This window comes from Undibacterium sp. TJN19, assembly GCF_049339485.1.
Classification (GTDB): Bacteria; Pseudomonadota; Gammaproteobacteria; order Burkholderiales; family Burkholderiaceae_D; genus Undibacterium.
Map to the genome: position 1 here is coordinate 288,357 of NZ_JBMPPL010000005.1, position 57,671 is coordinate 346,027.

Annotated in this window: 49 protein-coding genes and 1 tRNA gene (2 of these 50 cut by a window edge); 22 read left to right on the forward strand and 28 right to left on the reverse strand. The window is 49.9% G+C overall.

Features of this window, described 5'->3' with window-relative positions:
* The 4 genes from ACO0LH_RS16395 to ACO0LH_RS16410 form a co-directional block, all read right to left on the reverse strand.
* Positions 1-449, reverse strand: the 5' portion of a protein-coding gene (locus ACO0LH_RS16395; protein WP_422942190.1) for an ABC transporter ATP-binding protein. The gene continues 364 nt to the left of window position 1, outside the view; only the first 449 of its 813 coding nucleotides appear in the window; the start codon lies at positions 447-449; its stop codon lies off the left edge, out of view.
* A gap of 2 nt (positions 450-451) precedes the next feature.
* Entirely contained in the window at positions 452-1,255 is an 804-nt protein-coding gene (gene ntrB / locus ACO0LH_RS16400; protein ID WP_422942254.1) for a nitrate ABC transporter permease, read from the reverse strand.
* Positions 1,256-1,375: 120 nt separating this feature from the next.
* Positions 1,376-2,545 carry a CmpA/NrtA family ABC transporter substrate-binding protein gene (locus ACO0LH_RS16405; protein WP_422942255.1) on the reverse strand — a complete coding sequence of 390 codons (1,170 nt, stop codon included), beginning with the start codon at positions 2,543-2,545 and terminating at the stop codon, positions 1,376-1,378.
* A gap of 405 nt (positions 2,546-2,950) precedes the next feature.
* Positions 2,951-3,619 carry an ANTAR domain-containing response regulator gene (locus ACO0LH_RS16410; protein ID WP_422942191.1) on the reverse strand — a complete coding sequence of 223 codons (669 nt, stop codon included), beginning with the start codon at positions 3,617-3,619 and terminating at the stop codon, positions 2,951-2,953.
* A gap of 162 nt (positions 3,620-3,781) precedes the next feature.
* Here ACO0LH_RS16410 and tsaD point away from each other — a divergent pair, with 162 nt between their 5' ends.
* Positions 3,782-4,810 carry a tRNA (adenosine(37)-N6)-threonylcarbamoyltransferase complex transferase subunit TsaD gene (tsaD, locus tag ACO0LH_RS16415; protein ID WP_422942192.1) on the forward strand — a complete coding sequence of 343 codons (1,029 nt, stop codon included), beginning with the start codon at positions 3,782-3,784 and terminating at the stop codon, positions 4,808-4,810.
* A gap of 121 nt (positions 4,811-4,931) precedes the next feature.
* Here tsaD and plsY read toward each other — a convergent pair whose 3' ends face one another.
* Together plsY and ybaK are read right to left on the reverse strand one after the other, a co-directional pair.
* Positions 4,932-5,561, reverse strand: coding sequence for a glycerol-3-phosphate 1-O-acyltransferase PlsY (plsY, locus tag ACO0LH_RS16420; protein WP_422942193.1), 630 nt, complete (start codon positions 5,559-5,561; stop codon positions 4,932-4,934).
* Between the two features lie 101 nt (positions 5,562-5,662).
* Positions 5,663-6,154, reverse strand: a complete 492-nt coding sequence (gene ybaK / locus ACO0LH_RS16425; RefSeq protein ID WP_422942194.1) for a Cys-tRNA(Pro) deacylase — start codon at positions 6,152-6,154, stop codon at positions 5,663-5,665.
* A 551-nt stretch (positions 6,155-6,705) separates the two neighbouring features.
* Here ybaK and ACO0LH_RS16430 point away from each other — a divergent pair.
* Together ACO0LH_RS16430 and ACO0LH_RS16435 are read left to right on the forward strand one after the other, a co-directional pair.
* Positions 6,706-6,984, forward strand: coding sequence for a sensor histidine kinase (locus tag ACO0LH_RS16430; RefSeq protein ID WP_422942195.1), 279 nt, complete (start codon positions 6,706-6,708; stop codon positions 6,982-6,984).
* A 26-nt stretch (positions 6,985-7,010) separates the two neighbouring features.
* On the forward strand, positions 7,011-7,211 hold the full coding sequence (locus tag ACO0LH_RS16435) for an ATP-binding protein (RefSeq protein WP_422942256.1): 201 nt from the start codon (positions 7,011-7,013) through the stop codon (positions 7,209-7,211).
* 138 nt (positions 7,212-7,349) lie between these two features.
* On the opposite strand, the gene ACO0LH_RS16440 is transcribed toward ACO0LH_RS16435, so the two are convergent.
* Positions 7,350-7,502 carry a hypothetical protein gene (locus ACO0LH_RS16440; RefSeq protein ID WP_422942196.1) on the reverse strand — a complete coding sequence of 51 codons (153 nt, stop codon included), beginning with the start codon at positions 7,500-7,502 and terminating at the stop codon, positions 7,350-7,352.
* 393 nt (positions 7,503-7,895) lie between these two features.
* Between ACO0LH_RS16440 and ACO0LH_RS16445 the strand changes: the two genes are divergently transcribed.
* Positions 7,896-9,224: an HlyD family secretion protein gene (locus ACO0LH_RS16445; protein ID WP_422942197.1), complete on the forward strand. Its 1,329-nt coding sequence runs from the start codon at positions 7,896-7,898 to the stop codon at positions 9,222-9,224.
* 49 nt (positions 9,225-9,273) lie between these two features.
* On the forward strand, positions 9,274-11,421 hold the full coding sequence (locus ACO0LH_RS16450; RefSeq protein ID WP_422942198.1) for a peptidase domain-containing ABC transporter: 2,148 nt from the start codon (positions 9,274-9,276) through the stop codon (positions 11,419-11,421).
* Between the two features lie 120 nt (positions 11,422-11,541).
* Here the strand turns inward: ACO0LH_RS16450 and ACO0LH_RS16455 are convergent, their stop codons facing one another.
* The 4 genes from ACO0LH_RS16455 to ACO0LH_RS16470 are packed head-to-tail and all read right to left on the reverse strand — an operon-like array spanning position 11,542 to position 12,504.
* Positions 11,542-11,763, reverse strand: coding sequence for a hypothetical protein (locus tag ACO0LH_RS16455; protein WP_422942199.1), 222 nt, complete (start codon positions 11,761-11,763; stop codon positions 11,542-11,544).
* 11 nt (positions 11,764-11,774) lie between these two features.
* Positions 11,775-12,029 carry a hypothetical protein gene (locus tag ACO0LH_RS16460; protein WP_422942200.1) on the reverse strand — a complete coding sequence of 85 codons (255 nt, stop codon included), beginning with the start codon at positions 12,027-12,029 and terminating at the stop codon, positions 11,775-11,777.
* A gap of 16 nt (positions 12,030-12,045) precedes the next feature.
* Entirely contained in the window at positions 12,046-12,267 is a 222-nt protein-coding gene (locus ACO0LH_RS16465; RefSeq protein ID WP_422942201.1) for a hypothetical protein, read from the reverse strand.
* Between the two features lie 18 nt (positions 12,268-12,285).
* Entirely contained in the window at positions 12,286-12,504 is a 219-nt protein-coding gene (locus ACO0LH_RS16470; protein WP_422942202.1) for a hypothetical protein, read from the reverse strand.
* Between the two features lie 565 nt (positions 12,505-13,069).
* On the opposite strand from ACO0LH_RS16470, the gene ACO0LH_RS16475 reads away from it, so the two are divergent.
* Both ACO0LH_RS16475 and ACO0LH_RS16480 read left to right on the forward strand, forming a co-directional pair.
* Positions 13,070-13,204, forward strand: coding sequence for a hypothetical protein (locus ACO0LH_RS16475; protein ID WP_422942203.1), 135 nt, complete (start codon positions 13,070-13,072; stop codon positions 13,202-13,204).
* A gap of 593 nt (positions 13,205-13,797) precedes the next feature.
* Positions 13,798-14,109: a DDE-type integrase/transposase/recombinase gene (locus ACO0LH_RS16480; RefSeq protein ID WP_422942257.1), complete on the forward strand. Its 312-nt coding sequence runs from the start codon at positions 13,798-13,800 to the stop codon at positions 14,107-14,109.
* Positions 14,110-14,349: 240 nt separating this feature from the next.
* Here ACO0LH_RS16480 and ACO0LH_RS16485 read toward each other — a convergent pair whose 3' ends face one another.
* From ACO0LH_RS16485 to ACO0LH_RS16495, 3 genes are all read right to left on the reverse strand, one after another.
* Positions 14,350-16,371: a S9 family peptidase gene (locus ACO0LH_RS16485; RefSeq protein WP_422942204.1), complete on the reverse strand. Its 2,022-nt coding sequence runs from the start codon at positions 16,369-16,371 to the stop codon at positions 14,350-14,352.
* Between the two features lie 120 nt (positions 16,372-16,491).
* The gene (locus ACO0LH_RS16490; RefSeq protein ID WP_422942205.1) at positions 16,492-19,242 is read right to left on the reverse strand and encodes a TonB-dependent receptor; all 2,751 of its coding nucleotides are present in this window, start codon (positions 19,240-19,242) and stop codon (positions 16,492-16,494) included.
* 596 nt (positions 19,243-19,838) lie between these two features.
* The gene (locus ACO0LH_RS16495) at positions 19,839-22,484 is read right to left on the reverse strand and encodes a zinc-dependent metalloprotease (RefSeq protein WP_422942206.1); all 2,646 of its coding nucleotides are present in this window, start codon (positions 22,482-22,484) and stop codon (positions 19,839-19,841) included.
* Positions 22,485-23,099: 615 nt separating this feature from the next.
* On the opposite strand from ACO0LH_RS16495, the gene ACO0LH_RS16500 reads away from it, so the two are divergent.
* Both ACO0LH_RS16500 and ACO0LH_RS16505 read left to right on the forward strand, forming a co-directional pair.
* Positions 23,100-25,976, forward strand: coding sequence for a TonB-dependent receptor domain-containing protein (locus ACO0LH_RS16500; protein ID WP_422942207.1), 2,877 nt, complete (start codon positions 23,100-23,102; stop codon positions 25,974-25,976).
* Between the two features lie 195 nt (positions 25,977-26,171).
* A complete protein-coding gene (locus ACO0LH_RS16505; protein ID WP_422942208.1) occupies positions 26,172-28,106 on the forward strand; it encodes an alpha/beta hydrolase family protein in 1,935 nt (644 codons plus the stop codon).
* Positions 28,107-28,178: 72 nt separating this feature from the next.
* Here ACO0LH_RS16505 and xerD read toward each other — a convergent pair whose 3' ends face one another.
* The 3 genes from xerD to ACO0LH_RS16520 all read right to left on the reverse strand — a co-directional run bounded on the left by xerD (position 28,179) and on the right by ACO0LH_RS16520 (position 31,368).
* Positions 28,179-29,114, reverse strand: coding sequence for a site-specific tyrosine recombinase XerD (xerD, locus tag ACO0LH_RS16510; RefSeq protein WP_422942258.1), 936 nt, complete (start codon positions 29,112-29,114; stop codon positions 28,179-28,181).
* Between the two features lie 20 nt (positions 29,115-29,134).
* The gene (locus ACO0LH_RS16515; protein WP_422942209.1) at positions 29,135-29,650 is read right to left on the reverse strand and encodes a methylated-DNA--[protein]-cysteine S-methyltransferase; all 516 of its coding nucleotides are present in this window, start codon (positions 29,648-29,650) and stop codon (positions 29,135-29,137) included.
* A gap of 713 nt (positions 29,651-30,363) precedes the next feature.
* Positions 30,364-31,368 (reverse strand): TRAP transporter substrate-binding protein, encoded by a 1,005-nt coding sequence (locus tag ACO0LH_RS16520; RefSeq protein WP_422942210.1) that lies wholly within the window; start codon positions 31,366-31,368, stop codon positions 30,364-30,366.
* A 518-nt stretch (positions 31,369-31,886) separates the two neighbouring features.
* Between ACO0LH_RS16520 and ACO0LH_RS16525 the strand changes: the two genes are divergently transcribed.
* The 5 genes from ACO0LH_RS16525 to ACO0LH_RS16545 all read left to right on the forward strand — a co-directional run bounded on the left by ACO0LH_RS16525 (position 31,887) and on the right by ACO0LH_RS16545 (position 37,628).
* Positions 31,887-32,525: a TRAP transporter small permease gene (locus tag ACO0LH_RS16525; protein WP_422942211.1), complete on the forward strand. Its 639-nt coding sequence runs from the start codon at positions 31,887-31,889 to the stop codon at positions 32,523-32,525.
* Between the two features lie 101 nt (positions 32,526-32,626).
* On the forward strand, positions 32,627-33,913 hold the full coding sequence (locus ACO0LH_RS16530; protein ID WP_422942259.1) for a TRAP transporter large permease: 1,287 nt from the start codon (positions 32,627-32,629) through the stop codon (positions 33,911-33,913).
* 172 nt (positions 33,914-34,085) lie between these two features.
* Positions 34,086-36,116, forward strand: coding sequence for an ATP-binding protein (locus ACO0LH_RS16535; RefSeq protein ID WP_422942212.1), 2,031 nt, complete (start codon positions 34,086-34,088; stop codon positions 36,114-36,116).
* Between the two features lie 15 nt (positions 36,117-36,131).
* A complete protein-coding gene (locus ACO0LH_RS16540) occupies positions 36,132-36,722 on the forward strand; it encodes a response regulator transcription factor (RefSeq protein WP_422942213.1) in 591 nt (196 codons plus the stop codon).
* Positions 36,723-36,734: 12 nt separating this feature from the next.
* Positions 36,735-37,628 carry an AEC family transporter gene (locus tag ACO0LH_RS16545; RefSeq protein ID WP_422942214.1) on the forward strand — a complete coding sequence of 298 codons (894 nt, stop codon included), beginning with the start codon at positions 36,735-36,737 and terminating at the stop codon, positions 37,626-37,628.
* A 12-nt stretch (positions 37,629-37,640) separates the two neighbouring features.
* Here the strand turns inward: ACO0LH_RS16545 and ACO0LH_RS16550 are convergent, their stop codons facing one another.
* The 4 genes from ACO0LH_RS16550 to queG form a co-directional block, all read right to left on the reverse strand.
* Positions 37,641-39,554: an ATP-binding protein gene (locus ACO0LH_RS16550; RefSeq protein WP_422942215.1), complete on the reverse strand. Its 1,914-nt coding sequence runs from the start codon at positions 39,552-39,554 to the stop codon at positions 37,641-37,643.
* Positions 39,551-40,177 carry a YfiR family protein gene (locus ACO0LH_RS16555; protein WP_422942216.1) on the reverse strand — a complete coding sequence of 209 codons (627 nt, stop codon included), beginning with the start codon at positions 40,175-40,177 and terminating at the stop codon, positions 39,551-39,553. Before ACO0LH_RS16555 ends, ACO0LH_RS16550 begins: the two co-directional genes overlap by 4 nt.
* Before the next feature lie 9 nt (positions 40,178-40,186).
* Positions 40,187-42,106, reverse strand: a complete 1,920-nt coding sequence (locus ACO0LH_RS16560; protein WP_422942217.1) for a TonB-dependent receptor plug domain-containing protein — start codon at positions 42,104-42,106, stop codon at positions 40,187-40,189.
* A 698-nt stretch (positions 42,107-42,804) separates the two neighbouring features.
* A complete protein-coding gene (queG, locus tag ACO0LH_RS16565) occupies positions 42,805-43,887 on the reverse strand; it encodes a tRNA epoxyqueuosine(34) reductase QueG (RefSeq protein ID WP_422942218.1) in 1,083 nt (360 codons plus the stop codon).
* Between the two features lie 79 nt (positions 43,888-43,966).
* Here queG and tsaE point away from each other — a divergent pair, with 79 nt between their 5' ends.
* Together tsaE and ACO0LH_RS16575 are read left to right on the forward strand one after the other, a co-directional pair.
* Complete coding sequence (gene tsaE / locus ACO0LH_RS16570) at positions 43,967-44,452, forward strand: tRNA (adenosine(37)-N6)-threonylcarbamoyltransferase complex ATPase subunit type 1 TsaE (protein WP_422942219.1); 486 nt, start codon at positions 43,967-43,969, stop codon at positions 44,450-44,452.
* Between the two features lie 113 nt (positions 44,453-44,565).
* On the forward strand, positions 44,566-45,867 hold the full coding sequence (locus tag ACO0LH_RS16575; protein WP_422942260.1) for an N-acetylmuramoyl-L-alanine amidase: 1,302 nt from the start codon (positions 44,566-44,568) through the stop codon (positions 45,865-45,867).
* A gap of 27 nt (positions 45,868-45,894) precedes the next feature.
* Here the strand turns inward: ACO0LH_RS16575 and ACO0LH_RS16580 are convergent, their stop codons facing one another.
* Positions 45,895-47,220, reverse strand: coding sequence for a PLP-dependent aminotransferase family protein (locus ACO0LH_RS16580; protein WP_422942220.1), 1,326 nt, complete (start codon positions 47,218-47,220; stop codon positions 45,895-45,897).
* An 84-nt stretch (positions 47,221-47,304) separates the two neighbouring features.
* Between ACO0LH_RS16580 and ACO0LH_RS16585 the strand changes: the two genes are divergently transcribed.
* Positions 47,305-47,940: a LysE family translocator gene (locus ACO0LH_RS16585; RefSeq protein WP_422942221.1), complete on the forward strand. Its 636-nt coding sequence runs from the start codon at positions 47,305-47,307 to the stop codon at positions 47,938-47,940.
* Positions 47,941-47,980: 40 nt separating this feature from the next.
* On the opposite strand, the gene ACO0LH_RS16590 is transcribed toward ACO0LH_RS16585, so the two are convergent.
* Both ACO0LH_RS16590 and ACO0LH_RS16595 read right to left on the reverse strand, forming a co-directional pair.
* Positions 47,981-48,325 (reverse strand): hypothetical protein, encoded by a 345-nt coding sequence (locus ACO0LH_RS16590; protein WP_422942222.1) that lies wholly within the window; start codon positions 48,323-48,325, stop codon positions 47,981-47,983.
* 15 nt (positions 48,326-48,340) lie between these two features.
* Entirely contained in the window at positions 48,341-48,985 is a 645-nt protein-coding gene (locus ACO0LH_RS16595; RefSeq protein ID WP_422942223.1) for a VTT domain-containing protein, read from the reverse strand.
* Between the two features lie 83 nt (positions 48,986-49,068).
* On the opposite strand from ACO0LH_RS16595, the gene mutL reads away from it, so the two are divergent.
* The 4 genes from mutL to ACO0LH_RS16615 all read left to right on the forward strand — a co-directional run bounded on the left by mutL (position 49,069) and on the right by ACO0LH_RS16615 (position 53,395).
* On the forward strand, positions 49,069-50,976 hold the full coding sequence (gene mutL, locus ACO0LH_RS16600; protein ID WP_422942224.1) for a DNA mismatch repair endonuclease MutL: 1,908 nt from the start codon (positions 49,069-49,071) through the stop codon (positions 50,974-50,976).
* 2 nt (positions 50,977-50,978) lie between these two features.
* Positions 50,979-52,223, forward strand: coding sequence for a multidrug effflux MFS transporter (locus ACO0LH_RS16605; protein ID WP_422942225.1), 1,245 nt, complete (start codon positions 50,979-50,981; stop codon positions 52,221-52,223).
* On the forward strand, positions 52,220-53,164 hold the full coding sequence (miaA, locus tag ACO0LH_RS16610; protein ID WP_422942226.1) for a tRNA (adenosine(37)-N6)-dimethylallyltransferase MiaA: 945 nt from the start codon (positions 52,220-52,222) through the stop codon (positions 53,162-53,164). Before ACO0LH_RS16605 ends, miaA begins: the two co-directional genes overlap by 4 nt.
* A 154-nt stretch (positions 53,165-53,318) precedes the next feature.
* Positions 53,319-53,395, forward strand: a tRNA-Met gene (locus ACO0LH_RS16615).
* A gap of 173 nt (positions 53,396-53,568) precedes the next feature.
* Here ACO0LH_RS16615 and ACO0LH_RS16620 read toward each other — a convergent pair.
* On the reverse strand, positions 53,569-54,087 hold the full coding sequence (locus ACO0LH_RS16620; protein WP_422942227.1) for a GrpB family protein: 519 nt from the start codon (positions 54,085-54,087) through the stop codon (positions 53,569-53,571).
* Positions 54,088-54,398: 311 nt separating this feature from the next.
* On the opposite strand from ACO0LH_RS16620, the gene ACO0LH_RS16625 reads away from it, so the two are divergent.
* Positions 54,399-54,689, forward strand: a complete 291-nt coding sequence (locus ACO0LH_RS16625; RefSeq protein ID WP_422942228.1) for a hypothetical protein — start codon at positions 54,399-54,401, stop codon at positions 54,687-54,689.
* 250 nt (positions 54,690-54,939) lie between these two features.
* Here ACO0LH_RS16625 and ACO0LH_RS16630 read toward each other — a convergent pair whose 3' ends face one another.
* The 3 genes from ACO0LH_RS16630 to ACO0LH_RS16640 all read right to left on the reverse strand — a co-directional run.
* Positions 54,940-55,338: a glutaredoxin family protein gene (locus ACO0LH_RS16630; RefSeq protein WP_422942229.1), complete on the reverse strand. Its 399-nt coding sequence runs from the start codon at positions 55,336-55,338 to the stop codon at positions 54,940-54,942.
* Positions 55,339-55,345: 7 nt separating this feature from the next.
* Complete coding sequence (locus tag ACO0LH_RS16635) at positions 55,346-57,562, reverse strand: TonB-dependent receptor plug domain-containing protein (protein WP_422942230.1); 2,217 nt, start codon at positions 57,560-57,562, stop codon at positions 55,346-55,348.
* Between the two features lie 71 nt (positions 57,563-57,633).
* On the reverse strand, positions 57,634-57,671 hold the final stretch of the coding sequence (locus tag ACO0LH_RS16640) for a hypothetical protein (protein ID WP_422942231.1). It continues 268 nt past the right edge of the window; only the last 38 of its 306 coding nucleotides appear in the window; the start codon falls outside the window, past its right edge — the gene reads right to left on this strand; its stop codon occupies positions 57,634-57,636.

Sequence of the window (57,671 nt, forward strand, 5' to 3'; positions counted from 1 at the left end):
CGTTGTTTCATGCCACCTGATATTTCGTTTGGACGCTTTTTTTCTGCATGTGTCAAACCAACCAGCGACAAAGCCTGCATGGTGCGCTTTTGCAGTTTTGTGCCATTCTCGGCAGCGCCAAATACGCGTTCAACAGCCAGGAAAACATTTTCATAACAAGTCAGCCAGGGCAACAAGGAATGATTTTGAAATACCACGCCGCGCTCTGGAGACGGGCCAGAAATTTCACGGTGCGCGCATAGCAAGGTGCCCGATGTTGCATTGGTCAGCCCGGCGATCAAATTCAGCAAGGTCGACTTGCCACAGCCGGAATGCCCGATCAGGGTAATGAACTCTCCCTTTTTGACATTCAGGTTAATATCGCGCAACGCATGGAAGCTACCCTTTTTGGTATGAAAGACCATTTCAACCTGATTGATCTCTATATATTTGCTATCGATTTCATTCATAATCATGTCCCCACATCTTCATAAGTAAAGGCACGTGCAATTGCCACGAGAATTTGCTCAAGTATCAACCCCACCATGCCGATGACGACAATAGCAATAATGATATGCGGCACGTTCAGGTTATTCCATTCATCCCAGACCCAGAAGCCGATACCGACACCGCCCGTCAACATTTCTGCGGCGACAATGACCAGCCATGCCGTACCTATGGCCAGCCTGACGCCTGTCAGCATATAGGGCAACACTGAAGGCAATAAAATGCGGGTGATTATTTTCCATTCAGACAAATTCAGTACACGCGCCACATTCATATAATCTTGCGGCACCCGTTGTACGCCGATGGCAGTATTGATAACCATGGGCCAGATAGAGCAAATAAAGATGGACCAGATCGCTGCCGGATGCGCCGACTTGAAAACCAATAAACCAATCGGCAGCCAGGCCAGCGGTGATACAGGTTTCAACAGGCTGATGATAGGGTTGAACATGCCAGATAAAAATTTGAAACGGCCGATCAGAAAACCGAGTGGGATACCCACCGCCGCAGCCAGCCCAAAGCCTACTGCAACGCGTTTCAACGATGCATAAATATTCCAGCCTATACCCTGATCATTCGGCCCTTTTTGATAGAAGGGATCCGAGAATATTTTTATGGCTTCCTGCAAGGTGACCCACGGCGAAGGAAAAGTCGTATTTTTGACAGCGATGATTTCCCAGATCAGTATCAGCAAGCCAATACCAAATAAAGGTGGCAAGACACTCAGAAAGAACGGGCGCAATGACATCATTTTTTTCTGTCCCGGCATTTTTACGTCTGCCGTTTTTTCAGCTTTTACTTCTCCCGTTATTGTCACTGTACTACCTCCCGATGTCGCAGCGTCTGCTTCCTGCATTACTCCATGTACCAAGGTATTCATGACCACTCCTTAAGCCTTGATTTTGAACGACGCTGCATAGGCAGCCGGATTTTTTCCATCCCAGACCGTGCCATCCATGAATTTGCTGCTACGCATGGGGTCTTTTGGCACGGACACTTTGGCCATCGTCGCTGCATCCTTATAGATATCGATGCGGTTGACGGCTTTGGCCACCGCCAGGTAATCGGGGTCAGCCTTGAGCAAACCCCAACGTTTATGCTGGGTCAGGAACCACATGCCATCTGACAGATACGGGAAATTCACCGCGCCATCATTGAAAAATTTCATATAGTTGGGGTCATCCCAGGTCTTGCCCAGGCCATTTTGATAGCGCCCCAAAATACGCTGGTTAATTACATCAACAGAGGTATTCACATAAGATTTATCAGCGATGGTTTCCGCCATTTTTGTCTTGTTGGACAAGGATGCATCTATCCAGCGACTGGCATCCAGAATAGCTGCCACCACGGCACGCGCCGTGTTCGGGTATTTCTGTGCAAATTCTGCAGTGGTACCCAGCACTTTTTCTGGATGGTCTTTCCAGATGTCTTGCGTGGTTGCGGCGGTGATGCCTATGCCATCAGCAATCGCACGGTGGTTCCATGGTTCACCCACACAATAGCCATCCATATTGCCAACGCGCATATTCGCCACCATTTGCGGCGGTGGTACGGTGATCACCTTGGCATCTTTCATGGGGTTGATGCCGTGCGCAGCGAGCCAGTAATACAACCACATCGCATGGGTACCGGTCGGAAAAGTCTGGGCAAATGTGTATTCGCGCTTGTCGGTCTGCATCAGCTTTGCCAGACCTGCACCATCGACTGCCCCCTTGTCGGCCAGCTTTTTAGACAAGGTAATTGCTTGGCCGTTGTTGTTGAGTGTCATTAAAACGGCCATGTCTTTTTTATTGCCACCGACACCCAGTTGCACACCATAAATCAGGCCGTACAACACATGAGCAGCATCGAGCTCACCATTGACCAGCTTGTCGCGCACACTGGCCCAAGATGATTCTTTGGAAGGAATAATCTTGATGCCGTATTTTTTATCAAAGCCCAGCACCGACGCCATCACCACTGACGCACAATCAGTCAGCGGAATAAAGCCAATATGGACTTCTTCTTTTTCTGGCTTGTCTGATCCAGCTGCCCAGACCCCACCTGTATTCAACCCCATGATGCCTGCCCCCGTTGCCACTGCGGCACTTTGCAAGAAACTACGACGTTTGAAATTCGGTTCATGATCTTCCTGCGCATTGACAAGGTTAGCTAGCTTGGTAGATGGTTCCTGATTCGTCATGTCTGCACTCCAGCTTAGGTATTAACTTCTGCAATGAAAAAAGGCGTCATCCCACGCCGGAAAACCGTGTGGAAAGACACCTTTGTCTGGTGAGGTGACCGCCGTTAGTCAGGCTCACTTTTTCTTACGTACCAGCTTTGGTACTTTCTTTTAGCCTAGCAATTGCCGTGCCATATCATTTCGCGCGCGCATGGTCAGGTAAGAAGCACGATAAAAAAGAAAACGGCGATGTTTTTCGCACCGCAATGACGCGGCGCACCAATTACACGCACAAGTCTGGGCTTAAGCCCCCAGCAAATCCGCGACGTCCAGTATGCGTTGCGCCAGATCTACCAGTTTCAGATTTTTTTCCATCGCCTGCCTGCGCATTCTTTGGTAAGCCTCATTTTCTGACAAGTGATGACGCTCCATTAACAAACCTTTGGCGCGCTCTATGGTTTTGCGTTCTTGCAACTTGGCCCTGGTATCCGATAATTCTGTGCGCAGTTTCTGATCAGCATTGAAACGGGCCATGGCAACATCGAGCACTGGCTTGATACGTTCAGACTGCAACCCAGCCACAACATAGGCCGAAACACCGGCTTCCATGGCAGCCACCATATGTGACTGGTTACCATCTTCCGTGAACAAAACGATGGGGCGTGGCGCATCACGTGTCAACAAAACCATGTGTTCGAGTACATCGCGGGAATCAGATTCGGCGTCAATAATGATCATGTCGGGCTGCATCTGTGCTATGCGCTCACTCATGTACAGATCACCCGGAATCACGGCGATGATGTTATAACCTGCCTGCAGCAAGCCTATGCGCAAGGCGCGTGAACGTGCCAGTTGCGCCTGAGCATGCTCTTGCAATTCGTCTTCAGTCTGGATAACCGTATTCACCACCACAATCCGCAGGCTTTGTGATGGTGGTCTTATCGCATTATCACTATTCGGTTTGCTGCGCATTTGTGGGCAAGGCCAGATATAATCTCGTTATGCGAACTGTAGCAAGATTCGCACCAATCCAGTTTTTCTGGATGAAGGCAAACTATTTGTTATCGGCTTGCTATTTTCAAGCGATACATCACCAGCTTACCTGCCTTTAATCCATCCAATTTAGAAATTTACATGATAGTTCTCGGCGTTGAATCTTCCTGCGATGAAACCGGCCTGGCCTTGTATGACACGGAGCGTGGTCTGTTGTCACATGCCCTGCATTCACAAATCGCCATGCATCAGGAATACGGTGGCGTTGTGCCTGAACTGGCATCACGTGACCACATTCGTCGCGCCCTGCCCTTGCTGACTGAAGTATTAGGCAAGGCCAATCTGGGCAAGAAACAGATAGACGCAATTGCCTATACCCAGGGGCCAGGCCTGGCAGGTGCGCTGCTGGTAGGCGCATCCGTGGCTTGCGGTCTCGGCATGGCACTGGATATTCCGGTATTGGGTGTGCATCACCTGGAAGGCCATCTGCTATCACCCTTGCTGGCCAGCCAGCCGCCGGAATTCCCCTTCATCGCCTTGCTGGTGTCAGGGGGCCATACCCAATTGATGCGCGTCGATGGAGTGGGGCGTTATCAGTTATTGGGTGAAACACTGGACGATGCGGCAGGCGAAGCCTTCGATAAATCAGCCAAATTACTGGGACTGTCTTACCCTGGTGGCCCGGCCATTTCAAGAATGGCAGAATTTGGTGACTCTGCCGCTTATAAATTCCCGCGCCCCATGCTGCATTCAAAAGACCTGAACTTCAGTTTCTCTGGTCTCAAAACCGCAGTGCTGACAGTAGTAAAAAATCATCCGGCTAATATCTGTGAACAGGATAAAGCCAATATTGCCCGCTGCTTTGTTGACGCCATCGTTGACGTGTTGACGGCGAAATGCCTGACAGCGATCAAGGAAAGCGGCTTGAAACGCCTGGTAATTGCTGGTGGCGTCGGTGCCAACCAGCAGTTACGCGCATCGCTCAATGCCGCTGCAGCAAAGAAACGCTTTCAAGTGTATTACCCGGAACTGGAATTCTGTACCGACAATGGCGCGATGATCGCCTTTGCAGGCGCCATGCGGCTGAAAAAAAATCCCGCACTGGCAACGCGGGATTATGGCTTTAATGTCAGGCCACGCTGGCCCTTGCAGGAGCTCGTTGCTGCCTGACACGATTCAGATATCACTTCCACACCTGGCGCTGGACTGATAATAGCAATGTCAGAGTCAGTGTCAGTAGCAAATGACAAACATGCAGGCTTACGCAGACTTATTTGTCATTTGCCGATCACTATTTTTTCTTGCTGCCTGCCTGAACGTCTTTCTTGCTGCCCAGGCGGCTTTCTTTGCCATTCATCAAATTCGCTATATTTTGGCGATGGCGATAAACCAGCAGACCACTCATGATAAAAACGGCAAGCAGTTTGACATCTGGCCCGAACAAAAACCCATAGTACAAGGGCGCAAAGATCGCCGCGATCAGCGCCGCCAATGAAGAATAACGGAATGCGAACGCCACCACCATCCAGGTCACCAGCGTCGCTACACCTAACCAGATATTAATGCCGATCAGGACGCCAGCAGCAGTCGCCACCCCTTTGCCGCCAACAAATTTGAAAAACACTGGCCACAAATGCCCAAGAAAAACAGCCAGCGCAACAATTGCGATACTGCCATCGTCCAGTTGAAATTGCGTTGCGTAGGTCATCGCCAGCCAGACTGCGAACCAGCCCTTGACGGCATCACCCAATAAGGTCAGCACGGCTGCCGCCTTGTTACCACTGCGTAAAACATTGGTCGCCCCCGGGTTTTTCGATCCATAAGTGCGCGGATCAGCCAGACCAAACAGCTTGCTTACCACTACCGCAAACGACAGTGAACCGATCAGATAGGCGGCGATGGCAGCCAGAATTGTATTCATCTTTTTCCTTATTCTTTATTTCAGAGGAAAAAACTTCCCTCAGCCAGGGGTAACACCCCAATGTGATTTTTTGATTTGTCTATTCTAGACGATGTAGGCGATTATTCATCCATAGCGCAGTCTACGGCATGTGCCTGCAGCAGGCTGATCAGCAATTCCGGCGCAATGCCGATCAGGTAACCACGTTGCCCGCCGTTGATATAAATTTTTGGTAAATCCAGTATGCTACGTTCTACATAGATAGGCATGGCTTTTTTGGTGCCAAACGGCGAAGTCCCACCAACCAGGTAACCTGAATGCTTTTGCGCATTTTCAGGCTTGCAGGGCTCTACCGATTTGCAGGCAATTTGCCTTGCCAGGTTTTTGGTTGATACCTTGCGGTCGCCATGCATGAGCACGATCATGGGCTTGGCTGCCTCGTCCTGCATGACCAGGGTTTTAACGACATGGTGCTCATCCACACCCAGCTCACGTGCGGACACGCCCGTGCCGCCATGTTCTTCATACGCATAGGGGTGCTCGGAAAATTCTGCCTTGTGTTTGCGCAGGAACTGGGTTGCCTGTGTAACGGATACGTGTTCTTTCTTGGCCAAGATGTGCTCACTTTGACGAATATGCAATTTTCAAACTGGGCAAATTATATCTCCCGATGGCTGACAGTCAAAGTTTCTGCCTATTGCAGATCACTATTGCAGACAAGCATTGCACAAAAAAACGGCACGGCATAGCCTGCCAGACCCGCCACCATAAATACACGTAATCACATTCTTTATATCCCCGTGATGAATTCGTGAGAAAAAATTCATCAGTTTGCGATGATTAAAAGACCATTAGTTTCTATGATCAGATTTCCAAATCATTGGATCAGCTATTACTGTCGATGCTTCCCCTCACTAGCCGGGTGTTCTTCCCCCTGCCTGGAAACGTGAAGTTCTGCAATTCCGATTCACTATCATTTCATCAGAGAGACTTTTTATGTCCACTAGTATTCATTGCAAGCACGATTTCAGAATGGAACAAAACGTTTTAGCGACACCTGGCATCTCCCTAAAAAAATTGCGCTGGTCGCCCTTGGATTACAGCACGGACCTTGCTATTGTTATTTGCGAAGTCTGTGGGCCCTTTACGCACGCTCTGCGACACCATGGCGCGCCTGGAAGGCGGCGTAGAAACCGTGCGGCTAGAACCCATCGCCATTACAGAGCTGGCACAAGATGTGTTGAGTAAATTTGCCTTACGCGCCAGGGAACTGGAAGTCAGTTTGCAAGTAAGCCCGCAAAATACCTCTTTAATGATGAGCGCAGACATCGGCAAGCTGGAGGGCGTTCTGACCAATTTAATCGACAATTCTCTGCACCATACTCCCAGGGGTGGCAGCATCAGCATAGAACTCTCACGCTCGCAAACGACACCACTTTATTAATTACAGTCTGCGATACGGGTGTTGGTATTGCGCATGAACAATTGGAACGCATTTTTGAACCCAACTATCGCGGCAAGAATGGCTGCACTGATAATATGGTACACCTCGGACTAGGCTTGGCCATTGTGCGCAGACTATTAGAACTGCATGAATCAAACATCCGTGCCACAAGCCAGCCTGGTCTTGGAAGCGCTTTTTATTTTGGCTTGCCTTTGGTTAATAATTGATTCAATAGAGACCTGCAAAGAATCATTTCTGCTGGGTTATATCTCTTATAGCTGAAAGTCAAAGCAGGTAGACATGCGAAATTGTGGTTGCAGAACAGGGGAACCGCGCGATACCAGCATTTGCGCCATCGGTCATAATCAGAATAGCCCGCGCATGCAAATTGCGGTGTAACTAAGCCACCAGGGGCAGATCCGGGTTGGCATGCCGTCAGGCAAAGCAAGATAGGTTGGAATATTCCAGCGATCACAGGCGGCATAGCTGATGACTTTCTTGCCGATAACTTCTTGCATTCCAGCTCAGACTTGGGGCCTACAGCGGTTCCCGTGTTTTTTGGCCGTCTCATACAAATAAACAGAACCTGCACAGTCGTCACCAAGAACCATCACCACGGCTTTTCTCCCCTGATAGAAAGAACTTCTCTTCCTGGAAAACTTGTTCTTAACATTGCGAGCAACTGGCCTGATTCTCATCAAAATAAAACATATTTCAACTGTCAATCTTCAATAATTATGCCGGTCAATTTTTTTTGTTTATGGCTTGCAAGGAATTTTAAAAATTAAAAATTTACCAACACAAAGAAAATATTTAACTTTTTTTAACAGTGTTGTTTTTATTTTCTCTTTTTAATGTAATATCCATTTTCATGGTTAAAATAGCCAATATTTTTTTGTAGTGAGACAGTTTTGAATAAGCAACAACCTCCTTTTGAAGCAAACCAAAGCAATAATTCAACGGAACCAAATTCGACGACTGTGGCTGCACCAAAACCCTTATTCCGTCGTCAGGTAATTGAACACATCAGCAATCGAAAATACGGCACTGTCCTTCTGGCACATCCCGTCAGTCATCGCTTTCTAACAATGCTATTTACAAGTATTGCAGTGACAATCATTGCATTCTTTGCATTATTCAGTACTACTCGCAAAGCCCAATGCAGTGGGGTTTTATTGCCCAATCTTGGGGTCATACGCGTCTTGCCAACACAGGCAGGTGTCATTCTTTCTAAAAATGTCACTGAAGGACAACTGGTGCGTGCGGGAGATGTGTTGTTCGTGTTATCAAGTGAACGAAGTGCTGCTGTTGGTGATGCACAGAAAACGATTTCTTCTCTGCTGACAAACCGTCGTGACAGCTTTCATGCAGACCAGGCACAGCTTCTCGCACAAAGCCGCGCACGACTTGATGCGATGCAAAGGAGAGCATCTGACCTGGAAGGGGAAATCAGCAAAATCGATGCACAAATCGTTTTACAGAAACAGCGCGTGCAACTCGCTGAGCAGGCGTTTAAACGCTATAGCGATCTACAAGCAACAAATTATATTTCAGCCGCCCAGCTTCAAGATAAGCAAGCGGAATTTCTTGATCAACAACAGCGCTTGGCAGAATTAATTCGCGTTAAATCTGCAAATGGTCGCGATTTTACGACAGCGCAAGCGGATATCAAGGATCTACGGTTACAAACTCAAAGAGACAGCGCGGCGGTACAGCGCAATGTAAGCAGTATTGAACAAGATTTAACTGAAAATGAAGCGCGTCGAGAACTGGTCGTACGGGCACCGCAAAATGGAACTGTCACTGCCATTACGGCAGCTGTAGGGCAGACGGTAACTCCAAATTCAGCGATTGCGGCGTTGATTCCAGAAGGTTCTGAATTGGAAGCTGAAATTTACGCCCCTTCACGTTCGGCAGGTTTTGTTCAGCCAGGTATGCAGGTTTTATTACGCTACCAGGCATATCCATATCAAAAATTCGGCCAATATAAAGCGACTGTGAAAGAGGTAGCGAGCAACGCCCTTCGACCAGAAGAATTACCTTTAGGCGCGCAATCAGCAAACAGTAATGAAGCTTTATACCGGATACGCGTCAAACTTGACCAACAAGCTGTCAAGGCCTACGGACGCCAACAGCCTCTGAAATCGGGAATGTCTGTCGATGCCAGTATCGTCCTTGAACAACGTCGCTTATACGAGTGGGTACTAGAACCGATATATAGCATATCTGGTCGCACATAATTCGTGACGACATGAGTAGTTGTCTCCTTCCACATCTTTGAAAAATATTATGTCTCACGCATCCTTCCCTGAGTTGCGCTTCTGGCGACGCCCGCAACTACCGAATTTATTGCAAACTGAGGCCGCAGAATGTGGTTTAGCATGTTTATGCATGATATCAAGCTATTGGGGACATAAGCTTGACCTGGCGAGCATGCGCCGACGCTTCTCAGTATCTTTGAAAGGTGCCACTCTAAAAGGATTGATGGCAATGTCACAAGGGCTAGGACTCCAAACGCGCCCTTTAAAACTCGATATGGAGCATTTACCTGAGTTGAAGTTGCCTTGTATTCTGCACTGGGATCTCAATCATTTTGTGGTACTGAAAAGTGTCTCAAAAAAACAAGCGGTGATTCTTGATCCTGCTGTAGGAGAACGTTTGCTGGCGCTGGAAGAATTTGCAAAACATTTTACAGGCGTAGCGCTCGAGCTTACCCCTGGCAGTGAATTCAAGAAAACCGAAGAGGTGCAAAAATTCTCGCTGATGTCACTAATGGGGCAAGTCATTGGTTTGAATAGCGGCTTATTGCAATTGCTGTTATTGGGTTTGGCTTTGCAAGTCTGCGCACTGGTCGCACCGTTTTACATGCAATGGATAGTTGACGAAGCACTTCTGGCCGCTGATAAGGATCTCGTTACAGTATTGGGCTTGGGATTTTTATTACTGGTTATTGTTCAAACCTCAATTACCGCAGTACGTTCGTGGGTAACAACGGTGTTGGCAACGAACCTGAATTTCCAGTGGTTAGGCAATACCTTTGCTCACTTGATGAGGCTACCGTTACCGTATTTTGAAAAACGTCATACTGGCGATATCGTTTCTCGCTTCGGTTCAATTCAAACCATACAGCGCAGTCTGACGACTCAATTCGTCGAGGGCATGATTGACGGAATCATGGTTATCGGCACACTCATTGTGATGTTGTTGTACAGTCCACAGCTCACTGCAGTGTCCTGCGTTGTAGTCGTTTTATATGCCCTATTGCGCTGGAGTGTTTTTCGCCGCTTGCGTGAAGCCAATTCCGAACAAATAATTCACGCTGCAAAACAACAGACCCATTTTATGGAATCTGTGCGCGGCGTACAAAGCATCCGCTTGTTTAACCGTGTGGAAGAACGCCGCGCAGGCTGGATGAATAATTTGACTGACCAGTTCAATGCTGAATTACGGATTGCGCGTTTGTCGGTATCGTACCAGACCGCAAATACCCTGCTGTTCAATGCGGAACGCGTGATCGTCATCTGGATGGCTGCGCTGGCCGTGCTGGATACTCGTTTTTCGGTTGGAATGCTGTTTGCATTTATCAGCTATAAAGACCAGTTCAGTAGTCGTCTGGCAGCATTGATCGACAAGCTGTTTGAATTACGCATGTTAAAGCTGCATGGCGAACGTGTCGCTGATATTGTTTTAACAGAACCAGAAAAAGATGAGCACTTACTGGAAATAGATATGGAGCGAATTAGCCCACAAATCGACATAAAGAATTTGTCTTTCCGGTATTCGGATAGTGAACCCTTCGTTTTAAAGGAACTGAATTTGCAAATACCTGCTGGACAATGTGTCGCTATTACAGGCCCGTCAGGCTGCGGGAAAACAACATTGCTCAAATTAATGCTCGGCCTGATAGAACCGACAGCAGGAGAAATTTTAGTCGGCGGTGTTCAGCTCAAACAACTGGGCTTACAGAACTACCGGCAGTTATTAGGCACTGTCATGCAGGAAGATCAGTTATTTGCGGGTTCTGTTGCGGACAACATCTGTTTCTTCGACCCAATGCCCGATCAGCACAGGATAGAGTACTGTGCACAGCAAGCAGCAGTGCACGCCGAAATTGCAATAATGCCTATGGGTTACCACACACTAGTTGGCGATATTGGAACAGGATTATCGGGCGGGCAGAAGCAACGGATACTCTTAGCACGAGCACTTTACAAGCAACCAAAATTACTGGTTCTTGACGAAGCCACCAGCCATCTTGATATATGGAATGAACAAGCTGTGAATGCGGCGATTGTTCAATTAGTATTAACACGAATCATTGTCGCGCACCGTCCCGAAACCATCGCAATGGCTGAGCGTGTGGTCGTATTGCAAGGAGGAACGGTCGTGCAGGACGTCACCAAAGCAGTGGCGGAGAAAGAAAAAAAGGTCGCATAATTCATCGACACTTGACTGAACGCTGTTTCTGGCAAAAACATCTTCGCCGCAACACAGGATCAACCTAAACAATCACTGTCAAATTACTGATTTGCAATAATGCCGAAATGGGGAGAATTTCTATTTTCTTAAACTTTTCAAAAGCATCCAAAAAAATGCTCCAAAAACGAATCCGCCGAAAAGCGAGATGTAAATAATTTTTATTATGCTTTTTTCTGGGTAGATAGCTATAAAAAAAAGAGCCATGGGTACTCCCCAGAGCAAAGCTGCCACACCACCTAGTAATAGCCATCCACGAGGATTTTCAATGCAGTAAAAGAAAAATTTTCGGAAATTATTCATCAAAATAAATATTAAAAAAGACGTATTGCAACACTCAAAAGAAAAGAAATAACTCCTGTCATCACTATATAGCCGCTATATAAATTAAGGAATTTTGTGCCTTTGAAGCCGATAGGAAAAACTATCGCCAGTACGCCAATATATAAAAACAAATCGGCATAGAATCTACCGTCAATTGCATTTGTGTTTAGCAGATATAAAAAAAAGTTAAGGCACAAGAGTCCCCATGCAATCCAACGAATTAATAAATTTTCTTGACTCGACATGGGGACCATTTCTTAATTATTGCAAGACATCTTGAATTGCACTACCTATCGCAGCACCTAAAGCCGCACCGCCTGTAACAGCCTGTGCGCCGGCAACCGTTGCCAGGCCACCAGTTGCGCCAGCGGCGATAGTTACGGCTGCAGCGCCAATAACTGCACCAACCCAAGCTCCGGCCAGGGCACCCAAAGAGCCGCCACCAGAAACTTCTTCGATTTCAATTTGATTAAGTTCGTTCATAATATCTCCAATTCCTTATCAAAGCGCATCTTCTATTGCACTACCAATTTTGCCGCCGATTGTTGCTGTTGCACTAGCAACACCAATGACGCCAACCGCTGCCGCGCCTCCGGTAGGGAGAGTTGCCGCGGCACACGCTGCAGCACCGGCAAGAGCTCCAAGAACCATGCCAATGGCAGTACCCAGCGCTCCGCCACCAGAAACAAGATCAATTTCACGCATATCCAATGTTTGCATCATATCTCCGAAATATTAAACAAAATTTTTAATCCAAAAACGAAATTATTGCTTTGAACACAAAGCAATAATTCTATTTGAGATTAATCACAAGCTCCAAAGTGGATTCCCGTGCTTATCAGTTGGTCCATTATTGTCCCACCAAGGCCAGGTCAATGGGTCAGCGACCATTCCGCCAGAAACAATTTCAATTTCAACTGTATTCAATTCCAACATACATAAGCTCCTATTGATAATTAAAAATGTTGCTAATAAAACCGCAACATTTTTATATTGATATTTTTGTTAAAAAATGTCAATTAATTTATCGCCCACCCTATCTATTGTTGCTATATTACAAAAATTAATAAAAGCATATAATTTATTTATTTTAAAAAAATAATCAATTAAAACAACGAAGTAAGTCTATAAATTAACATTCAAACTATGTATTTTTAAGCGTTTACACCATTGCATCGAATAGGCAAAATGCTATTTCTCTTTAAACAATTGACACTTAAATATTTTTTTGAAATAATAAAAACATCACAATTTTGTGATGTTTTTATTATTGAGATGAGGCGATATGCAAGAATTAAACGCAATTGAATTAGAGATTATCTCAGGTGGTATGATCGTAGATCGCGAGAACTTACCTTCTGGTGTTTACCTTGATAAAAACGGCAATCCAGTTGACTCAAGAGGATTTCCCTTGTTTTGATATCGCCAAAAATGAGATTTTATTTGGCAGGCCTGCGCTTATGGCGAAGATATCGCTTATGCCCAAATCGATTGCAATATATGGCCATTCCTGAGTTTCAAATTCAGCAAACCTCGTTAGCATATGGTTTGCTGAAAAACTGCCGCGTAATGGTCATTGGCAATAATTGCATGGAAATTAGCTAAAACGCTTGTGAACTAAAATCTAAAGACATGAATAAATATTGTTTTAAATATTATTTATTGCTATTAAAGAATGATTTATTTCTATACCAAATCACTGAAACAACAATGATTCAGTGATTTTAAATTTGGAGCTAAAGATGCAAGAATTGAACTTGGTTGAAATCGAAGAAGTGTCAGGAGCAACTAGCACAAGCGGGTGTTATATAGGCCCAGACGGTGCTTACTATAAAAATGGCGCACCGATTTATATTGCAATTAACGGATAAATTGTATTCTATTGAAGTGAGTTTTCATCATTTCTAAATAGCGATCATTCAATGCTGCATAGCCGTTAGAGAAAAAAATTTCTAACGGCTCATGTAAGCCGGCCTCTCGCAAGACGACACACCGTCATCACCGCTCTTACAAATACCCCACAAGTCATCGCCTCCCGAGCAAGTCTGGGTGGCAGATATTAGCTACACGTCGACCAAAGAGAAATTCATCTATCTGAACTTGATCACGGACGCAGATTCCAGAAAAATCGCTGGACATTGTGTGCGTGTGTGCCGGCAGAACGAAGAAGTAAATCGTGCCTTCAAAGCAGTACTCAAGATCAGAAAAATCCCGCTACCTTTGATCCATCACCCTGATGGTGAAATTCAGTATTGTTCCGCTTATTATCAGCAAACCCACAAGCACAACATCACTTACGCTATGACAGATGAGTGCAATTGTTAGCAGAACTCCCTGGATGAACATATTAATAAGGGTTTTAAAGAGTGAATCCTTGCCCTCAACGCCAAAGAACCTGAAAGAAGCAGGATAGATGATCAGGCAATCTATCGATATTTACAACAACGTGCCCTCATTAACCCTCCAATACAAAACGCCCAATGCGGTGCATCGGGCGTCCTTAGTGCATTTTTAGCTGCCAATCCATTTAGGAATGGACACGTCTATTTGTCACCACTTGATCGCTTATTTTTTCGCCGCGGGAGAAGCATCGCCAATGTATTTATCGATAAAACGTAAAACCGCTTCACCCCATTTGATGTTGTTACTCTCCTTCGACCAGCCGTGGCCTTCGCCGGCAAATACCATCCATTCCACGGTATTACCTTGCGCCAGCAATTTGTCCCGCATTTTTTCACCATGGATCAAAGGTACCCGTATGTCTTCACTACCATAGGCCATCAATACAGGTGCCTTGATTTTGCTGGCATTTTCTATTGCAGATGATTTGTGGAAATACGCATCATCAGTTTTGGGATCACCGTGCATTTTTGCCCCCATATTGTCCATGAAGGGGCCGGACATATCGGACCAGTTCACCGTAAACAACATTTTGACATCGGTCACACCTACCCAGTTGACACCGCATTTGTACAGATCCGGGTCTTTTACCAGACCATACATGGTCGCATAGCCACCATAGCTGGCACCAATGATGCATACACGATTCTTGTCTACAATGCCTTGCTTGACGAGGTTTTCAATCCCATCTGTGACGTCATCCTGCATGGCGAGGCCCCATTGCTTCCAGCCTGCAGTATGATGTTTCCAGCCAAAGCCGGTAGACATGCGGAATTGCGGTTGCAGAACGGCATAACCACGCGATGCCAGCATTTGTGTCATAGGGTCATAGCCAAAATAATCGCGCGCATGCGGACCGCCGTGTACATACGCGACCAATGGCAGATTCCGGGCTGGCACGCCCTCAGGCAAAGTCAGATAGGCGGGAATATTCAAACCATCACGGGCTGCATAGTTGATGACTTTCTCGGCCGATAACTTTTTGCCTTCCAGCTCAGGCTTGGCAACATACATCGGCTCCAGTGTTTTTTTGGCCGTATCATACAAATATACAGAACCAACATTATTGTCACCTCGAACCGTTACCACCGCATTTTTTCCTCCCCATATAAATGACACTTCTTGCCCTGGAAAACTTGCTTTTAACGTTGCGTACAACTTGGCATACCCCTCATCAAAATAAATATATTCTGACTTTAAACCCTCAACAAATATGCCTATCAATTTTTTTTGTTCATGGTCTACGAGAAGTTTTGCAGGCATGAAGTCAGTTGGATTTCCGACATCAACATCAGGGTGATCTGCCACCATTTCGCCAACAGTTTGTTTAGTAAAATCCCAAACGTATACCGCCATCTTGTCGCGCCCGTTAAAACGTCCAGCGACCAATAGAGTCTGGTTATCAAAATCAAAACCCAGCGGATGTATTTCCTTACCTTCATCGATATATGCATGATGAATCACGTTCCAGGGCTTACCTTCGCCCTCACGGTAATACACAATTTGTTTGATACGTTTGTTTGCAGGATCGACGTCATTTGATACACCAACACGGGTAACGTTATTATGATCGACTATCCACTCGCTAATCTTGCCAGGATTATCGAAGGTCAACAGCTTTGTTCGTCCCGAAACCGTATCGAGACGGAAGATATCTGAAGCACCTAATTTGTCATCCTGACCACGCTTGTTATTAACGACAATCATATCGTTGCTGCCATCACTGACACGCCCTACCACCGAGTAGGCTTTATATGCGACATTCCCGGTTCTGGCTTCTTTCTGCGTAGGAGCCAGTTTGCGGAAATTGCTGCCATCGCTGTTGACGGCAAAAAGTCCGCCGCCATCATCATCTTCCATGACAACATCGCTGCCACGGCGGAGACTGAATACCAGGCGTTGACCGTTCACCCATTTAGGGTCAAAGATATCGCCTTCAGGATCCGACGCAACAACTTTGAGCTGACGGGAGTCCAGGCTAATAATAGCCAGAACAAAATGGCCATTACGTGGTACCAGCATGGCCATGCTTTGCCCGTCAGGCGATAAGACCGGGCGCCCGTTGAATTGCGCTTTTTTAAAAAAATCGGCTACTGGTATGGATTTATCTGCATACGCAGGCAAACTGATAGCGCCTGTTATTGCCAGTAAACCAGTGATAACTACTTTGTTAAAATTTTTTTTCACGTTAATTGTCTCCCTCTGTTGCGTCTTTACTTCATCTTTATGCACGTTGTGCGGCGGATAAAAAAATGCCGGAATCCAGGATATATTGACCTTGAATTCCGGCATTGATCAGCTCAAAAATTATTTGAATTTATATTCAAAACTGACCTGGAAGTAACGACCTACCACGTCATGCAAACCCGTGAGCGCTGCCACGGCTTGTGCAGAAGTAGCACTTGGTGCAAACGGTGCCATGCGGTCAAGCACGTTTCTGACAGCAAAACTGATCTTGAGATCCTTGACCAGACCAGAATAGCTGCCACCCAGATTAAAGGTAGTAAAAGAAGGAATATCCTTACACAGTTCAGGATAGCCCTGAGTTGCAAACACGCATGGTTGTGTGAAGTCAGGATTAGAAGACATATGACCGATATGTACGGCATCCAGGGATGCTTTCCATGCTGCCTTTTCCCACGCGATACCTGCTGTTGCCTGAACACGCGGCGAATTGCGTGAGCCCGCATATTCTATCGTGTCAGCTTCTGGCGATGGTGCGGTCTTGTAGGAATGGTTGTAAGTTACTTTCACATTCGGTGTGATACGACCATATTCACCCAGATTAAACTTCGCATTCACGTCCAGATCAATACCGCGCACCTGGGTAATCGCCACATTGGTCAGCAACAACCTGACATTGGTGATCTCCCCGGCGGTTGCACCAGCAGCCTTGTCCGCAGCCGACAAAGGGTCACGGGTAATGACCGCCGCAGGGTTGCCGGCATAGCGACCAGGATTGGCCAATACGGTCGTCAGGTCATAAGTGGAAATTTCATCCTTGCGTTTGATTTGCCAGAAATCCAGACTGGCATTTAGCCATGAAGTCGGCTCCCATACCAGACCAAGGGTAAAGCTATCGGCAGTCTCTGGCTTCAGGTTGGGGTTGGAACCACTTTCATACGAACTGCTCCATTGGCAACCGTTCTTGAATTGATCGTTACAACGATCAGGGTCACGATATGACAGGAAAGCCTTCAGGATTTGTGTAGAGTTTTCTACCAGTGTCGGTGCACGGAAGCCGGTTGCGTAAGTACCGCGTACCAGCAAGGTAGGATCAACATTCCATTTCAAGCCGACTTTGGGTGTCGTCGAATTGCCATAATCGGAATAACGGTCATAGCGCGCAGCAACCTGGCCTTCGAGTGACTTGAGGATGGGTATCGACAATTCAGCATAGGCAGATGCGATATTACGGGCACGGGAATACCCTGGCTGCGACTGAGCCCGGTGATACAACTCACCGTCAACAGACAACTGGGAAGGATTGACATCCAGTGTTTCGCGACGTGCTTCAGTACCGACTGCAATAGACAACGGGCCTGCTGGCAACTGCATCAATTCACCGGATACCTTGGCATCCCACATATACATGCCAGACTTGAAATTGTCAGCTGAGTCAGTCACGATCTTCTTGTACAGGTCGGCATTTTGTGCCGAACTGCCAAACAGGAAAGTACCATTATTATAAGCTTGTACGAATGGCGTTTCCAGCAGGCCGGCAGTCGCTTTTGACACCACTTTGCTGGTGTTGTACATCACAGCAGTTTCCCAATCCCACTTCGAATAGCTACCTTTCAAACCAGCCAGGTACCGACCAAAATCAGTTGTATTCTCCAAACCCTGCCCTGGGAAATCTTTCAGAGAAGCTCGGACCCGAACTGTGCCATTACCTCCAGCCAGTGTCTTGCCAGTGACCGGGTCGATCAACTCTTGCGGATATTGAGGATGGGTAATTGGCAGGGGGCCGGTATCGAGGCCATTCTGACCAGCAAACCAGTGCGGCAAACCTGTCACAGATGCCTTGTTCTGGTTGTACATGACTTCAGCAAAAGCGCTGGTATCGGCATTGATTTGCCATGTACCACGACTGGTCAGGCCGACACGGTCAGTTTTACCGCCAGAATTAACTGAAGCATCTTTCAGGTCATCAAACACACAGGCTGTGCCTAGTGTGCCGACACCAAAGAAGTTGGCGGCAGGTACCAGATTATTGGCCGGGCAATTTTTGTCCAGCGAGCGCGAAACAAACTTGCCCGTCGCCTTGTCTGTCCAATAAATATTGCCAGGGAAAGTATACAGTGAACGGTTATCCTTATAACCGTAAGGGCGCAGGTCTTCCGTGCTCAGATAGCCGTCACGTTTGCTGATGAACATCGGCTTGCGCTGACGTATATCCAGAGTCGCATATACATTGTAATGATCTTCGACAAGGCTACCAAAACCATAGCTCAATGAAGTGCGGGCTTCCTGGCCGTCATGTCTTTGCGACTCAGCCATGGAGCCTGCGATTTCTGCACCTTGGTAGTTGTCACGCAAGATAATGTTCACTACGCCAGCCATCGCTTCGGAACCATAGATGGCCGAGGCGCCATCTTTCAAGATTTCAATGCGTTCAACCGCACCGATAGGTACCGAATTCAAATCGACGAAGGTAGTCTGGTATTCAGGTTGTGCATAAGCAGCCAGTCGGCGGCCATTGATCAGTACCAATGTTGCCTGACTACCGATACCACGCAGATTCAAACCGGAGGCACCAGCAGTAAATCCATTGGTGCGGTTTTCATCAATACCACCATTATTGGCAGAAATAGTCTTGAGCACATCGGTCAGGGACGTTGCACCGCCACGTACTATTTCATCACGACTGATGATCTGTACAGGTGAAGCAGTTTCCAAATTAATGCGTTTAATTTTGGAACCAGTTACTTCAACTTTTTGGACTTTTTCGGTTTTTTTCTCTTCCTCTTGCGAGGTAGTTACCTGGGCTAATGCGCCAGTGGCTATGGAAAACAAGCCTATGCTGGACATTGCAATTGCGAGACGACTCAGCTTCATGAATTACCTTTCTGTTTTAATTTTTCAATGCAAGCGCGTGCTCTTTCAAAATGTTCAGCTGCCAATTTCTATGAATCCAGTGTTCGAATCATGCCGTTTCATACAGATGTCTCCCCCTGTAATTGCTGGGCAAATTCGAATGCAAACCAAACTAGCTTTTGAAAGAAAGCCGATTATGAACTGTTACATAATGTAACTTGTTTAGTTTTTCTTAATGAGCCCATAAGGGAAAATGATGGGGCAAGGCAATTTGGGAATATTGTTCTGAATACATCTGAACAAAAAAGGTTTTTTATGGAATTTCTGAACTTGCCAAAATTAAGTTTATATAAATTTATATTTAAACAATATTACAAATATATTTGCCGTTGTTGTTTTTGTGATGAATCCCAGCTTCGTTTACTTTCGCGTAAAACGCTCACTTGTCAGACTTGCCGGACACATATCTTGAGTTCGCTGAGCCCAATAAAAAAACCCCCGTACCAGGTACGGGGGCTTTTCAACATTGCTTCAGGTTTTAAAAATCAGTCTCTGGCCAGTCCTTAATCTGTCTTCTGATGACCGCTCAGGACTTTTAAATTAATTTATCTACAACATTACACACCGGCCCTGATCAGCGAAGCTTTCAATACTTCATTCAGCGTCGCCTGGCTTTCAGACAAATGGGCGCGTGATTCTGCACTCATTGGCTTGCCAACTGCACCACGGATTGAAGCCAACAACTGATTTGCCTGCTCTCTTTGCAAGCTGCGTGCATCGGCTGGCGCTGTTGCAGATGGCCTTAACAAGGCATTCGACAGGCGCTTCAGATGTTCACGCTGCAAATTGCGGCGTGCTGCCGTGATCTCGCCACCGCTGGACAGCTCGCTCCAGATAGTAGATTGCAGGCTGCCATACAGTTCATGCAGCGACAACACTTTCTTCGGATCACGCAGTTTTTCTGCCGTATTCAGCAGGCGCAACGCCACGACATCTGACATCAGTTGATCCAGCGCCCCTGTTTGCAAGCTCAACAGGCGGGCAGAAATGGAAATGTCATTACGGCTATTGCGCTGAAAATGATCGACACCCAGGCGACTCAGGAATTCCGGCGTGAATGTAAAGCTCTTGGCAGTAAATAAGCTGTCGGAAACCAGTTTCAATGCCAGACGTTGACGTTCTACCGGTACCGGTGTAAAGGTGGCGCGGCCAGTACCCGCATGGTCGCGCAGGAAGGTAGTACCACCGACAAACTTGGTTGCCAGTGGCACTGTACGGGCAAACTGACCAAAGCCATATTCAAAGCTGCGGCGCAGGGTTTCATAGCTGTCGCCCGCTTTCAACTGACGCGTTTGCAACCTGTCCCACAATTCACGTGAGATGGTCAGGCGCTTCTGTATATAGGTCAGCGGGTCAGAACCAAGATCGAATACGTTAACGTCAGGGTCGGATACCATGATGCCCATGGAATCTTCATCGGTACCATACGCCAGCAAAGGCTCGGTTGAACGTGAGGCGATACGGGTCAGCTCGTCTTTTTCCTTTTCAGCATCAATCGGCTTGTATGCATATTCGATCGCCCAGTAATCATAAGGGCCCAGTGAAGACATTACGTATTCACCCTGTGGTTCACCTTTGGTAGCGAGGTTGAACGGGATGTAATCCATGACCGACCCGGCCATGCCGTTGGCCTTGGTGAACGCCGGGTCCTGCAATTGCTTGAGCGTATATATGGTGGACGAACGGAAGTTATGACGCAAACCCAGCGTGTGCCCTACTTCATGCATGATGACATCTTTGACATATGCCTGAGCCAGCGCTTCGGCCTTGGGGCTATCCATATCCATCTCGCCGCGGGCATCCAGCAAATCCATGGCAAAACCCATCTCCATCGCTGCTTCGTGAGCAAAATCACAGTCCCCACCATGTTGATGGCTGGCTGTTGGCTGCATGTCTTCCCCGATCATGCGGCGGGCACCACGGGCAAACACGTCGGACATGCCAATATCTGCATCCAGAATTTCACCACTGCGGTCATCCACCCGGGATGGGCCAATCGCAAAGCCTACGTCGGCGCCGACGAACCAGCGTATCGAGGCATGGCGCGAGTCCATCGTGTCAAAGGTGTCACTTTCCAACTGCTGTTTGGCAACCACGGCGTTTTTGAAGCCGATCTTTTCGAATGCCTTGTTCCATTCAAGAATGCCTTCAGTAACAGCCTTGCGGTATTTTTCTGGTACGTTTTTATCCAGCCAGTAAACGATAGGCTGTTTAGGTTCAGACAAGGCAGCTGTTGGATCTTTCTTTTCCAGTCTCCAGCGATTGACAAAATGACGGGAATTCTTCGGTTTGATATCGTCAGTGAAGTCGAAACTGGTCGTGACAAAATGCCCCAGCCTGTCGTCAGCCAGACGTGGAACCATCACTTCTTTCGGCAATTCTGAGAAATTGTAATAGAAGCCGACAAAGAAACTACGTGGGTCAGGCGTGGTTTGTGGTGGAGATGGCATAGGTACCGGGCTGGGCACCATCGGCGCAGCGGCAATACGCGGTACAAAGAAATGGGTACTGACCAGCAAGCCGGACAAAGACTCATCCACATTCAGTTTGGCGAAACTGGTGTTGGCCCGGTCAATGGAGTAAGCCATACGGTAGGCCGACTCCAGACGCGTCGAGTAACCGGGAATGTCAGAGAACAACAAGGCACTGGCATCAATCAGAATACCTTTGGATTCGGCATTAGGAGCACTCAAGACAACAGCGCTGCCCAGCAGACTGTCTGAAAACGCCTGAGCGACGGCCTGCGCCTGTGGCGTTCCCGGTGTGGCATAGAACTCGGTATTTTTGGCCAGCAATTGAATCTGGTTACCGATTCTCTTGAATACGGCCTGATAGCCATGCCCCATCTGGCTGCCGTACAGGCCACGCTCACCTATGCTGCTGGGGATGTTATAAGAAAACAGGAAAGGCTTGTCAAATTGCTCAGGTCGGATTTCCATCCAGACTTTTTCATCTTTTTGGTACAAGGTAAAGAAGCCCTTGTGCTCTTTCGCATCTTTAATGATTTCTTTAAATGGTTTCAATGGCGATGCGGCTGGCGCAGGGGGCGGTGCCGAAGTCGAGGCCACGGCAGCATTGCCATTGGCGACAGGTACAGCAGCCGGTGTTGCTGGTGGCGTCTGCGCGAAAGCGACTCCATTTAAGGCACACAACAAAAGGAGTAGTGTCTTTTTCTTAAAATGCACTTCTTTTGACGAATTCATAATCAATCCTTGTTAATTTAAAAAGAAACAATCACAAGCTGCCAATGTGAAGTTTCACCATTTCTCTAGACCACGTTTTTCGTTACAAGTTCTTACAAGTTGCAGGAACCTTCTGAAGTGCCGATTTTTACAGAAATCGTCCAATTTGAAAATTTTTTCGCATTTTTTCGTGCAAAATAGTTTTTAATTAAACAATTTAAATTTTCTCATTTAATGAAATTAACAGCAAATTAGACTTATTTCGCATTTTTTATAAGCTTATTACTGAAATTTATATGCAATTAAGTGAATTTACAAAAAAGTCACAAAATCATCATTTTCTGTAAATTTAGAAATTAAATTTTCATTTCGTGTCGCTATGAAACAACAATGCGTTAAAAATACGTAACAAATGCTTTCCCATATCGGTATTTTATTTACATAATAAAGTTCTGTTTGATTGCTTGGCTTTCATTTCTCGCGCGTAATTTTAGAAACGGAAGATTTGGCGAAATCTCATCAGACCGCAGCCCAGGTAAGTTTAAAAATTTACAAAATTTTTGAAGCATCACCCTAACTGCCAAAAAAGATCCGGCACCCGATTGCATCTGGTCTATCAATAAAGAGGGAATAAGAATGAAATTTAAAGAAAAACCTGGCGTACAGTCAGTACGCCTTGCTCTAAGCGTAATTGCTGGCTCCATGCTGATCGGGGGATATGCCCACGCTCAGACAGAGACAGTAGCTCCACAACGTATCGAAATTACCGGCTCTAACATCAAGCGCACGGACAAAGAAGGTACGTCGCCAGTTCAAGTTATTACATCAAAAGAAATCCGTGAAAGCGGCGCTGCAACCGTTGCCGATCTGCTGAAAAAAGTACCTGCCATCGGTACAGGCGGTGCGCTTGATAACGTTGACGGTGGCTTCTCCAAAGGTGTGGCAACTGCATCTTTGCGTGGCCTGGGTTCTTCGTCCACACTGATTTTGTTGAATGGCCGTCGCATGACGCCAGCAGCTTACGCCAATCCGAATGATGGCCAGTCCACACTGTATGATCTGAATTCCATCCCTGTTTCTGCGCTGGAACGTATTGAGATCTTCAAAGATGGCGCATCCGCAGTGTATGGTTCCGACGCGATCGCAGGTGTAATTAACTTCATCACCAAACAAGATTACCAAGGTTTCGAAGGTTCTGTTTCCGGTTCGTCTGATGCCCACAGCCAGTTTGGCCGTAAAAAAGCCAATATTTTCGGCGGCATCGGTAACTTCGCCAACGACGGCTACAACATTTTTGCGACAATCGACGTTTCCAAGCGCGACAGCACCAAACTGCAAGATGCGACTGCCTGGGAAAGAGGTATTTACCAGGACGTCAATGCAACATTGATCCCGTACTATAGTGCCATCAGCGCCAGCCCGATTTTCTTCAGAGAACGTTCACCAGGCAGTAATTCCTTCTTCACCAGTGGCGCGTTCCCTAATGCCAACATTGTGAACACGCTGAATTGCCCAACGTCCCAGCAGTTGGTTGGCGGCCCCCAGTACAATCTGGCTGCAACGAGCTACCTGACAGGCCGTACATTCTGTAACTACAACGGCAACCAGTTCCTCGAATCGCAAGGCGCAGCACAGGACATCAACTTCCTGACACGCGGCCAATTGCGTATTAACGATAACATCAGCGCATTTGGTGAATTTGCTTACTCCAGAACAGAACGTAAATACACAGGCGTATCACGTAGTATCGATGGACGTACAGCAGCATCTGCATTCCCACAACTGGGCGCAGCTGCCAGCTTCCAGGCAATTTTGCCTGTCGGCCATCCTGACAATCCGTTCCCGACTTCACGGGCTGCTGTTGTCTACCGCTTTGAAAATATTCCAGGCGGCTCCAAAAATGAAAATGATGCAGCACGTGCTGTAGCCGGCATCAAAGGCAGCAATTTCAACTGGGATTGGGAAACAGCGATTCTGTGGAACAAAGTCAAGCGCGAAGAAACGCTGAATGGCTTTATCCAGCTGGACGCAGTTCAAAAACTGATCACGCAAAATAAAACGCTTGCCCAAGTAGCTGCTGACCCTAATGTCAGCCGCCCTCTGGTCAATCACAATTCCTCTGAAATTACCCAGTGGGATGCCAAAGGCAGTACTGAAATCGGACAATTGTCCGGTGGCGGCATTGGTCTGGCGACAGGTTTTGAATTGCGCAAAGAAAAAATGCAATTGACGCCTGACCCTGCTACTTCAAGCGGTAATGTTCTCGGCCTGGTCAATCAGTTCCTGACAGGTGAGCGTAATGTCAGCTCAGCTTTCGTCGAATTGCGTACACCATTCACTAAAACTTTCGAAATGGATTTCGCTGGTCGTTACGACAAATATCCAAATCTGAAAGGTTCTTTCGTACCAAAAGTTGGTGCTAAATGGACACCGAACGACAGCATTTCTTTCCGTGGTACCTATGCAGAAGGTTTCCGTGCACCGGCATTGAATCAGGTTGTTAAAGGTGGTACACAGTACTTCACCACGACAGCCGATCCTATCCGTTGCCCAGATGGCGTAACAGCGGTAACGGGTGCTGATCAGTCAGATTGCAGCAAGAGCATTTCTGGTGTTGCCGGTTCCAGTCCAGATCTGAAACCAGAAACATCCAAGAGCTTGAGCTTCGGTTTGATCCTGGCGCCAACCAAGAACTTTGACGTCGCTCTGGATTTCTACAAAATCAGAAAAGAAGGCGAAGTTGCGTTGTTGAGTTCAGACGTCGTGATTCAAAACCCAGCCAAATACCCTGGCCTGGTGATTCGCGATACAAATCCAGGTACATGGGTCAAGGATGCCAATGGCAATGTGATTCCAAATTCAGGCCCATTGTTCTCGGTATTTACACCTTACATCAATCAAGGTAGTACTGAAACAACTGGTGTGGATATTGATACCACCTTGCGCACTTCTTTGGGTGCCAACGGTAACCTGACAACCAAACTGAACCTGAACTATATCTTCTCGTACAGAAGTGCACTGCAAGCTGGTGATGCAGAGTACAACGTGGTAGGCGGCGTTACCAATATCACTAACTGGGCATTGAGTAAGAGTGCAATTCCAAAGCTGAAAGCATCTTTGAGTTCATCATGGACTAACGGCCCGCATGCAGTAAGTGGCGCGATCAACTTTGTTGATTCAGTTTCTTACCTGCGTCGTTACGATGGCAATGTTGAATACCCAGTACCATATTGCTACTACGGTACAGGTCAACCATCCACAGCGTATAGCCTCGGTGGTTTGGCTAAGTACAGCAACTACAATATGGATTGTAAGATTGCAAGTTGGACAACGATTGACGTCAACTATACGTATACTGGCATCAAAAACCTGTCCATCAGCGGCAACATCCAGAATCTGTTCGATTCCAAAGCACCGTATGATCCGGGCGCAGGTACAGTTGGCTATAACCAGTCACTGCACAACCCACTGGGTCGTTATTTCACTGTTACCGCGAACTACAAGTTCTGGTAATAAGCTGAGACAAGAAGCAAATGCAGCCTGTTTGCTTCGCTTTGCTGGATTAAAAAACGCCCCGGAAATACCGGGGCGTTTTTTCTTCCAGTCCTAACTTTATATTTGATATGAATCGAGTCTGGAGTACCTATGCGATCAACCTGTCCTAAGCTTAAACAAGCCGTTGTTAATTTCATTCTTATCTTGTCATCCATGTTGTTAATAATGGATGTCGCTCATGCCAAAGAAACGCCCGTTCCCGTTGAAAGCTTTTTTAAGGGCGCTCAATTCAGTGACGCACAATTATCACCCAATGCAGAATCAATCGCCTTCCTGGCGGCAGATAGCAACAACCGTACGATGCTGGTGGTGATGAATGCGCAAGCTGGTGCCACACCAACACCTATCGCACGTTACAGTAATCTGGACGTGGTCTTTTTTCATTGGGTGAACAATGACCGTCTGGTCTACGGGATTTCAGATAAGGCTACAGGTGTTGGCGAGACGCAATCCGGGGCAGGACTATTTGCCATAGATAAAGATGGGAAAAATTCGCGCCAGTTAATTGATCGTTTTATAAGCAGAGCTCCACCAAAATTTCGCATGCTCTCGGCCAAAATGCAATTTATCAGCACGACTGGCACTGACAACTCTGACGATATATATGTAGGACAGGATTCGAGCGAGCGCGTCAATCCAGGCACCAATCTATTCCGGCTCAATACCAAATCAGGACAAACTGAAATAGTTGCAGTTCCTCCCAATTCTGGAGACTTCTTGTTTGATCAATCAGGGCAAGTGCGTGTCGCTGTCGCCAGCAAAGATAGAATCACCAGTACTTACTACAAAGAAAATAAAACAGCCGAATGGATATTATTAAATAAATTTGATGAAACCATCGAAGATGGGTTCACCCCGATCTTTATCAGCCCGACGGGCGAACTGTTCGTCACTACCCGCAATGGCAAAGACACTGCTGCACTTTATCGCTACGATACCAAAACAAAATCACTGGATCCAACGCCTTTGCTGGCGCTAAATGGCTTTGATTTTGACGGTAAAATCCTGTTTGATAATAAGCAAAACAAGCTTGCTGGCATACGCTACGAAACTGATGCGCCTGCGACAGTGTGGCTCAATGAACAAGACAAAAAAATACAGAGTCAAATTGATGCCCTGCTACCGAATATGGTGAATTTCGTCGATAAGGGGAAAGCGACAGATTCCGACATCCGGCTAGTCAGATCATTTTCAGATACGCATCCCGGTAATTTTTTCTTGTTCAATACAAGCACTTCGAAAATAACGCCGCTGGGTGAAGTCAATCCCGATATTGATCCAGCCAAAATGGCATATCGCGATTTCGTCAGATACAAAGCCCGTGATGGCCTGGAAATTCCCGCCTACATCACCTTGCCCAAAGGGCGCCCCGCAAAAAACCTGCCTCTGGTTGTCATGGTGCACGGTGGCCCATTTCTCCGGGGTGGTCATTGGGGCTGGACCCCTGCCGTGCAGTTTCTGGCTTCCCGCGGTTATGCGGTGATAGAACCTGATTTCCGCGGCAGCACAGGCTACGGAAAAAAACTGTATGAAGCTGGCTGGAAACAATGGGGTCTTGCCATGCAGGACGATTTGGCTGACGCCAGGGAATGGGCAGTAAAACAAGGCTATGCCGACCCCAAACGCGTCTGCATCGCTGGTGCGAGCTATGGTGGTTATGCTGTCCTGATGGGCTTGATCAAAGACCCCGACTTATATCGCTGCGGCATTAGCTGGGTGGGTGTATCAGATATCAATTTACTGTATGACGTTTCATGGAGCGATACCGCAGGGAATGCCTGGACAAAATTCGGCATGCCCAAGCTCATTGGCGATCAGCAAAAAGATGCCGAGCAATTGAAACAGACTTCGCCATTGCAGCAAGCTTCACGCCTTAAAAATCCGCTGATACTCGCTTATGGCGGGGCCGATGTCCGTGTTCCTCTAGTGCACGGCACGAAATTTTATGATGCCATCAAGGGGCATAATTCCAAAGTCGAATGGATAGTTTATCCAGAAGAAGCACACGGCTGGCGTCTGTTGAAAAACAATGTCGACTTCTGGACCAGGGTAGAAAAATTCCTGGATGAAAACACGGCAGTGAAATAAGCCAGCTTTTCATTGTTGTGCATAGCTATAACGGCTATCAATAAAAAACCACGCAATCAAATGCGTGGTTTTTTATTCCGTATCGCCGCCACCACGCGGGTGATGCGCGGCATGCAGTTTCTTCAAACGCTCCCTGGCCACATGCGTATAGATTTGCGTGGTTGAAATATCGGCATGTCCCAATAGCAACTGCACTACCCGCAAATCTGCACCATGGTTAAGCAAATGCGTGGCAAACGCATGGCGCAAGGTATGCGGTGACAAGGCTGTCGTGATCTGCGCCTGTTCTGCGTATTTCTTGATCAGTATCCAGAACATCTGCCTGGTCATCGCGCCGCCACGGGCAGTAACGAACAGGGCATCATCAATCTGGCCATTTAAAATGGCAGGCCGGGCCTCGCGCAGATAACGCTCCATCCAAGCGCGCGCAACTTCACCAAACGGCACCAGCCGGGTCTTGCCCCCCTTGCCGGTAATGCGCAAGACACCTTCATTCAAACCCACTTCTATAGATCGCAAACCCACCAGTTCACTGACGCGCAGACCACAGGCGTACAATAATTCCAGCATGGTGCGGTCGCGCAAGCCATGTGGTGTTGTGTCATCAGGGGCTTGCAGCAAGGCTACTACCTGGGATTCACTCAAGGTCTTGGGCAGGCGTGGTGCCTGTTTGGCAGAGCGTAATTTGGTGCAGGGATTGTGGCTGACCAGGTTTTGCCGGAAAGCCAGCAGGTAAAAGCGTTTTAACACGCTCATGCGGCGATTCGCAGAACTGGCTTTGGAACTGCCATGTTTGGCAGCAATGTAAGCGCTGATATCCGCATGAGTGACCTGATACAAATGCTTGTCATGCAACTTGTGCAGCCATTCCGCAAACAGCCGCATGTCGCGCCGATAGGCCTCAATGGTATTTTTTGCCAGCCCGTCTTCCAGCCATAGCGCATCGCAAAACTGGTCTATCTGGCCGCTGACAGCAGCGGGCAATAGGACAATCTCTGCCGGGTCTATGATTTTCGGTTTTCTCTGCTTTACTTCCACAATGCTTCCTGGGTGTAGCCAGCTACCCCTTCGTGCGTCAGCAACCAGCGCTTTACTCCAAGGTGAAAACCGGTTTCATCATCGGTATGTGCAAAACCGCCAAGGCCGCCAGCAGCAGTAACACGATGACAAGGAACGACCAGGGGATACCAGTTTGCCCCACAGGCCTGGCCAACGGCGCGGGGGGCTGAACGGATATGTTTGGCGATCTGCCCATAGGTTAGCACCTGCCCACGTGGAATAGAAGCAATCGCCTGCCATACCTTGCCCTGGAAAGCCGTACCTGCCTGTCTCAGCGGCAAATCAAAGCGATAATCCGGGTCATGCAGATAAGCGGCGATTTGTTTCGCCGCCTGCTCCGCCACTTTATCGACCGCCGCTTTTTCCTGGAAGCGTGGCGGCAAATAAACCAGTTCACTCACCTGCTGGTTCTCGCAGCGGATACCTACCGCACCAAACGGTGCCTCGACGATGGCTGAAAAAATTCCTGACTCTTTGTCTGACATGGTTTTCCTTTTCACAAAGAAAAAAGGCGCATCATTGATGCGCCCTTAAAACGTCTTCCGCGTTTTCGGCTGTTTAGTTGACATGGATTTCACATCAACTCAGCTTGTAATAAAAACGCGCGTCTCCTCAGTGTGTACGGTATTTTTACCGTTATTTTGCACTACCGCCTTGTAAACTTTTCCTTGCTTTTATCTTGCAGAATTCTGAACTGCCGTGAATATAGCATGGCAGGAATTGGCTTTCAAAATAAAAATGATCTAAAACAGTGCACTGTTGCAGATATGTGAAAAGTGATCATAAACCTTAAAAATGTGCTAGGCAAGACCAATTTTAATTCTGCCAAAATAAAAATTGCCGTATTTCCTTGCGGGAAATACGGCAATTACTTTTAAACTTTGGCGATTTTACTTTTTTTAACTTGTGCGCAGATTTGTTTGCAGAGTAAGCCAGCATTGCAATGCGCATGACTAATGCAAGTTTCAACAAGTCTTCATCAATTTTTCAATGCGCATGTGGCCACTAAAGCAAGGGATAACATGACAAGACCACCACAGACAAGTCGATAATCCCCATTTTGGTGATTATCGATATCGACACCAGGCTGAAAGACAGCGCCGTACAGAAGGCACATACAGCAGGATTGCAAAGCCTGTCATATGTAAGGTATGCATCCACGCAGCCACCACGACAATGTCATGATGGCTGCGCAGGCTTACTTGAAGCCCAGCTTTGCGCCTTCTTTGTTGACATTGGCGATCAGGTCTTTGCCGATACGCCCTTCCATTTCTTTTTGCACTGGCAACAAGGCTTTGCGCCATTCCGCTTTTTCCTTGTCATTGAGTGCATAAATCGTGGTCTTGCCCGATTTTTTGACTGCTTCCAAAGCATTGTCATTTTCTTGCTGGGCAATGGCATTCGCATATTTGGTTGCCGATTTCATGGCCTCTTCCAATTGCGCACGCACATCGGCTGGCAGACCATCCCAGAATTTCTTGTTCACAATGACAGCATAACCAAGGTAACCGTGATTGGTTAAAGTCAGATGCTTCTGTACTTCATGCATTTTTTGGGTGTACAGGTTCGATGGCGGGTTTTCTGTGCCGTCAACCACCCCCGTCTGCAAGGCCTGATACACCTCAGAGAAAGCCAGTACCTGCGGATTGGCACCGAGGGCGCGCATCTGTGCATCCAGAACCTTGGATGACTGTATGCGCATTTTCTGCCCTTTCAGGTCGGTCGGCAAATGCATGGGTTTGTTGGCGGACATGACTTTAAAACCGTTATCCCAGAATGCCAGGCCGATGATGCCTTTGGGCTCCAGTTTTTTCATCAGGTCTTTGCCTATCGGGCCTTCGGTGACGCTATACAGCACATCTTTGGAAGGGAAAATATATGGCAGATCGAAGACTTCAAATTCCTTGACGCCCAAAGGGCCAAACTTGGCCAGCGACGGTGCCAGCATCTGTACTGCGCCCAGTTGCAGCGCTTCCAGTTCTTCCTTGTCCTTATACAGTGTGCTGTTGGCATACAGCTCAACCTTCACGCGGCCCTTGGTGGCTTTTTCAGCCAGTTCCTTGAAGCGTTCCGCCGCTTTTCCCTTGGGTGTATCGGTGGCGACAACATGACTGAATTTGATGACGATAGGCGCTTGCGCGAAGGCAGCACCACTGACCAGCGAAGCAGTCAGCAGGGAAAATAACATGGACTTCAGTTTCATATTTGTCTCCGGACGTTTTTATGAATTGTTGCAAGAATTATTTCAATGTCGGCATCATCTGGCAACTGTGGAAAACCACAGGTCTGCAATGGCCACTGAGAAAACAGCATGCAAAAGCATTTTTCCAATTGCGGGCAAGGCTGGAGATGTTAACATTAAGCGAGACTGTTTGCGCATGCACAGAAAAAACCTTCGCGCCGAACAGATCAGCATATCGATTTTTCGAAAAAATGTGGATAACCACAGTTGCCGCATATTACATGCTTACTTGAGAATATGAGACAGAATAAAAATGACATCTTGCAATAGGGGACAATTGATGAAATCAAAACACAGCCAACGAAAGCCTGGTGCACATCTGTGGGGCAAGTTCTGCTTCAAAGAAAGCAACAGTCCAAGCTACAATCCTTCAGTCAACTTATAAAGTCGCGTAAGCTGGCATAAATCCGTAGTCAGGCATGCAAGGCTGAGCGGGCTTTGTGCCTTCGCATCATTTTTTATCCAACTGGAACCCTGTCATGAAATTCCTCGATCATCTGGAAGAGTGGATTATCGCCATCCTTATGGGCGGCGCAACCCTCGTCATCTTTCTCTCGGTACTCCATCGTTACGGCACAGGCTTCAAGATCCCCGTGGTGCAAGACTGGTTGCTGTCGCTGCATTTCAGCTGGGCGCAGGAACTGTGCATCATCATGTTCGTCTGGATGGCAAAATTTGGGGCGGCCTATGGCGTTCGCGCCGGTGTCCATGTCGGTGTTGATGTACTGGTTACCCGCCTGCCCTCTGAATGGCGCAACGCGACCGTTTATACGGCACTGACCTGCGGTGCCATATTTACCGGCATCATCGGTACGCTGGGGCTGACCTTTGTATGGGAAAACGGCATGCACTATGCGCTGTTCCAGTTATTCGGCCTGCCCTTGGGAGAATTGTCAGAAGGCCCGACCACACCTGATCTTGAATGGCCTACCTGGATCGTTTATTCCGCCGTATGGATGGGTTCTTACCTGATGTGCTTCCGTTTCCTGCAAGTTGCGCTGATCTTCCGTCGTACCGGCGAATTGCCACACCATGATCATGCACACGTCGAAGGCCTCAGCGATGAAGAAAATGCCGTTCAGTTACCTGCCACCCCAGTCATGAAAGGCGGTGTGTAATGAGCGCCACGATGGATACACTGGGCATCAAGCAGATGTCCAAACAACGTGCCACGATAGTCTTGCTGGGTATAGGGCTGATCCTCGGTGCGGTGTGCATGATGGGCAAGGTAGGTATTGTCTTTGCCTTGCTGATCGCGCTGATGCTGACTGGCATTCCGGTGTCAATTGCACTCGGCCTGACCGTATTGATGTTCATGTACCTGCTGACCCAGGTGCCGATAGAAGCAGTCGCCCTGAAATTGTTCACCGGCATAGAAAAGTTCGAGATCATGGCGATCCCCTTCTTCATTCTTGCTGGTAATTTTCTCACGCATGGTGGTGTTGCCAAGCGCATGATCAATTTTGCGACCAGCATGGTCGGACACTGGCATGGTGGTCTGGCGCTGGCAGGCATTATTTCGTGTGCGATGTTTGCGCTGGTGTGTGGTTCCAGCGTGGCAACGGTGGTTGCTATCGGCTCGATCATCTTGCCTGCGATGGTCAAGCAGGGTTACCCCAAGCAGTTTGGTGCCGGTGTCATCATCACCGCAGGTTCGCTTGGCATTTTGATGCTGCCATCCATCCCCAAAGTGATTTATGCGATTTCAACCAATACATCGATTGGTGCTTTGTTCGTAGCAGGTTTGTTCCCTGGCATGTTGCTGACCGCCATGCTGTGTGCAACCACCTGGTTCCTGGCGAAAAAGAATGGTTACCCGCGCATGAAGAAAGCCACCTGGGGCGAACGCTGGAAAGCCTTTCGTGAAAGCATCTGGGGTCTGCTGCTGGTGGTGATCATCATCGGTGGCATCTACAGCGGTATTTTCACGGCAACCGAAGCGGCTGCCATGAGCGCCGTGTATGCCTTCCTGATTTCTGTCTTTGTCTATAAGGACATGAAGATAGCCAATACACCCAAGGTGCTGGTCAACTCGGCTGCCTTGTCTGCCATGCTGCTGTATATCATCACCAATGCCGTGCTGTTTTCTTTCCTGATGGCGCATGAAAACATCCCGCAACAGATGGCAGACTGGATACTGGGTAAAGAACTGGGCCGTGCTGGCTTCCTGTTCTTTACCAATATCCTGCTTTTGCTGGCTGGCAATGTGATGGAACCATCTTCCATCATCCTGGTCATGGCACCTATCCTGCACCCTGCCGCCATTCGTCTGGGTATTGATTCTGTGCATTTCGGCATCCTGATCGATGCGAATATGGAAGTTGGTCTCTGCCATCCTCCCGTGGGCCTGAATCTGTATGTTGCCAGCGGTATTTCGAAAATGAGTATTACCGAGCTGACTGTGGCGGTCATGCCCTGGCTGTGTACGATGCTGGTCTTCCTGGTCATCGTCACGTATTGGCCGGGCTTGTCATTATGGCTACCCCGTGCAATGGGCATGATGTAGCAACGTAACAGGCTCCTGTGTCCAGCCTCAGTGACTTCAGCTTGGTGATTTCAGCTGTCAAGTCACTGAGGCTGTTGTTCTTCCATCTTATGACAGCCCTTTCTACCGTCCCTGTAGAAAGGCGCATCAATTGCCGCTGTCGGTAAATCGGGCAGTACAGTAAACTAGCCGCATGAAAAGTGTCTCTCGCCCCCAATCCTGGCTGACTCAAAAATGGCGCTGGATTATTCCTATCCTGCTGCTGTTATTGTTTTTGTCCACGCTGATCTGGCTGCCGTGGCAGGCACAACGCATGGAAGCCAATGAACGGCAGGAACAATTGATCGCCGATTCTTTATGGGTAGAACAGGCCATACAGTTCCAGTTGACCCGCAATGACGAGGTATTGCGCCAGATTGGCCAGGAAATCAAATCCGCCAAGCTGCAAAAAGAAACCGTGCTGGACCGCTTTCGCGGCATTCTAAAGAATAACCGTGAAGTCCAGCGCATCGCCTGGTATGACGCCGCCAACAAGGTCATCGTCGATACGCGCGAAGGCCAACTGGCCAATGCCGAGCGCCTGCCCTTGCCGCGCTTCGAATTTGGCGCACTCGACGTCAGTGAAGAAACCGTTTGCCTCAAGCCTGTGCTGGAAATCAACGCCAAAAATGCCTACCTCATGCATTGCCAGATCCCGCTGATCAGGGATGACCGCCGCATCGGCAGCATCATGATCAGTTACCGCATGAACGGCATACTGGAAGAACTGGTGCCCTGGTGGTTTGCCCAGGATAACCAGATCACCATTACCGATATCGATGACCGCATACTGGCCGAACGCACTGCCGGTGGCAGCGGCAAAAGCGTCTACACCCACAACCGTGCACTGGAATTACCCAGCCTGACGCTGATCCTGCGCACCAACAGCATCAAGAGCGAACCCAAGCTGCTATCGAACTTGCTGGTGCTGTCTGTCATTTTGCTATCTATCGGCCTGATCTGGAGCCTGCTGGCCCTGTGGCGCGATATCAACCGCCGCCTGGCAGCAGAAGGGGCATTGCGCCAGCAGGTGACCTTCCGTACCGCGATGGAAAACTCTCTGGTGACTGGCTTGCGCGCGCGCGACATGGAAGGCCGCCTGACGTATGTCAATCCGGCGTTTTGCCAGATGGTGGGTTACCCGTCAGAACAGATCATAGGCCGCCTGCCGCCCATGCCTTATTGGGCCCCTGAAGCCATAGAAGAATACCAGCAGCGTTTCACACAATTGCTGGCGGGGTCAGTACCGTCCGAGGGTTTTGAAACCGTTTACCAGCACGCCAGCGGCGAACGCATACCGGTATTGATCTATGAATCCGCCCTGATCAATGAACACGGCCAGCAAACCGGCTGGATGAGTTCAATACTGGATATTTCAGAATTGCGGCGTGCCCAGGAACTGACGCGTCAGCAGGAAGAAAAACTGCACGCCAGTGCCCGCCTGGCTACCATGGGTGAACTGGCATCCATGCTTGCACATGAATTGAACCAGCCGCTGGCGGCCATTTCCAGCTATACCACCGGGGCCATCAACCTCATGCAGTCAGGCATTATTGACAAGCCGCTATTCCAGAGTGCGCTGGAAAAAGTCAACGCGCAAGCCCAGCGGGCGGGGCAAATCATCCGTAGCGTCCATGAATTCGTCAAAAAACGCGAAGCCACACGCGAACCCGTGCATGTTGCTGAGCTGATACACAGCATCATGCCTTTGGTAGAATTACAGGCGCAGACAACCCACGTCGCCCTGCAATGGCAAATCCGGCCACAGTTACCCCTGGTATTGGCCGACGGCGTCATGCTGGAACAGGTCTTGTTGAACCTGACCAGAAACGCCATCGAAGCCATGCAAACCACCCCGCCGGAAAAACGCATACTGCGCGTAGAGGCCAGGCACGATCTTGCCAATGAGCAAATCGTCGTGGCCGTGATTGATCGTGGGCATGGCATACCGGCAGACGTGGCAGAAAAGTTATTCTCGCCTTTTTTTACCACCAAATCATCGGGCATGGGTATGGGGCTGAACATCTGCCGTACCGCGATAGAATTTCACGGCGGCAAGCTGTTCCATAGCGACAACCCTGCTGGTGGTACTATTTTCCAGTTTGCCTTACCAGTACATCAAAAACACCACAGCGCAGACTTACAACAAACAACAAACGTCAGCGCCAAATCAGGACCAGAATGACGATCAGGGGACAACATGCTACATATTATTGACGACGAAGAAGTGATACGCGACGCCTTGTCGTGGCTGGCAAGGTCGCGGCAAATTGCCGCACACAGCTATGAAAGTGCAGAGAAATTCCTGGCTGCGCTGGATCGCCCCATGGCTTTTGACAGCCACGGCGATTGCGTGTTGCTGGATGTGCGCATGCCGGGCTTAAGCGGCATCAACCTGTTTGAAATGCTGGCTGCCAGGCAGCTGACCAAACGCCTGCCCGTGATTTTCCTGACCGGCCATGGCGATGTACCCATGGCTGTCGATACCCTGAAACGTGGTGCCTTTGATTTTTTTGAAAAACCGTTCAACGACAACAAGCTCATGGACAGGGTGCAGGAAGCCATGGCGCAATCACGTCAGGCTGGCTCTGCCGCTGTCATCCACGAGCGTCTGGCAACCCTGTCAGGTCGCGAGAAAGAGGTGCTGGATCTGATACTGCTCGGCAAAATGAACAAGGTCATCGCCGACCAGCTGGGTATCAGCATGCGCACGGTAGAAGTACACCGAGCCCATATTTTTGACAAAATGCAGGTGAAAACAGCGGTGGAACTGGCAGGTATCCTGAAATAGCGATTCGCCTGCATGTCTATCTTCACCCTACTGTTTCCTGACTTTACCCTGATCTTGCTGGGTTTTCTGCTGGCACGCCACGCCCACTGGGGTGGACATTTCTGGGCTGGTGTAGAAAAGATCGTCTACTTCCTCATGTTCCCTGCGCTGCTGTTCTACACCACGGCGCGTACCCAGTTTGACTTTCATGCCACCGGGCGCTTGCTGCAAGTGGCTGTCAGCACCACTGCCTGCGGCATGCTGCTGGGCTGGCTGGCAAAATTTTTCTTCAGGTCATCGCCACCAAGGATGTTTGAATCTGGCGTGCAGACGGCTTTCCGTTTTAATTCCTATATCGCGCTGGCACTGGCGTCGCGGCTGGCAGGCGAACAGGGCACGGCGCTGATGGCTTTGCTGATCGGCTTTCTGGTGCCATTGTGCAATATGGCCGCCGTGTATGCGCTGGCCCACAATAGTGGCAGGCTGATGAAAGAAATCGCCAGCAACCCCCTGGTGGTAGGCACTGCCACGGGCGTGCTGTTCAGTGTGTTTCAAATAGAGATACCAGAAGGCATCGCCGCCACCCTGTCACGACTGGGCAACGCGTCTATTGCTCTGGGTTTACTGGCAGTGGGCGCAGGTGTAAAACTATCCGGCCTGAATGAAGCCAAAGGCATGGCAAGCTATTTTTTATCGGTCAAACTGCTGGCCCTGCCCGTGATTGCGCTGTTACTAGGTCAATGGCTGGCACTGCCGCCATTGCAACTGCAAATCGCCGTCATCTTCTGCGCCCTGCCTACCGCCTCCAGTGCGTATGTGCTGGCGGCACGCATGGGAGGCAACGGGCCGTTTGTGGCGTTTTTGATTTCAGCCAGCACAGTTTTGTCAGTGCTGACTTTGCCATTCTGGTTAAGTCTGGTGCACTGATATTCAAGCGTATTACCGCGACGGGGTAATACCTTTTTGCGCCACACTGCTGACGGTATTGCGTAAAATCGTGTTCACCTGGTCAAAGCTGACCGGCTTGACGAGATGCGCATCAAAGCCCGCATCCAGCGCCAGTTGCCGGTCTTTTTCCTGGCCCCAGCCTGTCACCGCCACCATGACGGTGTTTTCCAGTTCAGGCAAGAGACGCAATCCGCGCACCAGATCATACCCATTCAGATGTGGCAAGCCGATATCAAGGAAAGCAAAATCTGGCTGGAAAGCCGCAGCGATACCTAAAGCTTCTGCCCCATCATGGCAGATCAGTGTCGTGTGGCCAGTCAGCTCCAGCAGCTCACCAAATCCTTTGACGAAATCGACATTGTCATCAACCAGAAAAATCCGGTAACTGGTGTTAACACCTTGCGTATCCGTGGCTTGCGTATCGTGCAATGCTGCCTGTATCAGCAGGGGCAGATGTAAAATAAATTCACTGCCCTCACCTATTCCTGCACTATAAACGGCAATACTGCCACCATGCAGTTCTGCCAGGCGGCGTGCCAGTGACAGGCCGACACCGAGACCAGAGTTGGATCGCTCTATCGAAGAATCTGCCTGGCTGAACATATCAAAAATACTTTCCTGCAGTTGCGGCGAGATACCTACGCCATTATCCTTGATGCGTATGCAGATGTTGGCGCCCTCCAGTGCTGCGCTTAGTTTGATCTGCCCACCTTTCGGCGTATATTTCACAGCATTATTGAGCAGGTTGGAAACGATTTGCGCCAGCCTGGTTATATCACCAGCGATCATCAATGTCTGTGGCGGCAGTTGCACTTCAAACTGATGGCCAAACTTGTCGATGAGCGGCCGCGCAATCTCGACGGCATTATTGACGACTTCCTGCAATGAGACTGGTGCCACCTTGATCGCCAGCTTGCCGGTATTGATGCGAGACACATCCATCAGGTCATCCACCAGTCGTACCATCTGTACCAGTTGCCTTTCCATGATGTCACGGGCCTTGGCTGATCCGGCCTTGTCCCCTTCTTTCATGCGCAGAATATCAAGTCCTGTACGTATGGGCGCCAGCGGATTACGCAGCTCATGCGCCAGCGTCGCCAGAAATTCATCCTTGCGGCGATCTGCCTGTAATAGCGCTTCTTCTGCTGATTCTCGAATGCGAACTTCCTGTTCCAGTCTGGCATTGGTGGCCTCCAGTGCATCAGCGCGACGGCCCAGTTCAATCAACATGCCATTGAATGCATCTACCAGAGTACCAACCTCGCCACCGTCACGACCCTTCACGCGCAAAGAAAAATCACGATTGTGCACGATCTGACGTGCGACATCGGTAATCGCCCCAAGGGGTCGGGTAATGGCGACCTGCAAACGTGATGCTACGATGCCTGCAAGCAGCAGGCTGACCAGCATGACCGACGCCAGTATCATGCCGTAACTTTTAATGCGGTCAAACAGGGGGTAAATTTCGCGGATATACACCGTACCCAGAAATTCGCCATTTTCGACTACCCGGTAGTACACATTGAGTTCACTGCCATCTATCGTATAACCCGGCACGCCTGGTTTTTCCGGATAAGCCGGCGAGGTCAGATCGGCTTGCTGATAAGCGGCAAATCGCTTGCCGTTTGCATCATAAATTGCGCCTAACAGAATTTGCGGCCTGGCACGCAACATGGCCAGATTGTGTTCGGCAGCGTCGTTGTCGTTAAAACTCAGTGCTGGGGCTACTGCCTTGCCGACAATTTCTGCCTGCGTAGAAAGATCACTGACCCACGAACGCTGGAAGGATACCAGGTCATAAATCAACATGGCGACAGAAGCGACGATCACGGCGGCCATCGTGGTAGTCATTGCCATCCAGATCAGCTTACTTCTGACGCTATTGGTTTCGAATGTTCTTTTCATGGCGTGCCTTTTTGTACCAGATAGGCAACCGACAGCAGGCGCGAACTCAATTTCAGACCCGCTTTTTCTGCCGCAGGTAAAGACACCTCAAAACGTACACGTCCATCAACAAGGCGGAAATTAATCACACTGCCCAGCCGCATGCCGCTGTCAAATTCGGTGATCGTCAATATGCCTAAAGGGCTCGCGTTGCGCAAAGGTTTTTCTGCTGAATCGGCCTCGGCAATACCGATAAACAAAATATGCAGACCCTCCAGTTTTTCGCGAGACGTCAGGGTTTTGACAGTGACGTTGCGGCCATTGACGCCCTTGCCTGCCACCAGCCGTGTCAGGTCTGTTGCAACATCATCAGCGCCGACAACACCGACCACCAGTGGTGTTTCGGTATTGCCCGCGTCGGTAGAAGGGAAATCAATATAGCCGATAAATTTTGATATGAAAGCCGCTTTAATATTTCGCTCTTGCGGCACTTCTGCCTTTACCGACCATGCCGTACATACTGCCACCAACAATAAAAGCACGCATGCCAACCCACGCAAAAAGAACATGCGTATCACCGCTGGCAGGTAAAAGCCAGCCAATAATTTCAGTTGAGCTAAGTGTTTGCGATCAGAATGAGCCATGTCTGCTGACTAAAAACGCTTGGCAATTTTTAACAAGACTGTGCGCTCGAAGACACTTCGGCCAGCAAGACCACCAAACTCTGCGTGATTGGCATGCAACAGATTTTGCCCGATGACAGAGATATCAATATCAGGACGTACACGCCAAGACCATTGCGCATCCATTTCGTAGTAGGCTGGCACGGCGGGATTGCTCAACGCAGAGTTATAGCGCAGAGACACATCAAGCTGCTGGTTCTGGGACAAGTCAGAAGACGAACGCAAAGACCAGTAGCGGCCCGGATCATTGTTTGCCAGTCCGGTGGTACCGCTGGAATCCTTGCTGCCAGCAAGCAGACTGGTATGAATGCTTTGTACGACAAAGCCGCCGGACAAACGCCATTTATCAACGGGCTGCCAGCGCAACCATGCTTCCAGTCCCTTGCTGCGGCCTTCTCCCCTATTCTGGAAGACTGCCCCGCCACGTAGCTGCGGCTCCAGCGTACGCAAATTATCATAGGCACTGGTGAATGCAGTCAGAGAATAAGAGAAATCATTATTCAGTTGCGCACGGTAGCCAATTTCAAAGACCTTTGCCACCTCAGACTGAAAATCTGGTCCACCTGCTATCGCGAATTGTGGGATATTGTCCACCACAGCTGGCTTGGTCGGCGAATAAAAATCACGATCGATGCGCGAAGGGGCACGTACCGTCCTTGACAAGCTGGCCCATAGCAATTGCGCCTGGCCGGGCATCCATGCCAGGCGAATATTCGGCAAGTGCTCCCAGCCCGTATAACTATTGTGTTCTGCCTTCAGCCCCAGAGTTGCCTTCAACTGGCTGTTGACAGCAATTTCATCCTGTACAAACAGGCTTGCCCAGTCCATGTCGAGCTTGCCTGGCAAGAAGCCGAAAGCCGGGCCATTATCAACACGATCATAGGAGTAGCGGTATCCCGCTCCCCAGGAAAAACGGTGTTTCTCATCGAAATGGATATTATGTTGCGCTTGAAAATCGACCGTTCCCAGGCGTTCTGCGAAAGCGTTGGGCTGGTTGCGTTCGGTATGATCAAATATCAGCCCCAGGTGCAGATCAGAGCCATTATCAAGCTTGTTAGTCAACGAGCTCGTCAGGTTGACACCGCTGATACGGATATCCCGCGTGCCTGTCTGCCTCAAGTCGCCGGAATAGGCATCGCCCGACAATGTCACCCCATAATTGCTGATCAGCCAGTCCGACCTGAAACCTGCCTGGAGGCGATGAAAGCCCGTATTTGTATTGCCGCCAGTAGCGGTATAGGTATCGTCCACTTCTGTGGCTTTCGCATAAATGCGATAATGCCCCTGGTTAAACAGTTCGCCCCCGTAGCGGAAACCGCCAACGCGGTCTTTGCTACCCGCGATAAAGCCGATCACACCATCCTGGGTATCCTTGGATGACTTGGTAATGATGCTGATAACGCCATTGACCGCATTTGCCCCATAAATAGTGGCACCTGGCCCGCTGATGACTTCGATGCGCTCAATATCTGCCATCAGCACATCCTGCGCATCCCAGAACACGCCTGAAAACAAGGGCGTATAAATGCTGCGCCCGTCTATCAGCACCAACAATTTGTTTTCAAATGCGCTGTTGAACCCCCTGGCCGTAATCGCATAATTACGCGCATCTACCCGCGCCACCTGCAAATTAGGCGCCAGCCGCAAGGCCTCAGGCAGGGAACGCGCACCGCTACGGGCAATATCATTCGCACTGATGATATAAATCGAAGCAGCTGCATTGCCCAGTTTTTCTTCCTGACGAGATAGCGAAGTGATCACGACTTCGCTTAACTGCTCCAGCGAAAGCCCAGGCAAATCAGCGTCATTCTCTCCAGCAAACGAGATCAAAGGTTGCAACAATAACAGTGTCGCTGCGCATGTCGCCAGACTGATGCGTTTTTGAAACATGAGAGCGTGCCTGTAAATATGTAAGTTAGTGAGGGGAATTCATGACCATGACATAAAGACATCAAGGCCAAACAATTACAAGCATGATAACAGCCGCATAAGGCTGATTGTCGCAGAAAACCCCTGCCTGCGCCACCAGACGTAGGTGGGAGGAAGAGCCGGAGGTAGTCGCGATGCTTTAGTTCTCTAAAACGCTAGATACTCTGCTGTTGCTGTTGTTGTTGTTTCTGGATTTTGACCTTGTTTTTGACTTTGCTCTGCCCCGCTTGGGCCCTGTATCCCTATAAGGAAGGAACATCGCCTTGCAGGGCGATGTCGTTATGCAGGCGGATTGCATGCAATCCGAATTCCTTGCTACACCGATGCAATTTGTGTGTCGCAGAAAATGGATAAGAAAGTTTTGTTGTCTGAACCGAAGGCGAGTTTCGAAACTTTCCCATTTTTTGTGACGCACAAATTGTGCTGAAGCGTAGCGCAAGCACCCGAAGGGCAAGTCTGCGGTCGCCTTTCTTTGATGACTTTCTTTGGTGAAGCAAAGAAAGGAATTCGGCCGCCGGGCCGAGACCCGGCCTGGTTCTACGAAGGGCGATCAAATAAAATCTAACGCCATGTTTTCTTGAATTGCATCAACGTCTTAAGAAATTACTTGTTTTAAATGCCCAGTGTTGGGCTGATGAAACGTAGCCCAACCTACCACGCTAAGCCTCGACCCCATGCCGCCCCAACGCCCAAACCACATGCTCCCTCACCATCTCAGAAGGATGGGACAGCCGCGCCTGTAAGGCCGCGACTATCCCTGCATCACCCCGCATGCTCACTGCCGCATTCCCCAAACCCACCGCCATATTACGCAACCAGCGCTCATGGCCAATGCGACGTATCGGGCTGCCTTCCAGCATGCGCAGGAATTGCGCCTCTGTCCAGGCAAACAAATGCACCATGCGCGCATTATCCAGGCCATTTCTGACGGCAAAGTCATCCACTGCCGCCGCCTGGGCAAACTTGTTCCATGGGCAAGCCAGCTGGCAATCATCGCAGCCATAAACACGGTTACCGATCAGGGGCCGCAACTCTACCGGTATGCTGCCGTGCAATTCTATCGTCAGATAAGACACGCACAGCCGTGCATCCACCTTATAGGGAGCAACGATGGCCTTGGTCGGGCAAATGTCGATACAAGCGCTGCACTGGCCACAATGCTGCCCTACCGCTTCATCAACAGGCAGGGGCAGATCGATCAGGATTTCACCCAGAAAAAACATCGACCCTGCCTCACGGCTTAATAACAATGTATGTTTGCCACGCCAGCCCAGGCCGGCCTTTTCTGCCAGGGCCACCTCCATGACAGGGGCAGAATCAGTGAATACGCGGTAACCAAACGGCCCTATCGCGGCCTCTATGCGCTCAGCCAGTTGCTGCAAGCGCGTGCGCAAGACTTTATGGTAGTCACGGCCACGCGCATACAGTGAAATGACTGCGGTATCAGGCCCGTGCTGCTGTTCGGCGGCACGCCAGCCCGCATTTTGTGGCAGGTAATTCATACGGGCAGAAATGACCCTGACCGTGCCTGGTACCAGTTCTGCCGGGCGGGTACGCTTGCTGCCATGAGCGGCCATATAGGCCATTTCGCCATGATAGCCGGCATCCAGCCAGTCCTGGAATTTGCCCTCTATATGCGATAAATCGACATCGGCAATACGCAACTCGGCAAAACCCAACTCAGTACCCCAAAGCTGGATTTGTGCGGCGAGATCAGCCAGTGCTTGCGCATCCAGGCTCACGGCTGCGCCCTTATGCCATACACAGAACGATGGAGGTATGCTATGTTTAGCAATATCATGAATACTAACTTTGCAGGAAATGTCACATTATAAAACCACTCTACCGAATGAAGCAGCCACGCAGGCATTGGGCAAATGCTTGGCGCATGCCTTGTCACCGGGTTTAAGCATTTTTTTGCACGGTGACCTGGGTGCAGGCAAAACTGCCCTCGCCCGTGCCATGATCCATGCGGCGGGGCATGTCGGCAATGTCAAAAGCCCTACCTATACCCTGGCCGAACCTTATCAGGTAACACTGAAGGGTCAGGCGGTCACCATCATGCATTTTGACCTGTATCGCATGATCAGTGCGGAAGAATTTACCGAAGCCGGCTTTCGCGATGAGTTTAACGACAGCAATATTTGTATCGTCGAATGGCCGGAAAAAGCCGATGGCGTGCTGCCTACCCCTGATTTGAATGTATTTTTGCGCGTCGCAGGTCACGGACGTGAGGTAGAATTGCACGCGTTGTCTGTCAAAGGTACCGCATGTCTCGCATTACTCAAGTTTGCCCCGAATCTGTAAGCGCTGAAAGTACGACCAGTACAGCTGGTACAGTTAGTACCACCCATACTTCAGCCCGTTCCAAAAAGCGTCGCACCCTGCTCAAGGCCGGTGGCACCCTGCTGCTATCCGTAATGGCACCAACGGCAGCCAATGCGACCCAGATACTGGCGGTACGCGTCTGGCCTGCCGAAGACTATACGCGCGTCACGCTGGAAAATGACAGCGAACTGAAAACCAGTCATTTCGTGCTGAAAGACCCATATCGCCTGTTCGTCGATATCGAAGGCCTGGAACTCAATACCAAACTCAAGGAACTGGTCGCCAAGATCAAGTCCAATGACCCGTATATCAAGCAGGTGCGCGTGGGGCAGAACAAGCCCAATGTGGTACGCCTGGTGTTTGACCTGAAGGAAGAAGTCAGTCCACAGGTATTTAGCCTGCCGCCAGTAGGTACTTACAAACACCGGCTGGTGTTTGATCTCTACCCTGCCCACCCGGTTGACCCGATCGCCGCGATGATGGAAAAAGGCGAATGGAACAAGGATGGCGTCAGCCTGCAGCCCTTGCCAGAAGTTCCCCCCGCAGCGATTGCCAACAAGCTTGAAACCAAGTCAGAAGAAAAACTAGCAGCCAGGCCAGATGTACCGGCCATCGCCGAAAAAACACCAGAAAAACTGGCGGAAAAGCCCACCGACAAGTCGACTGACAAGCCCGTGCAACTGACGCGCATGATTACGATCGCCATTGACCCCGGTCACGGCGGCGAAGACCCGGGCGCCATTGGTCGCGGTGGCAGCCGTGAAAAAGACGTGGTGCTGGCGATAGCCAAACGGCTCAAAGCCAAGATAGAACAGCATCCAAACATGCGTGTCATGCTGACCCGCGATTCTGATTATTTTGTCCCACTCAATGTCCGCGTGCAAAAAGCCCGCAGCGTGCAGGCAGATTTATTCATGTCAGTGCATGCCGATGCCTTTGTCAATTCCAGCGCACGTGGCTCTTCTGTCTTTGTATTGTCAGAAAAAGGAGCCAGTTCGACTGCGGCCCGCTGGCTGGCAGATAAGGAAAACGCTGCTGATCTCATCGGTGGCGTCAATATCAAGACGCATGACAGGCAGCTTGCCAGTGTGTTGCTGGATTTATCAACGACCGCACAAATCAATGACAGCCTGAAGCTGGGCAAGGTCGTGTTGAGTGAAATCAGTGGCATCAACAAACTGCACAAGGGCTCGGTGGAGCAGGCAGGCTTTGCCGTGTTGAAAGCACCGGATATTCCCAGCATATTGATAGAGACTGCTTTCATCTCCAACCCGGAAGAAGAAGCCAAACTCACCGATAACGTTTATCAGGATCAACTGGCGGATGCTGTCATGAAAGGCATCAAGAAATATTTTGCCAAAAACCCGCCATTGGCAAAAAACCGCATGACCTGATCTTGTAGTTAGTTGTCGCTAACCGCATCAGTCACAGCACATTTTTTGTACTTTGCCCAAGGCCGTTCCCAGCGCATCCAGGGGGATGGAACCAATCGCCAGACGCAAGGCATGCGGTACTTGCGTCGTCGCCGCAAACGCTTCTGCCGTACTGACCATCACGCCCTGCGCAGCCAATGCGGCTGCGACCTGGTCGGCGCGCATGTGTTCTGCCAGCGTCAGCCATACATAATACGAAGAAGGATGCGCGGCCACTGTGCAGCCTTGCAAAATCTTGCCTGCCAGCCTTTGCCGTTGCCTCGCATCTTTGCGTTTCAGCATTTCCAGCGCATCGACCTTGCCAGACTCTATCCACAGGCAGGCCAGCGTGATCATGAGTGAAGGCGTATTGCCTGACGACACGCGTATGGCTGTTTCCAGCGCAGGGATGAGCCGCAGTGGCGCAGCCACCATTCCTATGCGCAAACCCGATGCCACGCTTTTCGACAAGCCGGAGATATACACAGTCTGTTCCGGCGCATAGGTGAAAACAGGCTTGGGCGCAGGTTCCGCCAGAAACGCATAGGCACCATCTTCGATGATCAAAAACTGATGGCGCTTTGCCAGTTGCGCCAGCTTCTTGCGTTCTGCATCCGACATCACCGAACCCATGGGATTATGCATGGTTGGCATGACATACACGGCACGCACCGGGCGACGCTGGCACAATACTGCCAGCGCAGGCAGGTTCATTTTGCCATCCAGCATGGGCAATGCTTCCACATCCAGCCGTGCAGACTGGGCCAGGGTTTTCATGCCAGGGAAGGTCAGAGCATCCATTACCAGAATATCCCCCGGTGCGAGCAAACCCTGCACCGTAATTGCCAGTCCCTGCTGCGCGCCATTGACGATCAAAACTTGTTCCGCAGGCAAGCGCAGGCCACGGTTGCGCAAGTGCCTGGCCATGGTTTGCCGCTCATGCAGGCGGCCACCTTGCGGCGCAGAATGCAGCAAGGCATCGAGGTCACCTGAACTGGCAATGCTGCGCAAGCTTTCTCGGAGCATGTCGTCTTGCCCAGGCAAGGTCGGGTAATTAAAAATCAGATCTACCGCATCGCGTTGCAGGGTCTGCTGTACCAACCCCAGGCCACGTGGCAGCGACGTGTCACGCACAAAAGTGCCGCGCCCCATTTCGCAGGCGACCAGGCCACCGGCTTCCAGCTCTGCATATACGCGCGAAGCGGTCGCCAGCGCAATACCGTGTTCGCGCATCAGACTACGCAGGGTTGGCAGTTGCGCGCCTGGCCGCAAACTGCCATGGCGTATGCGCAGCGAATAGTCATCAACGATCGATTTATAACGGGCCAGTGCCATGGAATGTATCTAGAACAATTTTTTTACTGTATCAGGTCATCAGATTACACTGCAATCAAGTTTTCTACAAACAGGATGACAGCCATGATCAGTTTCAGCACGCTTACCGCATTTTGCATTGCCGTTTTGTTTTTGCTTTGCTCGCCCGGCCCCAACATGGCCTTCATCATGACTTGTGGCATGCAGTACGGCATGCGTGGCAGTGTTGCCGCAGCGCTGGGTATCGCTAGCGCTGACATCATTTTGACCGTGCTAACTGCCAGCGGCGTCAGTGCCATCATCACCGCCTGGCCCCCTTCTTTTGACCTGATACGCTATGCCGGTGTGCTGTACCTGTTGTGGCTGGCGAAGAAGGCATTAACCATCAAGCCTGCGTCTGCCAAAAATACCAGGCCGGGTGATGTGGTCATAGCGCCTTTGCGCACGGTGTTCATGCAATCGTGTCTGAACAGCCTGCTCAACCCCAAGGCGCTGTTGTTCTTCATGGTATTTTTGCCGCAATTTGTCGATGCTCGACAAGGCACAGTGACACAGCAATTATTATTGCTGGGCTTGCTGCTGACGGCTATCAGCACGGTGTTTCATGCAACGCTGGGCAGTTTCAGTGTTGCCATCCGCAACTTGCTGACGCGACACCAGAGACTGGCACAAGTGCAGCCTTATGCATTAGCCGCAGTGCTGATACTGCTGGCTTTACGTTTGGTGATGATGGAGCGCTGAAAGAAATGAGGAGGCTGAAGGGAGTAAACGAACGATGGCATTAATCCGCGCCAATGCTTGCATCTGAATCACAGGCTGTCCCCGCTGCTATCCAGCGCCGGACACGTCTGGCAAACCACTGGCTGGCAAAATGCGGCAACCATCTTGCGTAATGCGCAGGATTCAACAACATGCCACAACGGTATTGCTGCACATCTGCCTGCCATTGCAGCGCTTGACAACTACCACGAAACTGCCATAAAAACACCCGCGCCACGGGGCAAGGTTCAGCAGCACAACATACCCCGCAGCCATTGCAAGCCTTCCCTGTCTCCGGCTTCACCGGCGCACCAGCATGCAGCCAGATGACCGTCGACACAGTCGATGAGTTGGCTGGTGGTTTCATGGCATCACGTTGTCCTTATGCCTTGCGCTTGCCCATGAACAGTTTCCACAATGCGCCCAGGATAAGTGGTACCACCGCAGCGCCAACACCGATCAGCACGATGGCATTGAGGTGGTCACGGATGAAAGGGATGTTACCAAAGAAATAACCTGCCAGCACCACACTGAATACCCACAGCAAGGCGCCCAGCACGTTATAAATCTGGAAGGTCTTGTGCGTCATGTCTGAAATACCCGCCACGAAAGGCGCAAAAGTACGCACCAGGGGGATAAAGCGCGCCAGCACCACGGTCTTGCCGCCATGCTTTTCATAAAATTCATGGGTTTTCATCAGGGCACTGCGGTCCAGCCAGCGAAAATCCTTTTCCAGCACCTTATGGCCGATGAGGCTGCCTATCCAGTAATTGATGGAATTGCCGGTGATGGATGCCGCCACCAGCAGGGTAATCAGCAACCACACGTTCATGGAGCCGGTTGCGCAAAAAGTGCCTGCAATAAACAGCAGCGAATCCCCAGGCAGGAAAGGGAAAATGACAAAGGCGGTTTCACAAAATACGATAGCAAACAACACGACATACACCAGCGTGCCATATTGCGCGATTACGGTACCCAACATTTTATCGACATGCAAAATCATGTCGAGGAGTTGCATAAAATCCATCATTTTCCCAAGGTCTGTAGAAAGCCGCCGCAATCATACACCAGACCGCATAGTCTGAGACGCCTGACAGGTATAATCATGGCATGAATGCGAACTCCCCTACTTACCGCCCCATACTGGCATTGCCAGACAACCTGATTTCCCAGATCGCCGCTGGCGAAGTGGTGGAAAGACCGTCTGCTGTCGTCAAAGAGATACTGGAAAACGCCCTGGATGCCGGGGCCAGCACCATCGTCGTGCGCCTGGAAGAAGGCGGTGTCAAGCGCATAGCCATCACCGACAATGGCCGCGGCATACCGCCAGACCAGTTGACGCTGGCTGTAGCCAGGCATGCGACTTCAAAAATAGGTTCGCTGGAAGAACTGGAGCATGTTGCTACCCTGGGCTTTCGCGGTGAAGCACTGGCCTCTATCGCCTCTGTCTCTTTGCTGACACTGACCACACGCACGGCTGACGCCGACCATGCTTGGCAGATAGAAAATGGCAAGGTCTCACCCGCATCCGGTGCACAAGGGACGACGGTAGATGTGCAGGATTTGTATTACAACACGCCTGCACGCCGCAAGTTTTTAAAATCAGAACAGACAGAATTTGGTCACTGCGCAGAAATCGTGCGCCGCATTGCGCTGGCGCGCCCTGATGTATCGTTTTCATTGACGCATAACGGCAAGGCGGTTGACCACTGGAATGTCAGCGCCATCGACAAGCGCAGCGCGCAGATTCTGGGAGATGCGTTTTCCAATGCGCGCCTGCCGCTTGATGAAAGTGCCGGGCCTTTGCGTCTGCATGGCTTCGTCGGCCTGCCAACGGCATCCAAGGCGCGTGCTGATGCGCAATTCTTTTATGTCAATGGCCGCTTCGTGCGCGACAAACTGCTGACTCATGCCGTGCGCGCCGCCTATCAGGATGTCTTGCACGGTGATCGCTACCCCTCGTATGTATTGGGGCTGGATCTTGACCCGGCCCTGGTCGATGTGAACGTACACCCGTCCAAAATTGAGGTGCGCTTCCGTGACAGCCGCGCCGTGCACCAGTTTGTTTTCCATGCGGTCAGCCGCACGCTGGCACAGACTTCAGCCACTGCTTTTGGCACCGTACCGGCACCGGTTTCTGCATCCGGCCCAGGCACGGCAACACCGTGGCTGGCAGCAGAACAAACCAGCTTTGCTACGCAGTTTGCCAACCCCTCGCCTTATGCTGGCAGCGGTGGCGGCGGTGGAATTGGCATGGGGAACGGCGGTGGCGCAGGTTATGGCAATGCCTATCAAAACCCTTACCGACCACAGCCCAATGGCGGCGTGACGCAAAGCATGGAAAGCTATGGCGCGTTTTTCCGCCCCAATGTCAACGATGCCGGTGCAAGCTATGCCCCGGCCACCCCGGTTGCCAATGCCCTGCCAGACGATGATTACCCGCTGGGTTTTGCGCTGGCCCAACTGCACGGCGTGTTTGTGCTGGCACAAAACAGCAAGGGCCTGGTGCTGGTAGACATGCATGCAGCACATGAACGCATCTTGTACGAGCAATTAAAAAATGCCCTGGATGAAAACGCCATGCCGGTGCAGCCCATGCTGATACCCGTCACCTTCTTTGCTGATGCAGTAGAAGTCGGCACCGTCGAAGAACACCAGGACACCCTGAAAGCGCTGGGCTTTGACATGGCCGCCATATCGCCAACGACGCTGGCCGTGCGCGCCGTGCCTGCCTTGCTGAAGAATGCCGATGCCCAGTCACTCGCAAGAGATGTCTTGCGTGAAGTGCGCGAATTTGGCGGCTCACGCGTTTTGATCGACAGGCGCAATGAATTGCTGGGCACCCTGGCCTGCCACACAGCCGTGCGCGCCAACCGCAGCCTGACCGTGCCGGAAATGAATGCCCTGCTGCGCCAGATGGAACAGACAGAACGTGCCGACCAGTGTAACCATGGCCGCCCGACCTGGGTGCAACTGGGCCTGAACGATCTCGACAAGATGTTCATGCGCGGGCAATAGCGATGGCCCCGCATCAGCAGGCGCATGCCATATCGACCTTTCAGGGTGCGCCCCTGTTCTTTGTGATTGCGGTATTTTTAATGCTGCAACCCTTGTCCACCGATCTGTACCTGGCTTCACTACCGAGCCTGGCAACGGTGTTTGCTGTGCCTGCTTCCACGGTACAACTGACGCTGTCCTTATTTGTCGTGGGTTTTGGTGGCGCGCAACTGGTCATTGGCCCGCTGTCTGACCGATTTGGCCGCCGCCCTGTAGTCATTGCCGGGCTGGGTCTCTACCTGATGGCCAGCCTCTTGTGTGGTATTTCACACAGCATAGGCATGCTGATCATTGCACGGTTTTTACAGGCGCTGGGTTGCTGCTCTGCCGTCATCATTGCCAGGGCCATCGTGCGTGATGCCTATGCGCCGCAAGACAGCATCAAGGTCATCGCCAGGGCCAGCAGCTGGGTATCCATGGCCCCCTTGCTGGGGCCGATACTGGGGTCATTTTTACAGGTGAACCTGGGCTGGCGCGCCGCGTTTTTTGTACATGCGCTGCTCGCGCTGGCCTTGCTGGTCATGGTCGTGCTGCGCCTGCCAGAAACCAATTTATACAAAGACCCGCAGGCCACCAATGTGTCTGGCCTGCTGCGCAATTACCGCATCGTGCTGGGCTCACCGCTGTTCTGGATATATGCCTTGCCTGGGGCCTTGTCGTATGGCTCTATCTTCACCTTCATCTCTGGCGCATCGGTGGTGCTGATAAAGGTGCTGGCCTTGCCGACAGCCTGGTTTGGCTATTGTTTTGCCTTTGGCGTCTCCGGTTACCTGACAGGCACGGTGGTTTGCCGCCATTTGCACACGCGCTTTGATACCAAGATCACGCTGCGCATAGGCAGCAGCCTGTCGCTGGCGGCGGGTGCAACTTTTCTGGTATTGGCACTGGCTGGCATACAGCATTGGGTCATGCTACCACCGGTCATGTTTTTGACCATGAGTGCGCATGGCATCAACTTCCCTATTTCGCAATCCAATTCGGTATCGCCCTTCCCGCAGCAGGCGGGCACGGCAGCGGGCCTGATGGGTGCGCTGTACATGCTGGTGGCGTTCGTCGTCGGCACGGTGGTTGGCGCAACGCATAATGGCACGGTCTACCCTTTAGCCATCATCGCTTGCAGCATGGGTGCGCTGATCTTCATTTCAGCCCGCGCCTTGCCGCTGCTGATACCGGCAGACATCACAAAGACAGCAGAACAATCTGCATGACCAAGCACATCGACATGAATAAAAAAGTCATCGCCATCATGGGGCCTACCGCCTCAGGCAAAACCGCCGCCGCACTGGAAATTGCGCGCCACTATCCGGCAGAAATCATCTCCGTCGATTCTGCCCTGGTCTACCGCGACATGAACATAGGCACGGCCAAACCCAGCACAGAAGAACTCGCCGCCGTACCACACCACCTGATCGACATCATCGACCCGGCAGAATCCTACTCAGTAGCGCAATTTCGCAAAGACACACAAAGGTTGGTCACCGACATACAGGCAAAGGGCAAGCTGCCCTTGCTGGTAGGCGGTACCATGATGTATTTCAAAGCCCTGATGGATGGCCTTGACGACCTGCCCGGTGCAGACCCCGCCATACGCGCAGAACTGGATGCCGAAGCCGCCCGCATAGGCGTGCCCGGCCTGCACGCCAGACTGGCAACACTGGACCCCGAAACCGCAGCCAGGCTAAAGCCGCAAGACAGCCAGCGCATACAGCGCGCCCTGGAAATCATCGCCATCACCGGCCAGCCCATGTCTGCCCTGCTGGCCAAACAGGAGCGCGCCGCCCCGCCTTTTGACATGCACGCCATTTCACTCGAACCATCCGACCGCAGCGTGCTGCACCAGCGCATCGCCCTGCGCTTTGACACCATGCTCAGCCAGGGCTTCATCGATGAAGTCAAAACCCTGAAACAAAGACCAGACCTGCACGCCAACCTGCCATCCATACGCTGCGTAGGTTATCGCCAGGCATGGGATTACCTGGACGGACTAACCACACTGGAAGAAATGCGAGAACTGGGCATCATCGCCACCCGCCAACTGGCAAAACGCCAGATGACCTGGCTACGATCCATGCCTGACCGCATCATCATCGACTGCCTGGCACCCGACGCCCAGGCACAAATCATGGCCAGCGTAAGACAGGTTCTGTAAGCCACACCCTATTCAAACAAGGCAAAAACCCCGCAATGCAGACCGCAAACAGCAAAAACCATTGCTTTTTATGCCAAAGCGACAAGCTTTTCCATCAAAATCAGGCCGAAGTATTGACAACCAAAACCCAAACTGACATAATCGCAGGCTTCTTGGTGATATAGCTCAGTTGGTTAGAGCACAGCACTCATAATGCTGGGGTCGGTGGTTCAAGTCCACCTATCACCACCAGAATTTTCTGGCAGAGCGATCTGTTGGATACAAAAACCCGTTTTAGCCTTGTGCTTTAGCGGGTTTTTTGTTTGTTCTTTCGTATGCAGGTTAGTATGCGTACGAATCTTTTTCATCCACACTTGCATCCATAGAAACCGTGTAACAAAATCGGATTACCGCCGAAATCAATTTCAAACAATATCGCCTTTGATCGTTGTAAGTGCTGCCTGGATGAATGATCCTTTGGCATCTGAATAAGCAGACTTGTCCTGCGCATGCTCTTGTGCCAGCTGGATTTTCAAGGACTGATATTTTGCACGCAAATTACCGTCCGAGCATAGCAAGTCTCTGAACGCCAGATGCTCTAACCAGAAGCGCGACCCTGTTTCTACAGCATGAAGATGGATACGCAGCGAATCGACAGATGACTTTACAAAATAACGCCGCATAGGCAACTCTTGTTCGTACTTTGAAACATAGATATAGCCAAGCTTATCCAAGGCTTCAATTTTCGATTCAACATCATAGAGTGAGCTGGCACCAAGCAGCACATCAATAACCGGTTTTGCCACGAGGCCCGGCACAGAGGTACTGCCGATATGCTCTATGGATACCAAAACAGGTGCAAATGCATGCAGCAAGTCTTGGCGTACTTGAAGAAAGAGCTTTGGCCATTCTTGTGAATAAGAGTGTAAGACAACGCTGGACATGCTGGCTAAATTGCTTTGACTAAGATGGTGGTTTGCATTCTAAATGAAAGCCGTTAAAAACATCATCCAATAAATCTAAAAAAACAATTGCTCTAACCTAATCATGGCTGTTTTTCTTTGGAGCGAGGTGCTCTATCAAGCAACAAAAGCACAAGTATAAGATTGAATTGCACTACATTTAAAACAGCATGTAAGCAACTTGTATTACCGAGTGCAAACAATTTAATATGGAATTTTCAGATCTGCTTCAGAAATTGTTTTACTATTGAAGACGCAGTCAAAAAATTTAAAATAACATTTGAGGAGTTGTGATGAAGAAAATCAATTCTGTTTTCCTGGTCGGCTTGCTTGCTATTGGCTCGGCTACGCCTGGCTACGCAGCATGTAAAAAAGCGCGCGTCTGCGATGACTTTGGAAATAATTGCAAAATTCAAGATATATGCGACAGTAAACTCGACCTACCTTCGGTTCAGCTACCACCGCCTCAACCACTACCACCAACACAATTAAAACCCTTGCCGTCGACTTCTCTTCCACCACTTGGTACAACAAAGTGCGAATATAAACAAGTGAATGGCGCCTGGAAAAATGTCTGCCAGTAATTTTTGAAATCAAATTGTATCTGTCTGGATATCAAAAATAAATTTCTAAGGGATTTTCCTACGAGTGGAGCTACAGAAATTTTGTTAGTGATATTCTGCGGCGCTATAAAAGTTCGCCTGTTCCACCAGAATTTCTGTCTGAGTGATCTGTTGGAATAAATTATGGTAGTCCCCTTTTCTCGCCACTAAGTTGAAAACCCTCTGGATGATACCAAGGGGGTTTTCAGGCTTACTCGTGATCATGCGTCACTCACAATTTGCTTGAGCTCTTTGCCATTTCGACATAGGCTTCCTGCTGAAAGCCTACCAACATCATATTTTCATTGACCAGTACGGGTACGGCTTGCTCCCCTAGTTTTTTGAAGGCTTCAGTGGCTTCAGGAGACTTATCGAGATTCATGTCATTAAAAGGAATGCCAGCCTGCTTGAGATAATTACGTGCCGCCTCGCAATGTGGGCAAGTTGATGTTCCGTATAAGGTCAACTTGTAAGGCATGGATTTAACATGCTCAGCATAATCCCCACGTTTGAACGGGCCTTTCCAGGCTTTATACCATTTTGGAGCCTGGCTACCCAATACTAATGCGATGACGACCGTCATAATTAACAGTGCAGCGTCCTTTAAATAAGATTTCAATTTTGCGTTCATATTTTCCTTATAGTTTGAGTTCCATCCGCAGTCCGATACGTGCATAGTTGGCTTTTTGCGTGCTGGTTCGTACGGTGCTGTCAGTATTGAAATATTCGTGTACAGTCTGGGTATCGGGAGCCAGTAGATTGTCTAGGCTCAGCACCAGGCGACACTGTGGATTCACAGTCCAGATTCCATTCGCAGTCAATGTGCTACGGTGTGATTCATAAGTCCGCTGCGTCAGGTTATTGCGCAACCAGTCCCCAGGTAGCCAGTTGGCATCGACATCAATTTTCAGCGGCATATCGCTCATGGTGTAAGTCATTCCGAGTTTGGCACGCCAGGGCAACTGACCGTCCAGGCGGTTGTCTGGCCCTGGCAAGTCACTCAATGCTGAGTGCGCCCAGCCCAGGCTGCCGCGCAAGTCAATTCTGGGCGAACTTGGCCAGAGATCGCGCGCTGCAACTCGCCAGTCAAGATTAATGCCCTGCAAGCTCGCACTGCCGAGGTTGGCGGGACGTTGAACATAACGTGGTACGCCAGACCAGGGGACCGGAGCCAGTACAATTTCCTTACCAATTTTATGCTCTATCTGACGCGCGTAGAATTCGAGTGTGACCTGACTGTCACGACTCAAACCATGTTCATAAGCCAGGTTGAACGCCAGGGCACGCTCTGGTTGCAAGGCGGGATTGCCGCTGGTATCAGCCGTATCTATGGTGTTTGCCGCACAACCCGCGATAAGCGTACACGGAGCAAGTGCATTGATGGATGGTTGCAGCATCAATTGTCCGCTATCAGGCGCATTGAAACTGCGCGCCAGCGATACCCGCAACTGGCGCCTCTGGTCACTCTCAAGCTTTTTGGAGATATGCAAGGATGGTGACCAGACACGGAAGCGCGACTGGCTCACCAGGTTGTTCTCAGACAAATCAAGGCTTTGTTCTTGTGTTGAGAGGCCAGCATTCACGGCGAGGGTTTTGTCAACGCGCCAGTCATCCTGGACAAAGAGCCGCCATTTTTTTTCCGAGCTACCCGCCTTGGTTCCCAGTGCTGCCAGACTGGTGTCTGTCACACCATTGAGCCAGTAGGCGTTGTTGATATCATGCTGATCACGGCTGATTTGCAAGCCTGATTTAAGCCTGTGCCCACCACTGAGGCGTTTTTGGTGATTGATCGCGAACAACCAACCCCTGCTGTCATCGTGCCCCTCCTCACGTCGCAAGCCATTGCCAGCAAGGCCATCTTGCGCACTGAGCATGCTGCTCGAATTATTACGGATCTGACCGCTATCCCAGCGTAAGTCTGCGTTGATTTCCCCGATTTCGTCACTTTCATAAAGCCAGTTAAGCGGTAGCTGGTAGCCACCCAATGCGCCGGAAGAGGTTTGCGTGATTTGCAAAAGCCGCCCGTCTGCCCAAACACGTTGTTCTTCATTGCGCTTGTCCAAATTGACCTGACCTGAAGAGGGTTTGAAGCTGAGGCTGCCGTTATCGGTTTTATAAACAATTTCTCCACTCACAGACCCACTTTCATTTCGGCTCAGGCTAAGGCGGCGCGCATCAAATTGCGCCTGCACTTGCGACCCCGTCACCAGTATTTGCGTATCTTGCGCACTGCCGGGCGTCAGGCTTTTTTGCGCGGATGCATTGATCATCAAGCTCAACGGGCTATCCTCGCTAAATTGGCTTAATGTCCAACTGCCATTAGCGCCAAACCGGCCGCCGGTGCTGATGGCACCGAGATTGAGTTGCTGCTGATTTTTGCGCAAGTGTTTACGGCGCACGATATTGATGGTTCCTGCAATACCAAAGGGGCCGGTTTCAGCAATGGTGGATTTGACGATCTCTATCTGCTCTACTTCGCTGAGATCAAGCTCCAGCGGGCTCTTGCCGACCGCAGGTAAACCATCGACCAGAATCTGCGTGTAACCAGGTAAACCCAGCAGGCTTAAACGGCCATCTTTGCCAATTGTGATGGCTGGTTCACGTTTGAGCAGGTCTGTCACACTTTGCACACCGCTATCGGCAATTTTCTTTCGGCCAATAATCAGTTTGCCAGCTGCCAGTTCACGGCTGGCTTCCAGATCTGTCTGGGCTCCGTTGATCTCTACCTGCTGTATTTGCTGCGCCTGGGTCACCTGCGCAGCCTGACTGGGAGCGGGGTTTGGCAAATTTTGTTGCGACCATGTCTGGCTGCTAGTAAGTAGCAGGCCAGAAATAGCGATCATGCGTATCGACATAGAATAATTCAGGAGTCTGGCTCTGAAAGAAAAAGAACGGAATTGGGGGAGCGAGCAGTAAGCAACAAGGCTTACAGAGGATTTCCTTCGCAAATATCCGTGCAAGTTT

Coding starts and splice junctions, on each gene's coding strand:
- ntrB (WP_422942254.1), bottom strand. CDS start 1,255: ATGCCGGGACAGAAAAAAATGATGTCATTGCGCCCGTTCTTTCTGAGT.
- ACO0LH_RS16405 (WP_422942255.1), bottom strand. CDS start 2,545: ATGGGGTTGAATACAGGTGGGGTCTGGGCAGCTGGATCAGACAAGCCA.
- ACO0LH_RS16410 (WP_422942191.1), bottom strand. CDS start 3,619: ATGCGCAGCAAACCGAATAGTGATAATGCGATAAGACCACCATCACAA.
- tsaD (WP_422942192.1), top strand. CDS start 3,782: ATGATAGTTCTCGGCGTTGAATCTTCCTGCGATGAAACCGGCCTGGCC.
- plsY (WP_422942193.1), bottom strand. CDS start 5,561: ATGAATACAATTCTGGCTGCCATCGCCGCCTATCTGATCGGTTCACTG.
- ACO0LH_RS16430 (WP_422942195.1), top strand. CDS start 6,706: ATGGCGCGCCTGGAAGGCGGCGTAGAAACCGTGCGGCTAGAACCCATC.
- ACO0LH_RS16440 (WP_422942196.1), bottom strand. CDS start 7,502: ATGCAAGAAGTTATCGGCAAGAAAGTCATCAGCTATGCCGCCTGTGAT.
- ACO0LH_RS16450 (WP_422942198.1), top strand. CDS start 9,274: ATGTCTCACGCATCCTTCCCTGAGTTGCGCTTCTGGCGACGCCCGCAA.
- ACO0LH_RS16455 (WP_422942199.1), bottom strand. CDS start 11,763: ATGAATAATTTCCGAAAATTTTTCTTTTACTGCATTGAAAATCCTCGT.
- ACO0LH_RS16460 (WP_422942200.1), bottom strand. CDS start 12,029: ATGTCGAGTCAAGAAAATTTATTAATTCGTTGGATTGCATGGGGACTC.
- ACO0LH_RS16465 (WP_422942201.1), bottom strand. CDS start 12,267: ATGAACGAACTTAATCAAATTGAAATCGAAGAAGTTTCTGGTGGCGGC.
- ACO0LH_RS16470 (WP_422942202.1), bottom strand. CDS start 12,504: ATGCAAACATTGGATATGCGTGAAATTGATCTTGTTTCTGGTGGCGGA.
- ACO0LH_RS16475 (WP_422942203.1), top strand. CDS start 13,070: ATGCAAGAATTAAACGCAATTGAATTAGAGATTATCTCAGGTGGTATG.
- ACO0LH_RS16490 (WP_422942205.1), bottom strand. CDS start 19,242: ATGAAGCTGAGTCGTCTCGCAATTGCAATGTCCAGCATAGGCTTGTTT.
- ACO0LH_RS16495 (WP_422942206.1), bottom strand. CDS start 22,484: ATGAATTCGTCAAAAGAAGTGCATTTTAAGAAAAAGACACTACTCCTT.
- ACO0LH_RS16500 (WP_422942207.1), top strand. CDS start 23,100: ATGAAATTTAAAGAAAAACCTGGCGTACAGTCAGTACGCCTTGCTCTA.
- ACO0LH_RS16505 (WP_422942208.1), top strand. CDS start 26,172: ATGTTGTTAATAATGGATGTCGCTCATGCCAAAGAAACGCCCGTTCCC.
- ACO0LH_RS16515 (WP_422942209.1), bottom strand. CDS start 29,650: ATGTCAGACAAAGAGTCAGGAATTTTTTCAGCCATCGTCGAGGCACCG.
- ACO0LH_RS16520 (WP_422942210.1), bottom strand. CDS start 31,368: ATGAAACTGAAGTCCATGTTATTTTCCCTGCTGACTGCTTCGCTGGTC.
- ACO0LH_RS16525 (WP_422942211.1), top strand. CDS start 31,887: ATGAAATTCCTCGATCATCTGGAAGAGTGGATTATCGCCATCCTTATG.
- ACO0LH_RS16530 (WP_422942259.1), top strand. CDS start 32,627: ATGGGCAAGGTAGGTATTGTCTTTGCCTTGCTGATCGCGCTGATGCTG.
- ACO0LH_RS16535 (WP_422942212.1), top strand. CDS start 34,086: ATGAAAAGTGTCTCTCGCCCCCAATCCTGGCTGACTCAAAAATGGCGC.
- ACO0LH_RS16540 (WP_422942213.1), top strand. CDS start 36,132: ATGCTACATATTATTGACGACGAAGAAGTGATACGCGACGCCTTGTCG.
- ACO0LH_RS16545 (WP_422942214.1), top strand. CDS start 36,735: ATGTCTATCTTCACCCTACTGTTTCCTGACTTTACCCTGATCTTGCTG.
- ACO0LH_RS16550 (WP_422942215.1), bottom strand. CDS start 39,554: ATGAAAAGAACATTCGAAACCAATAGCGTCAGAAGTAAGCTGATCTGG.
- ACO0LH_RS16555 (WP_422942216.1), bottom strand. CDS start 40,177: ATGGCTCATTCTGATCGCAAACACTTAGCTCAACTGAAATTATTGGCT.
- ACO0LH_RS16560 (WP_422942217.1), bottom strand. CDS start 42,106: ATGTTTCAAAAACGCATCAGTCTGGCGACATGCGCAGCGACACTGTTA.
- tsaE (WP_422942219.1), top strand. CDS start 43,967: ATGTCACATTATAAAACCACTCTACCGAATGAAGCAGCCACGCAGGCA.
- ACO0LH_RS16575 (WP_422942260.1), top strand. CDS start 44,566: ATGGCACCAACGGCAGCCAATGCGACCCAGATACTGGCGGTACGCGTC.
- ACO0LH_RS16580 (WP_422942220.1), bottom strand. CDS start 47,220: ATGGCACTGGCCCGTTATAAATCGATCGTTGATGACTATTCGCTGCGC.
- ACO0LH_RS16585 (WP_422942221.1), top strand. CDS start 47,305: ATGATCAGTTTCAGCACGCTTACCGCATTTTGCATTGCCGTTTTGTTT.
- ACO0LH_RS16590 (WP_422942222.1), bottom strand. CDS start 48,325: ATGAAACCACCAGCCAACTCATCGACTGTGTCGACGGTCATCTGGCTG.
- ACO0LH_RS16595 (WP_422942223.1), bottom strand. CDS start 48,985: ATGGATTTTATGCAACTCCTCGACATGATTTTGCATGTCGATAAAATG.
- mutL (WP_422942224.1), top strand. CDS start 49,069: ATGAATGCGAACTCCCCTACTTACCGCCCCATACTGGCATTGCCAGAC.
- ACO0LH_RS16605 (WP_422942225.1), top strand. CDS start 50,979: ATGGCCCCGCATCAGCAGGCGCATGCCATATCGACCTTTCAGGGTGCG.
- miaA (WP_422942226.1), top strand. CDS start 52,220: ATGACCAAGCACATCGACATGAATAAAAAAGTCATCGCCATCATGGGG.
- ACO0LH_RS16620 (WP_422942227.1), bottom strand. CDS start 54,087: ATGTCCAGCGTTGTCTTACACTCTTATTCACAAGAATGGCCAAAGCTC.
- ACO0LH_RS16625 (WP_422942228.1), top strand. CDS start 54,399: ATGAAGAAAATCAATTCTGTTTTCCTGGTCGGCTTGCTTGCTATTGGC.
- ACO0LH_RS16630 (WP_422942229.1), bottom strand. CDS start 55,338: ATGAACGCAAAATTGAAATCTTATTTAAAGGACGCTGCACTGTTAATT.
- ACO0LH_RS16635 (WP_422942230.1), bottom strand. CDS start 57,562: ATGTCGATACGCATGATCGCTATTTCTGGCCTGCTACTTACTAGCAGC.